The sequence below is a fragment of the Amycolatopsis sp. NPDC004625 genome, assembly GCF_040609695.1.
In the GTDB taxonomy this organism is placed as follows: domain Bacteria; phylum Actinomycetota; class Actinomycetes; order Mycobacteriales; family Pseudonocardiaceae; genus Amycolatopsis.
Genome location: NZ_JBEXKX010000060.1, coordinates 1 through 45,361 on the forward strand (window position 1 = coordinate 1; position 45,361 = coordinate 45,361).

The 45,361-nt window shown below is 73.7% G+C and carries 50 protein-coding genes; 17 read left to right on the plus strand and 33 right to left on the minus strand.

The window, feature by feature from the left end; all coding sequences use genetic code 11:
* Positions 1-325 precede the first annotated feature (325 nt).
* The 4 genes from ABZW17_RS40515 to ABZW17_RS40530 form a co-directional block, all read right to left on the minus strand.
* The gene (locus ABZW17_RS40515) at positions 326-1,423 is read right to left on the minus strand and encodes an SWF/SNF family helicase (RefSeq protein WP_354826390.1); all 1,098 of its coding nucleotides are present in this window, start codon (positions 1,421-1,423) and stop codon (positions 326-328) included.
* On the minus strand, positions 1,420-3,894 hold the full coding sequence (locus tag ABZW17_RS40520; protein WP_354826392.1) for a DEAD/DEAH box helicase: 2,475 nt from the start codon (positions 3,892-3,894) through the stop codon (positions 1,420-1,422). Before ABZW17_RS40520 ends, ABZW17_RS40515 begins: the two co-directional genes overlap by 4 nt.
* Before the next feature lie 71 nt (positions 3,895-3,965).
* Positions 3,966-4,748, minus strand: coding sequence for an ABC transporter permease (locus tag ABZW17_RS40525; protein ID WP_354826394.1), 783 nt, complete (start codon positions 4,746-4,748; stop codon positions 3,966-3,968).
* Positions 4,745-5,671 (minus strand): ATP-binding cassette domain-containing protein, encoded by a 927-nt coding sequence (locus tag ABZW17_RS40530; RefSeq protein WP_354826397.1) that lies wholly within the window; start codon positions 5,669-5,671, stop codon positions 4,745-4,747. Before ABZW17_RS40530 ends, ABZW17_RS40525 begins: the two co-directional genes overlap by 4 nt.
* 78 nt (positions 5,672-5,749) lie before the next feature.
* Between ABZW17_RS40530 and ABZW17_RS40535 the strand changes: the two genes are divergently transcribed.
* Positions 5,750-6,526: a TetR/AcrR family transcriptional regulator gene (locus tag ABZW17_RS40535; protein WP_354826400.1), complete on the plus strand. Its 777-nt coding sequence runs from the start codon at positions 5,750-5,752 to the stop codon at positions 6,524-6,526.
* Here ABZW17_RS40535 and ABZW17_RS40540 read toward each other — a convergent pair.
* The gene (locus ABZW17_RS40540; protein WP_354826403.1) at positions 6,509-7,678 is read right to left on the minus strand and encodes a cytochrome P450; all 1,170 of its coding nucleotides are present in this window, start codon (positions 7,676-7,678) and stop codon (positions 6,509-6,511) included. The genes ABZW17_RS40535 and ABZW17_RS40540 overlap by 18 nt on opposite strands.
* Before the next feature lie 86 nt (positions 7,679-7,764).
* Here ABZW17_RS40540 and ABZW17_RS40545 point away from each other — a divergent pair, with 86 nt between their 5' ends.
* From ABZW17_RS40545 to ABZW17_RS40565, 5 genes are read left to right on the plus strand one after another with little or no spacing between them, the layout of a single operon-like run.
* Entirely contained in the window at positions 7,765-8,835 is a 1,071-nt protein-coding gene (locus tag ABZW17_RS40545) for a TetR/AcrR family transcriptional regulator (RefSeq protein ID WP_354826406.1), read from the plus strand.
* 23 nt (positions 8,836-8,858) lie between these two features.
* Positions 8,859-10,133, plus strand: a complete 1,275-nt coding sequence (locus ABZW17_RS40550; protein WP_354826408.1) for a sigma-70 family RNA polymerase sigma factor — start codon at positions 8,859-8,861, stop codon at positions 10,131-10,133.
* Positions 10,130-10,888, plus strand: a complete 759-nt coding sequence (locus ABZW17_RS40555) for an alpha/beta fold hydrolase (RefSeq protein ID WP_354826411.1) — start codon at positions 10,130-10,132, stop codon at positions 10,886-10,888. The genes ABZW17_RS40550 and ABZW17_RS40555 overlap by 4 nt, the downstream gene beginning before the upstream one ends.
* Positions 10,889-10,890: 2 nt before the next feature.
* A complete protein-coding gene (locus ABZW17_RS40560) occupies positions 10,891-11,229 on the plus strand; it encodes a YciI family protein (RefSeq protein ID WP_354826414.1) in 339 nt (112 codons plus the stop codon).
* Complete coding sequence (locus ABZW17_RS40565; protein ID WP_354826417.1) at positions 11,229-11,714, plus strand: GyrI-like domain-containing protein; 486 nt, start codon at positions 11,229-11,231, stop codon at positions 11,712-11,714. Before ABZW17_RS40560 ends, ABZW17_RS40565 begins: the two co-directional genes overlap by 1 nt.
* Here the strand turns inward: ABZW17_RS40565 and ABZW17_RS40570 are convergent.
* Complete coding sequence (locus ABZW17_RS40570; RefSeq protein ID WP_354826420.1) at positions 11,711-12,163, minus strand: DUF1772 domain-containing protein; 453 nt, start codon at positions 12,161-12,163, stop codon at positions 11,711-11,713. The genes ABZW17_RS40565 and ABZW17_RS40570 overlap by 4 nt on opposite strands.
* A gap of 11 nt (positions 12,164-12,174) precedes the next feature.
* Positions 12,175-12,996 (minus strand): NmrA family transcriptional regulator, encoded by an 822-nt coding sequence (locus ABZW17_RS40575; protein ID WP_354826423.1) that lies wholly within the window; start codon positions 12,994-12,996, stop codon positions 12,175-12,177.
* Positions 12,997-13,078: 82 nt separating this feature from the next.
* On the opposite strand from ABZW17_RS40575, the gene ABZW17_RS40580 reads away from it, so the two are divergent.
* On the plus strand, positions 13,079-14,011 hold the full coding sequence (locus tag ABZW17_RS40580) for an AraC family transcriptional regulator (protein WP_354826426.1): 933 nt from the start codon (positions 13,079-13,081) through the stop codon (positions 14,009-14,011).
* A 1-nt stretch (position 14,012) separates the two neighbouring features.
* Here the strand turns inward: ABZW17_RS40580 and ABZW17_RS40585 are convergent, their stop codons facing one another.
* Genes ABZW17_RS40585 through ABZW17_RS40595 form a run of 3 tightly spaced genes read right to left on the minus strand, consistent with a single transcriptional unit; the run spans position 14,013 to position 15,862 of the window.
* Positions 14,013-14,444, minus strand: a complete 432-nt coding sequence (locus tag ABZW17_RS40585; protein ID WP_354826428.1) for an SRPBCC family protein — start codon at positions 14,442-14,444, stop codon at positions 14,013-14,015.
* Positions 14,441-14,791, minus strand: coding sequence for a metalloregulator ArsR/SmtB family transcription factor (locus ABZW17_RS40590; protein ID WP_354826431.1), 351 nt, complete (start codon positions 14,789-14,791; stop codon positions 14,441-14,443). The genes ABZW17_RS40585 and ABZW17_RS40590 overlap by 4 nt, the downstream gene beginning before the upstream one ends.
* A 9-nt stretch (positions 14,792-14,800) precedes the next feature.
* Entirely contained in the window at positions 14,801-15,862 is a 1,062-nt protein-coding gene (locus ABZW17_RS40595) for a hypothetical protein (protein ID WP_354826433.1), read from the minus strand.
* 147 nt (positions 15,863-16,009) lie between these two features.
* Here ABZW17_RS40595 and ABZW17_RS40600 point away from each other — a divergent pair, with 147 nt between their 5' ends.
* Positions 16,010-18,745 (plus strand): P-loop NTPase fold protein, encoded by a 2,736-nt coding sequence (locus tag ABZW17_RS40600; protein WP_354826436.1) that lies wholly within the window; start codon positions 16,010-16,012, stop codon positions 18,743-18,745.
* Here the strand turns inward: ABZW17_RS40600 and ABZW17_RS40605 are convergent.
* On the minus strand, positions 18,718-19,917 hold the full coding sequence (locus ABZW17_RS40605) for a sigma-70 family RNA polymerase sigma factor (protein WP_354826439.1): 1,200 nt from the start codon (positions 19,915-19,917) through the stop codon (positions 18,718-18,720). The two genes, ABZW17_RS40600 and ABZW17_RS40605, sit on opposite strands and share 28 nt — an antisense overlap.
* Positions 19,914-20,258, minus strand: a complete 345-nt coding sequence (locus tag ABZW17_RS40610) for a YciI family protein (RefSeq protein ID WP_354826441.1) — start codon at positions 20,256-20,258, stop codon at positions 19,914-19,916. Before ABZW17_RS40610 ends, ABZW17_RS40605 begins: the two co-directional genes overlap by 4 nt.
* Before the next feature lie 95 nt (positions 20,259-20,353).
* Between ABZW17_RS40610 and ABZW17_RS40615 the strand changes: the two genes are divergently transcribed.
* Entirely contained in the window at positions 20,354-21,388 is a 1,035-nt protein-coding gene (locus ABZW17_RS40615; protein WP_354826444.1) for a site-specific integrase, read from the plus strand.
* 5 nt (positions 21,389-21,393) lie between these two features.
* Here ABZW17_RS40615 and ABZW17_RS40620 read toward each other — a convergent pair whose 3' ends face one another.
* On the minus strand, positions 21,394-22,314 hold the full coding sequence (locus ABZW17_RS40620) for a LysR family transcriptional regulator (RefSeq protein ID WP_354826446.1): 921 nt from the start codon (positions 22,312-22,314) through the stop codon (positions 21,394-21,396).
* 107 nt (positions 22,315-22,421) lie between these two features.
* On the opposite strand from ABZW17_RS40620, the gene ABZW17_RS40625 reads away from it, so the two are divergent.
* Together ABZW17_RS40625 and ABZW17_RS40630 are read left to right on the plus strand one after the other, a co-directional pair.
* Positions 22,422-23,321: an NAD(P)H-binding protein gene (locus tag ABZW17_RS40625; RefSeq protein ID WP_354826449.1), complete on the plus strand. Its 900-nt coding sequence runs from the start codon at positions 22,422-22,424 to the stop codon at positions 23,319-23,321.
* Positions 23,311-23,667: a darcynin family protein gene (locus ABZW17_RS40630; protein ID WP_354826451.1), complete on the plus strand. Its 357-nt coding sequence runs from the start codon at positions 23,311-23,313 to the stop codon at positions 23,665-23,667. The genes ABZW17_RS40625 and ABZW17_RS40630 overlap by 11 nt, the downstream gene beginning before the upstream one ends.
* Positions 23,668-23,674: 7 nt before the next feature.
* On the opposite strand, the gene ABZW17_RS40635 is transcribed toward ABZW17_RS40630, so the two are convergent.
* Entirely contained in the window at positions 23,675-23,839 is a 165-nt protein-coding gene (locus ABZW17_RS40635; RefSeq protein ID WP_354826453.1) for a hypothetical protein, read from the minus strand.
* Positions 23,840-23,864: 25 nt separating this feature from the next.
* Here ABZW17_RS40635 and ABZW17_RS40640 point away from each other — a divergent pair, with 25 nt between their 5' ends.
* Entirely contained in the window at positions 23,865-24,374 is a 510-nt protein-coding gene (locus tag ABZW17_RS40640; RefSeq protein WP_354826456.1) for a CGNR zinc finger domain-containing protein, read from the plus strand.
* 193 nt (positions 24,375-24,567) lie between these two features.
* The gene (locus ABZW17_RS40645) at positions 24,568-25,344 is read left to right on the plus strand and encodes an SGNH/GDSL hydrolase family protein (RefSeq protein ID WP_354826458.1); all 777 of its coding nucleotides are present in this window, start codon (positions 24,568-24,570) and stop codon (positions 25,342-25,344) included.
* Here ABZW17_RS40645 and ABZW17_RS40650 read toward each other — a convergent pair.
* From ABZW17_RS40650 to ABZW17_RS40680, 7 genes are all read right to left on the minus strand, one after another.
* A complete protein-coding gene (locus tag ABZW17_RS40650; protein WP_354826460.1) occupies positions 25,324-25,932 on the minus strand; it encodes a TetR/AcrR family transcriptional regulator in 609 nt (202 codons plus the stop codon). The genes ABZW17_RS40645 and ABZW17_RS40650 overlap by 21 nt on opposite strands.
* A complete protein-coding gene (locus ABZW17_RS40655; protein ID WP_354826463.1) occupies positions 25,913-26,389 on the minus strand; it encodes an SRPBCC domain-containing protein in 477 nt (158 codons plus the stop codon). Before ABZW17_RS40655 ends, ABZW17_RS40650 begins: the two co-directional genes overlap by 20 nt.
* Positions 26,386-26,706 (minus strand): metalloregulator ArsR/SmtB family transcription factor, encoded by a 321-nt coding sequence (locus tag ABZW17_RS40660; RefSeq protein WP_354826466.1) that lies wholly within the window; start codon positions 26,704-26,706, stop codon positions 26,386-26,388. Before ABZW17_RS40660 ends, ABZW17_RS40655 begins: the two co-directional genes overlap by 4 nt.
* Positions 26,706-27,092: a VOC family protein gene (locus ABZW17_RS40665; protein WP_354826469.1), complete on the minus strand. Its 387-nt coding sequence runs from the start codon at positions 27,090-27,092 to the stop codon at positions 26,706-26,708. The genes ABZW17_RS40660 and ABZW17_RS40665 overlap by 1 nt, the downstream gene beginning before the upstream one ends.
* Before the next feature lie 26 nt (positions 27,093-27,118).
* The gene (locus tag ABZW17_RS40670; RefSeq protein WP_354826472.1) at positions 27,119-28,627 is read right to left on the minus strand and encodes an FAD-dependent monooxygenase; all 1,509 of its coding nucleotides are present in this window, start codon (positions 28,625-28,627) and stop codon (positions 27,119-27,121) included.
* A gap of 77 nt (positions 28,628-28,704) precedes the next feature.
* Positions 28,705-29,328, minus strand: coding sequence for a TetR family transcriptional regulator (locus tag ABZW17_RS40675; protein WP_354826474.1), 624 nt, complete (start codon positions 29,326-29,328; stop codon positions 28,705-28,707).
* A 40-nt stretch (positions 29,329-29,368) separates the two neighbouring features.
* Positions 29,369-29,686 carry a hypothetical protein gene (locus ABZW17_RS40680; protein ID WP_354826477.1) on the minus strand — a complete coding sequence of 106 codons (318 nt, stop codon included), beginning with the start codon at positions 29,684-29,686 and terminating at the stop codon, positions 29,369-29,371.
* 149 nt (positions 29,687-29,835) lie between these two features.
* Here ABZW17_RS40680 and ABZW17_RS40685 point away from each other — a divergent pair, with 149 nt between their 5' ends.
* A complete protein-coding gene (locus ABZW17_RS40685) occupies positions 29,836-31,182 on the plus strand; it encodes an MFS transporter (protein ID WP_354826480.1) in 1,347 nt (448 codons plus the stop codon).
* A 150-nt stretch (positions 31,183-31,332) separates the two neighbouring features.
* On the opposite strand, the gene ABZW17_RS40690 is transcribed toward ABZW17_RS40685, so the two are convergent.
* The 8 genes from ABZW17_RS40690 to ABZW17_RS40725 form a co-directional block, all read right to left on the minus strand.
* Positions 31,333-32,751, minus strand: coding sequence for an SPFH domain-containing protein (locus tag ABZW17_RS40690; RefSeq protein ID WP_354826483.1), 1,419 nt, complete (start codon positions 32,749-32,751; stop codon positions 31,333-31,335).
* A gap of 16 nt (positions 32,752-32,767) precedes the next feature.
* Positions 32,768-33,256: an SPFH domain-containing protein gene (locus tag ABZW17_RS40695; RefSeq protein ID WP_354826486.1), complete on the minus strand. Its 489-nt coding sequence runs from the start codon at positions 33,254-33,256 to the stop codon at positions 32,768-32,770.
* Complete coding sequence (locus ABZW17_RS40700) at positions 33,253-33,687, minus strand: NfeD family protein (RefSeq protein ID WP_354826489.1); 435 nt, start codon at positions 33,685-33,687, stop codon at positions 33,253-33,255. The genes ABZW17_RS40695 and ABZW17_RS40700 overlap by 4 nt, the downstream gene beginning before the upstream one ends.
* Before the next feature lie 84 nt (positions 33,688-33,771).
* A complete protein-coding gene (locus tag ABZW17_RS40705) occupies positions 33,772-34,587 on the minus strand; it encodes a DUF3097 domain-containing protein (RefSeq protein WP_354826492.1) in 816 nt (271 codons plus the stop codon).
* Positions 34,588-34,638: 51 nt separating this feature from the next.
* A complete protein-coding gene (locus ABZW17_RS40710; protein WP_354826495.1) occupies positions 34,639-35,406 on the minus strand; it encodes an aminoglycoside phosphotransferase family protein in 768 nt (255 codons plus the stop codon).
* Positions 35,397-35,525 carry a hypothetical protein gene (locus tag ABZW17_RS40715; protein WP_354826498.1) on the minus strand — a complete coding sequence of 43 codons (129 nt, stop codon included), beginning with the start codon at positions 35,523-35,525 and terminating at the stop codon, positions 35,397-35,399. Before ABZW17_RS40715 ends, ABZW17_RS40710 begins: the two co-directional genes overlap by 10 nt.
* Positions 35,510-36,307 (minus strand): SCO1664 family protein, encoded by a 798-nt coding sequence (locus ABZW17_RS40720; protein WP_354826501.1) that lies wholly within the window; start codon positions 36,305-36,307, stop codon positions 35,510-35,512. The genes ABZW17_RS40715 and ABZW17_RS40720 overlap by 16 nt, the downstream gene beginning before the upstream one ends.
* Positions 36,308-36,309: 2 nt before the next feature.
* Positions 36,310-36,888 carry a DUF3090 domain-containing protein gene (locus tag ABZW17_RS40725; RefSeq protein ID WP_354826503.1) on the minus strand — a complete coding sequence of 193 codons (579 nt, stop codon included), beginning with the start codon at positions 36,886-36,888 and terminating at the stop codon, positions 36,310-36,312.
* Positions 36,889-36,965: 77 nt separating this feature from the next.
* On the opposite strand from ABZW17_RS40725, the gene ABZW17_RS40730 reads away from it, so the two are divergent.
* Genes ABZW17_RS40730 through ABZW17_RS40740 form a run of 3 tightly spaced genes read left to right on the plus strand, consistent with a single transcriptional unit; the run spans position 36,966 to position 40,185 of the window.
* Positions 36,966-38,885 (plus strand): prolyl oligopeptidase family serine peptidase, encoded by a 1,920-nt coding sequence (locus tag ABZW17_RS40730; RefSeq protein WP_354826506.1) that lies wholly within the window; start codon positions 36,966-36,968, stop codon positions 38,883-38,885.
* Positions 38,882-39,781, plus strand: a complete 900-nt coding sequence (locus ABZW17_RS40735) for an LD-carboxypeptidase (protein ID WP_354826509.1) — start codon at positions 38,882-38,884, stop codon at positions 39,779-39,781. The genes ABZW17_RS40730 and ABZW17_RS40735 overlap by 4 nt, the downstream gene beginning before the upstream one ends.
* Positions 39,778-40,185, plus strand: coding sequence for a TIGR03668 family PPOX class F420-dependent oxidoreductase (locus ABZW17_RS40740; protein ID WP_354826511.1), 408 nt, complete (start codon positions 39,778-39,780; stop codon positions 40,183-40,185). The genes ABZW17_RS40735 and ABZW17_RS40740 overlap by 4 nt, the downstream gene beginning before the upstream one ends.
* A gap of 55 nt (positions 40,186-40,240) precedes the next feature.
* Here the strand turns inward: ABZW17_RS40740 and mptB are convergent, their stop codons facing one another.
* From mptB to ABZW17_RS40760, 4 genes are all read right to left on the minus strand, one after another.
* On the minus strand, positions 40,241-41,776 hold the full coding sequence (mptB, locus tag ABZW17_RS40745) for a polyprenol phosphomannose-dependent alpha 1,6 mannosyltransferase MptB (protein ID WP_354826514.1): 1,536 nt from the start codon (positions 41,774-41,776) through the stop codon (positions 40,241-40,243).
* 47 nt (positions 41,777-41,823) lie between these two features.
* A complete protein-coding gene (locus ABZW17_RS40750) occupies positions 41,824-43,473 on the minus strand; it encodes an ABC transporter ATP-binding protein (protein WP_354826516.1) in 1,650 nt (549 codons plus the stop codon).
* Complete coding sequence (locus ABZW17_RS40755; protein ID WP_354826519.1) at positions 43,470-44,366, minus strand: ABC transporter permease; 897 nt, start codon at positions 44,364-44,366, stop codon at positions 43,470-43,472. Before ABZW17_RS40755 ends, ABZW17_RS40750 begins: the two co-directional genes overlap by 4 nt.
* On the minus strand, positions 44,363-45,361 hold a 999-nt coding region (locus ABZW17_RS40760), incomplete at its 5' end, for an ABC transporter permease (protein WP_354826522.1). The genes ABZW17_RS40760 and ABZW17_RS40755, both read right to left, overlap by 4 nt.

Genomic DNA, 45,361 nt, shown 5'->3' on the forward strand with positions numbered 1-45,361 from the left:
GGTGGGGGGGGGTGCCCACTCTCACCCGGGCGGGGGTCCCCCCCCACGACCCGCTGCGTGAAATCGCCGGGGGGGGGGGGGGGCCGGCGGGGGGGGGGGGGGGCCCCCCCCGCCCCCCCCCCCCCCCCCCCCCGACAGCGGATCTTCGGTCACCGGCGAAAACCGGGCGGGCGCGCGGAAGAGAACCCGCGCGCCCGCACCCCCAGTGGCCCGGCGGAACCCGCCGTCGGGGGACAGGAGACAACGACTACCGCGCTGGATACCGGGGAAAGAGGCGGATTTCCGCCCGTCGGCAGGTGGCGCCGTGCCTCGCCGCGACTGTGCCTCAGCCCAGCAACAACCCCGGATCGCTTTCCGGTGTCCCCGACGGCCACCACGTTCCCTCCTCCAGCCGGTACGGGTGCCACCGGCCCCGGCGATCCAGCCGCACCTGCACCTCCCCGACCGTGCACCGGTTGCGGTCGAACACCGGCGCCGCGTCCGTCACATCACCCAGCGCCGCCCGCGCCGCCGCCATCGCCGCCTTCGGTGGTGACCACGTCGACTCCAGCACATCCAGCCCCTCCGCCCCGCCGTACGCCCACGCCGCGACCGCGCGCGAAAACTCCGCACCCGAGCCCAGCCGCTCCGCCACCGACGGGAACTCCGCCGCCAGCCGGACCGCGTCGGCCCGCCGTCCCGGCCACGGCTGTCCCGCCAGCAACGACCGGGCCCGGCCCGCCGCGTTCGCCGCCAGCAACGCGAACGCCTCGGCCGGCACCCCCGGCGCCGCCGGGATCGACGGTGCCCCCGACGGCCGGAACGCCGCCGGGTCCGGCACCTCGCCCGGCGTCCGGTCGGCAGCCGCGAAGACTTCCGAAGGCGCCGTGCGGCTCGACAGCTCCTCGCGGATCTCGCCTTCGCCCTTGCCCCGCATCAGCAACAGCACGAACGGATCCGCGTCCAGCAGCCACGACGCCTGGAACGACAACGCCGCCGCGTGGCGGCACGGCAGCTCCCAGCCCTCGCAGTCGCACTCCGGGTCGAGGTCGCCGATTCCCGGCAGCAGGTGGACGCCCACGTCGGCGGCCGCCTCCACCAGGTCGTGCGGCATGTCGCGGTCCAGCAGGGCCGCCAGGTGCCCGGCCCGGGAGGCCACCCGGTCGAAGAACCGGGTCCAGTCCGCTTCGGACAGTTCCGCCAGCCGCAGCGCCGTCCGGTACGGGCCGCCCTCGACGTCGTCGACCGCCGCCGCGATGCGGCCCGGGCTCACCGTGATCGGGCCGACCAGCCCCGCCGCCGCGTCCCTGCGGCCGCGCTTGAGCTGCCGCAGGTCCAGCGCCGTGTCCTCCATCGCGCGCACCCACGCCCGGCCCCACCAGGACCGGGCGAACCGCCCGCCGGCCCCGAACGCCGGGAATCCGCGCACCCGGTCCTCGCTCATCCGCGGCTCCTCAGTCCGACCAGCTCCGCCAGTTCGGTGTCCGACAGTTCCGTCAACGCGGCCTCGCCGCCGGCCAGCACCGCGTCGGCCAGCGCGCGTTTCTCCCGCAGCATCGCCGCGATCCGGTCCTCGACCGTCCCCTCGGCCACCAGCCGGTGCACCTGGACCGGGCGGGTCTGCCCGATCCGGTACGCCCGGTCGGTCGCCTGGTCCTCCACCGCCGGGTTCCACCAGCGGTCGAAGTGCACGACGTGATCGGCGCGAGTCAGGTTCAGGCCCGTCCCGGCGGCCTTGAGCGACAGCAGGAACACCGGCACCTCGCCGTCCTGGAACCGCCGGACGAGCTCTTCGCGGCGGGCCACCGGTGTCCCACCGTGCAGCAGCTGCGTCGGCACGCCGCGTCCGGCCAGGTGCTTCTCCAGCAGCCGGGCCATCGCGACGTACTGGGTGAACACCAGCACCGCGCCGCCCTCGGCGAGGATCGTGTCCAGCAGCTCGTCGAGCAGCTCCACCTTCCCCGACCGGCCGCCCGGCTCCTTGAGGTACTGCGCCGGGTGGTTGCAGATCTGCTTGAGCGCGGTCAGCAGCTTCACGATCCGGCCGCGCCGGGCCATCCCGTCGGCCGCGGCGATGTCCGCCATCATCTCCCGCACGACCGCCTCGTAGAGCGCCACCTGGTCCGTGCTCAAGCCCACCGGCCGGTCGGTTTCGGTCTTCGCCGGCAGCTCCGGCGCGATCCCGGGGTCGGATTTGCGGCGCCGCAGCAGGAACGGGCGCAGCAACCGGGCCAGCCGGTCCGCCGTGGCCGTGTCGCCCGCCTCGATCGGTTTCGCCCACCGTGCCCGGAACTCGCTCAGTGACCCCAGCAGGCCCGGTGCAGTCCAGTCGAGGATCGCCCACAGCTCCGAGAGCGTGTTCTCCACCGGCGTCCCGGTCAGCGCCACCCGGGCCGCCGCGGGCACCAGCCGCAGCGCCTTGGCCGTGCCCGACCGGTGGTTCTTGACGTGCTGGGCCTCGTCGGCCACCAGCAGGCCCCACCGCACCCCGGCCAGCGGCGCGGGATCGGTGCGCAGCGTGCCGTAGGTGGTCAGGACGAACCCGTCGAGGTCGGCCAGCGACCGCGCGCTGCCGTGGAAGCGCCGCACCGGCACGTCCGGGGCGAACCGGCGGATCTCCCGTTCCCAGTTGCCCAGCAGCGACGCCGGGCACACCACCAGGGTCGCTCCGGACGCCCGGTGCAGGTGCAGCGCGATCAGCGTGACCGTCTTGCCCAGGCCCATGTCGTCGGCGAGGCAGCCGCCGAGCCCGAGCCCGGTGACGGTGGCCAGCCACTGCAGCCCGCGCAGCTGGTAGTCGCGCAGCTGCGCGGCCAGCCCGGCCGGCGGCGACTGCGGCTGCGGGGGCGCGGACAGCCGTTCCCGCAGCCGCGCCAGCCAGCCGTCGGTGACGACCTCGACCGGCTCGCCGTCGACCTCGGTGGTGCCCGAGAGCACGACGCCGAGCGCGTCGACCGGGGTCAGCGGCTTGAGCGTCCGCTCGCGGGCCTTCGCCGCCAGCGCCGGATCGACCAGGACCCACCGGTCGCGCAGCCGCACCACCGGACGGCGGGCCTCGGCCAGGGCGTCCAGCTCGGCCTCGGTCAGCACCTCGCCGCCCAGGGCGAGCTGCCAGTCGAACCGCAGGGCCCGGCCGCCGCCGAAGAACGACGGCAGGTCGCCCGGGTCGTCCCCGCCGCGGACCACCGCCCGCGCGCTCAGGGCGCCCGCCAGCTCGGCCGGCCAGTGCACGTCGATCCCGGCCGCCGCCAGTCGCGGCGCCGCCGAGGCGACCAGCTCGCTCACGTCGTCCTCGCCGAGCACCAGGGAGTCCGGCACCGCCGAGGTGAGCAGCGGGCCCAGCGCCGGCCACACCTGCGCACCCCGCCGCAGCGCCAGCACCACGTCGATGCGGGCCCGCGGCCCGAACCGCCCGGTCTCCCACAGCTGCGCCGCGTCGGCGATCTGCCCGGGTTCGGCGAGGCTGTGCACCTGCACCACCGCGTGGAAGCGGCCGGTGTCGAAGCCCTCCGGCGCCTCCACCCGCAGCGAGACCCGGATTCCCGAGTCCAGACCCGCGGCCAGTTCGCCGGCCCAGTCGCGCAGCGAATCCGCGCGCTGGGGTGTCGCGGCGGCGAACAACCGCGTTCCGGCCGCCTTCGCCGCGGCGGGGGTGCGGGGCAGCGTGTCGGCGACGGCGTCGAGGAACGCCCGCAGCAGCGGCCCCGGCGCGCGCTCGTCCGGCGGCATCGCGGCCGCGAGGTCCCGCAGCCACGCGGCTTCCGCCGGGGCGAACGGACCGGCGCGCCAGGCGTCGTGCCCGGCGTCGGTGACCCCCGGCAGCAGCCGTCCGGCCGCGACCAGCCGCAGCGCGGCCTGCGCCGCGGCCGCCCAGAACGCGTCGGCCCCGCCCAGCAGTTCCGGCAGACCGTCCACGATGGACAGATCACGGCCGTCGACCACCAGGCGGCCCGCCCGCGGCGGCTCACCCGGTTCGAAGTGGACGTTCAGTTCCCCAGCCTCCCGTACCGTCGCACCGCCAGCGGCACGAACACCGCCAGCAGCACCAGCGGCCAGGCCACCGCCATCGGCACCGCGTGCGCGCTCACCCAGGACGTCCCGGCCGCGCCCGGGTTGCCGAACAGCACCCGCGCCGCCGTCACCGTGGAGGACAACGGGTTCCACTCCGCCACGGTTCCCAGCCACGCCGGCATCGTCGCCGTCGCCACGAACGCGCTGGAGAGGAACCCGAACGGGAACTCGCACGTCTGAGCGAGCGTCACCATCGACGGATCCGACGTCAGCAGCCCGAGGTAGATCCCCGCCCACACCAGCGCCGTCCGCAGCAGGAGCAGCAGGCCGAGCGCGGCGAGGGTTTCGCTCAGGCTGCCGTGCGGGCGCCAGCCGACGGCGAACCCGCACCCGAGCAGCACCGCCAGCGCCAGCACGGCGTTGAGCAGGTCCGCCGCGACCCGCCCGGTCAGCACGGCCGAGGGCGCCATCGGCAGCGACCGGAACCGGTCGGTGACGCCCTTGGTGGCGTCGTCCAGCACCGCGATCATCGTCCCCGACAGCCCGAACGCCATCGTCATCGCGAACATCCCCGGCATCAGGAACTCGCGGTAGGAGCCGCCGCCGGGCACGGTCATCCCGCCGCCGAGCAGGTAGGCGAAGATCAGCACCATCAGGATCGGGAACGCCACCACGGTGGCCAGCCGGGCCGGGCGCCGCGCCAGCTGCGCCAGATGGCGCTGGGCCATCGTCCAGCCGTCTTCGATCGCCCACCTCATCGCGCCACCCCCGTCAGCTCCAGGAACACTTCGTCCAGCGTCGGGTGCCGCAGCGCCACGTCGGCGAACGCCAGGCCGGTCGCCGCCAGCTCGTGCACGACGTCGGTCAGCATCGACGGCTCGGCCGGCGCGCTGACCCGCAGGTCGTCGGTCACCGGCTCGGTGCCGGTGACCCGCGCGAGCAGCGCTGCCGCCGTGCCGAGGGCGGCGGGATCGGTCAGCAGCAGCTCGATCCGGGTCGCTCCGAGTGAGCCCTTCAGCTCGGCCGGGGTGCCTTCGGCGATCACACGGCCGTGCTCCACCAGCGAGATCCGGTCGGCCAGCCGGTCGGCCTCCTCGAGGTACTGCGTCGTCAGCAGCACCGTCGTGCCGTCGGCGACCAGGGAGCGCACCGCCGCCCAGACCTCGATGCGGCTGCGCGGGTCCAGGCCGGTCGTCGGCTCGTCGAGGAACAGCACCCGCGGCGCGGCCAGCAGCGACGCCGCGAGGTCCAGCCGTCGCCGCATCCCGCCGGAGTACGCCGACACCGGTTTCGCCCCGGTGCCGGCGAGGCCGAACCGTTCCAGCAGGTCGTCGGCGCGGCGCGCGGCCTCGCGCCGGCCCAGGTGGTGCAGCCGGCCGAACAGGACCAGGTTCTGCCGGCCCGACAGCAGTTCGTCGACCGCGGCCTGCTGCCCGGCCAGCCCGATCGCCGACCGCACCTTCGCCGGTTCGGCGGCGACGTCGAACCCGGCCACCCGTGCGCGGCCGCCGTCGTGCCGCAGCAGCGTGGAGAGCACGCGGACCGCGGTGGTCTTGCCCGCGCCGTTGGGTCCCAGCAGGCCGTGCAGGATCCCGGCCGGGACGGAGAGGTCGAACCCATCGAGGGCGTACGCGTCGCCGTAGCGCTTGCGAAGGCCCTCGGCGTGGATCTGCGGAGTCATCGAGCCCCTAACTCTGTACTGTGTACGAAGAAGAGGTTAGCACAACTCTGTACGTTGTACGAGAATAAGGCGGGCAGAATGGCCGGCGTGCGCACGCAGGACAACGGCGACGGCGACCCCCGGCGGGCGATCGAGCTGCTCTGGGGCGTCTCGGCACCCCCGCGCCGCGGCCCGAAACCGAAGCTGACCACGGCCGACGTCGTGCGGGCCGCGGTGGCCCTCGCCGACGCCGACGACATCGAAGCCGTCACCATGCGCCGCGTCGCCGACCACCTCGGCGTCTCCCCCATGTCGCTCTACACCTACGTGCCCGGCCGCGCGGAGCTGCTGGACCTGATGATCGACCACGCCCACGGCGAACTGCCCGCCCCCGAACCGGGCCTCGGCTGGCGCGCGGCCCTGACCGCGATCGCCGAAAACCAGTGGGCGCTGTTCCACCGCCACCCCTGGCTGCTGCAGGTCACCACCAGCCGCTCGGCGCTGGGCCCGCACACCTTCACCAAGTACGAGCACGAACTGCGCGCGGTCGAGGGCATCGGCCTCGACGACGTCGAGATGGACGCCGTGATCGCCCTCGTCACCGGGCTGGTCCGGACGACCGCGCGCAGTTCGCTGGACAACGCCCGCCTGGTCCGGGCCAGCGGCATGACCGACGCCCAGTGGTGGGAGCGCGCCGCGCCGGTCCTGGCCGGCATCCCGGCCGCCGACGCCGCGCACTACCCGCTGTCCTCCCGCGTCGGCCAAGCCGCCGGCGAGGCCCACAACGCCGCGGAGAACCCGGGCCACGCCTTCCGCTTCGGCCTCGCCCGCGTCCTCGACGGCATCGAGGCCCTCGTGTCACAACGCCAGCAGTAGCCGCGCCGGCCGCCAGGTGCCGCCGTCGGGAGCCCTCGGCACGTCCTCGGTGAGCGCCAGGTCCGGGAAGCGCGCGAACAGCGACGACAACGCCACCTCGGTCTGCACCCGTGCGATCGAGGCCCCCAGGCAGAAGTGCGGGCCGTGCGAGAACCCCAGCTGCGCCGGCCCCGGACGGGTGATGTCGAAGCGGTCCGGGTCGTCGAACACGCGCGGGTCCCGGTCGGCGGCCACCATCGCCGCCGTCACCCGCTCGCCCTTGCCGATCCGCTGCCCGTCGATCTCGACGTCCTGGCGGGCGAACCGCGGCGTGGTCAGCAGCTGCGGGCTGCACCAGCGCATCAGCTCCTCCACCGCCCCCGGCCACAGCCCGGCGTCCGCCCGCAGCTGGGCCAGCTGGTCCGGGTGCCGCAGCAGGGCTTCGACGGCGTTGGTGATCAGGTTCACCGGCGTCTGCCCGCCCAGCACCAGGTGCCAGACCAGGGTGACCAGCTCGGTGTCGGTCAGCCGGTCGTCGTCCTGGGCGTGGACGAGGTCGCCGAGCAGGTCGTCACCCGGCTCGGCCCGGCTGCGCGCGACGGCCTCCTTCGCTCCCTCGACGATCGCCGGGATGGCCGCGGCGAAGTCCGGCCCCATTCCGCCGGCGACCGCGGCACCGTAGCCGCGCCAGCGGGCCCGGTCGGCCTGCGGGATGCCGACCAGCTCGCAGATGACGTCGATCGGCAGCGGCCGCGCGAAGTGCGGCACCAGGTCCACGACGCCGTCCTCGACGTGCCCGGGCAGCTCGTCCAGCAGCCGTTCGGTGATCGCCGCCAGCCGGGGCCGCAGCTGCGCGGCCCGCTTCGGCGTGAACGCCGGGGCGACCAGGCGGCGCAGGCGCCGGTGCTCCGGGCCGTCCTTCTCCGCCATCGTCTCCAGGTACGGCAGGCAGTGGTCCGGGATGCCGGGCGGGCGCAGGAAGCTGCCGGAGTTCACCTCGAACCGCGGGTCGCCCAGCATCGCGCGCGCCTCGGTGTAGCGGGTCACGACCCAGAACGGGCCGAAACCGGGGATGACCAGCTTGGCGACCGCGCTCTCCTCGCGCGCCCGGTCGTAGGCGGTGAACGGGTCGGTGAGCACCGTGCTGTCGGTGAGGTCGATCTCGGGGGTCATCCAGCACTCCAGATGGTCAGTTCAGATGTTCTTGTCATCTCAGTGGTCACGGTATCTTGATCCCCGACCCGGCGGCAAGGAGGACGATGGTCAGGCTCAGCAGGGCGGAGACCCAGGAACGCAACCGCGCCAAGGTGCTCACCGCGGCCCGCGACGAGTTCGCCCGCCGCGGCTTCCGCGAGGCGAAGATCGACGTCATCGCCGAACGCGCCGACCTCACCCGCGGTGCGGTCTACTCCAACTTCCCCGGCAAACGCGCCCTGTACTTCGCCGTCCTGGCCGACCTCGCCGAACGCGCCCCGCGGCCGGCCACCCCACCGGCGGACGCGGGCGCGAAGGACGTCCTGGCCGCCTTCGCCCGCGCCTGGATCGCCCGGCTCCCGCTGTCCACCGACAGCGACGGCGAAGACGCCCGCCTCGCCCGCGACCTGCTCCCGGAAATCCTCTCCGACGACCACACCCGCCGGCCCTACGCACAGCTCATGCGGCTCGACGCGATCCTGCTCGGGCTCGCCCTCGAACGCCTGCGCCCGGGCCGCCGGCTCGTGCGGGTCGCCGAAGGCGCGCTCACCACGCTGCACGGCGCGAGCCAGCTGGCCGCCGCCGCACCCGGCTTCGGCGAGCCGTTCCACCTGGTCACCGCCTGCGCCGCGCTGCTCGACCTCGACCTGGCCGACGACTGGCCCGCCGAGCCGCCGATCACCACCACCGCCCGCCCCGACGACCGCCCCTGGCACCCGCCGGCCGCGACCGACCTGCTGACCGGCGAGCTCGTCCGGCCCGGCGACGGCGTCATCACCGTCCTCGGCCTGCACCGCGCCGCCGCCGTCGAAGAAGCCGTCCGCGCCGGTGCCGCCGTCACCGCCGTGCTCGTCACCAGCGACCCCGGCGAACTCGCCCCGCTGGCCCGGCTCGCCGTCGCCGACCTGCGCGGCTGCCTCGACCAGGCGATCGCGCCCCCGGCCCGGCCGCGGCTGCGGATCGTCTGCGACGCGGCCGGCGAACTCGCCGCGGCCGCCGGCGTCACCGCGGTCAGCGACGCCACCGAGGCCGCCGTCCGCGTCGCCGGCGGCCGGATCGTCGCCCGCGCCGAAGGGTTCGGCGCGTGTCACGCCGTGGCTGTCGGTCCGGCACCCGGCCGTTCGTCGGGGGACTGACACCGGCGGGAAGGAGCGGGTTGGTGGACGTCGAGACCGCGGTCGCCGCGGCGTTCCGGGAGGAGTGGGGCCAGGTCGTGGCCACGCTCATCCGGATCACCGGCGACTGGGACCTCGCCGAGGAGTGCGCCCAGGAGGCCTTCGCCCTCGCTCTGCGAACCTGGCCCCGCGACGGCGTCCCCGACCGGCCCGGCGCCTGGCTCACCACCGCCGCCCGCCACCGCGCCACCGACCGGCTCCGCCGCGACGCCGTCGGCGCCGCCAAGCTCCGGGAGGCCGCCCGCATGCCCGTCCCCGACGCACCCGAACCCGACGACAGCGGCGTCACCGACGACCGGTTGCGGCTCATCTTCACCTGCTGCCACCCCGCCCTGGCCACCGAAGCCCAGGTCGCGCTCGCCCTGCGCACCCTCGCCGGGCTCTCCACCGCCGAGATCGCCCGCGCCTTCCTCGTCCCGGAAGCGACCATGTCCCAGCGGCTCGTGCGGGTGAAGCGCAAGATCCGCCACGCCCGCATCCCCTACCGCGTCCCGCCCGCCCACCTGCTGCCCGAACGCACCACCGCCGTGCTCGGCGTGCTCTACCTGACCTTCAACGAGGGCTACTCCGCCAGCGCCGGCCCCGGCCTGCTCCGCCCCGACCTCGCCGCCGAAGCGATCCGGCTCGCCCGCGTCCTGGCCCGGCTGATGCCCGACGAACCCGAGGTCCTCGGCCTGCTCGCGCTGCTGCTGCTCCAGCACGCCCGCCGTGAAACCCGCGTCGACGCCGACGGCGTGCTCGTCCCCCTCGAAGAGCAGGACCGCGCCCGCTGGGACCGCGCCGCGATCACCGAAGGCACGGCCGTCCTGGAGACCGCGCTGCGCCGCCGCCGGCCCGGGCCCTACCAGATCCAGGCCGCCATCGCCGCCTGCCACGCCACCGCGGCCCACCCCGCCGACACCGACTGGCCCCAGATCGCCGGGCTCTACCACCAGCTGCGCCGGCACGTCCCCAGCGCCGTCGTCGACCTCAACCGGGCCATCGCCGTCGGCATGGCCGACGGGCCCGCGGCCGGGCTCGCCCTCCTCGACGACCTGCCCCTCGCGGGCTACCACCTGCTCGCCGCCACCCGCGCCGACTTCCTCCGCCGCCTCGGCCGCCACGCCGAAGCCGCCCACTGGTACGCCCGGGCCCGCGACCTCGCCGGCACCGAAGCCGAACGCAGCTACCTCACGCGAAGAATTTCGGAATCGGTGTCGGTCTCCGAGGGCGCCGTTCGTCGGGCGGGTGAAGCCCGACCACCGGAGGCACTCCCATGACCACCCTCGCCGTCCCCGGCGCCACCCTCACCTACGACGTCCACGGCCGCGGCCCGGTGCTGCTGCTCGTCCCCGGCGGGCCCGCCGACGCCGCGGTGTTCACCCGCATCCGGCCGCTGCTGGCCGAAGACCACACCGTCGTCACCTACGACCCGCGCGGCCTGTCCCGCAGCCCCCTCGACGGTCCCCCGGGCCCCGACCCGATCGGCGACCACGCCGACGACGTGCGCCGGCTGCTCGCCGAGGTCGGCCCGGCCGACGTCCTGGCCTCCAGCGGCGGCGCGCTCACCCTGCTCGACCACCTGCGCCGGCACTCCTCCGACGTCCGCACCGCCGTCCTGCACGAACCGCCGGTCACCCGCTACCTGCCCGCCCAGGCCGGACCCGACATCCCCGCCCTCTTCCGCGACCAGGGCCTCGCCCCCGCCTACGCCGCATTCATGAAGGTCGTCGGCGTCGACCCCGCCCCGCCGCTGGACCCGGGCGCGGAAGGCAACTTCGCCTACTTCTTCGGCCACCTGATGCCCGCGATCGGCGCCGCCGACCCCGACCTCGACGCCGTGCGGGCGAGCCCGGCGCGGCTGGTGGTCGCGATCGGCGCGGAATCCGCCGGGCTGCCGGTCCACCAGGCCGCCCGCGGCCTGGCCGCCGCCCTCGGCGTCGGCACCGAGACGTTCCCCGGCGGCCACGGCGGGTTCGCCACCGCACCGGAAGCCTTCGCCGCGCGGCTGCGCGAAGTACTGGAAGGATGCTGAAGATGCAGTACCTGCTGATGATCTGCGGTGACGAAGCCACCGCCGAAGAACACGCCACCGACGGCTGCGGCGGCTGGAGCGAGGACATGGCCCGCGCCGGCAAGGTGCGCGGCGGCGGTGGCCTGCGCCCGCCGTCGGAAGCCACCACCGTCCGCGTCCGCGACGGCGAAGTGCTGCTCACCGACGGGCCGTTCACCGAAGCCAAGGAACAGATCGGCGGCTTCGTCATCCTCGACTGCGAAGACCTCGACGAAGCCCTCGAACTCGCCGCCCGCCACCCCGCCGCCGGCTACGGCAGCATCGAAGTCCGCCCGATGCTCGGCCCGGAGGACTTCGCCTGATGCCCGCCATCGTCGAGCGGCCCGCCCAGCGCTACGTCGCCGAGCGCGCCACCCTCGGGATCCCGGAATTCCCGCGGATCGCCGACCGGCTGCCCCCGCTCATCGGCACCCTCGCCGCCGGCGGCGTCGCCCTGGCCGGCGCCCCGTTCTTCCGCTACCGCGTGCTGCACCCCGGAATGCGGTTCACCGTCGAAGCCGGCGTGCCGATCGACGGCGAGTACACCCCGGCCGAGCCCGCCTTCCTCGGCGAACTCCCGGCCGGCCGGTACGTCCTGGACACCTACGTCGGCGCCCCCGACGGCCTGGCCGCCGCGACCGAGGCCGTCCTCGCCTGGGGCGCCGCCGAGGGCCTCACCTGGGACCGCACCGAGGCTCCCGACGGCGAAGCGTGGGGCGGGCGCCTGGAGGTGCTGCGCACCAACCCCCTCGAGGTCCCGGACCCCGCGCGGTGGGTGACCGACCTGCTCTTCCGCCTCGCCGGCTAACCGCGCCCGGTGAGCACGGCCGCCACCAGGCACCCGAACCCGGCCGTGCTCACCAGCGCGCGCACCACGTTCCAGCGCACCCACACCGCCTCGAACGCCGCCCGCACGGCCGCGTAGTCGTCCCCGCCGCCGTCGAGGGCGTTGTTCAGCGGGATGTGCACGAAACCGGTGAGCACCACCATCGCCACCAGCAGCACGAACCCCGCGATCACCCACGGCCGCGGGCCGGGGTTCAGGAACACCGCCACCCCCGCCAGCAGCGGCGCACCCAGGAACGTCAGCATGAACACCGGGTTGACGATCGCGACGTTGATGCCGCGCATCCCCTCCACGAACGTCCTGTCGTCCCCGCGCGCCAGGCCCGGCATGACCGAACAGGCGTAGGCGTAGAACAGCCCCGCGACCAGCCCCGCCGCGACCAGCGCGGCCACCAGCACCACCGTCGACATCGCTGTCCCCTTCACCGCGTCCAGACCCCGGTCGCCGCCGCGCCCCGGGCGAAATCGGCGAAATCCGTCGCCGGCCGGCCCAGCACCGCCGCCACGTCCTGGGTCACCGATTCGTTCCGGCCGTCGAGGACGTGGGCGAACAGCTCGGTCAGCGCGCCGACCTCCGCCTCCGGCACACCCTGGGCGGCCGCCTCGGCGGCGAACTCGGCCGGGGAAACCGCACGGTAGCGGACATCCCGCCCCGAAGCGGCCGAAATGTCCGCGGCCGCGTCGGCGAAGCTCAGCAGCCGCGGCCCGGTCAGCTCGTACCGGCGCCCGGCGTGCCCGGGCTCGGTGAGCACCTTCACCGCGACGTCAGCGATGTCGCGGACGTCGACGAACGGCTCGGTCACCGTCCCCGCCGGCAGCGCGATCCGCCCGGCGCGCACCGCGTCCAGCAGGAAGTGCTCGCTGAAGTTCTGCGCGAACCAGCTGCACCGCAGCACCGTCCACGCCGCACCGCAGTCCCGGACGATCCCCTCGCACACCTCGGCCTGTTCTTCGCCGCGGCCGGACAGCAGCACCACGTGCCCTACGCCGGCCGCCACCGCGAGCTCGGTGAACGCGCGGATGTCCCCGGCCGCCGCCGGGACCGCCAGATCGGGGTAGTAGGTCAGGTAGACCGCGTCGACGCCCTCGAGCACCGGCGCCCACGTGCCGCGGCCACCCCAGTCGAACGGCGGCGTCCCGCGCCGAGACGTGCTCCGCACCGCCACGCCGCGCTCCCGCAGCCGGTCCGCCACCCGGCGATCGGTCTTGCCGGTCCCGCCCACCACCAGGAATGTCGTTGTCATGCCGATCAGTCAAGCGGCCCGCGGTGAGACTCTCCATAGTCAAGACCCTTGATTCCATGTTCCAGCGTCTACACTCCGGCGTATGGATCCCCTCGCTGCCTTGCTGGACGGCCCGCGGGCCCACGGCGCGTTCCTGCTGCGCTCGGTGCTCACACCGCCGTGGTCGCTGCGCATCGAGGACCGGGCACCCCTGACCGTGGTGTCGGTGGTGCGCGGCGAAGGGTGGATCGTGCCCGACACCGGCGAGGCCGTCCTGCTCGGCGAAGGCGACGTCGCGATCGCGCGCGGCCCGGACCCGTACCTGGTCGCCGACCACCCGTCGACGCCGCCGCAGGCGGTGATCCTGCCCGGCCAGGAGTGCCGCACCCCCGACGGCGGTCACCTCACCGCCTACGCCGACCTCGGCGTGCGCACCTGGGGTACCGGCGGCCCGGTCGTGCTGCTCACCGGCACCTACGGCATGGCGGGCGAGATCAGCCGCAAGCTCGTCGCCGCGCTGCCCGCGCTGATCGTCCTGCGCGCCGCCGACTGGCCGACCCCGCTGGCCGGGCTGCTCGCCGCCGAGATCGGCCGGGACGTCCCCGGCCAGGAAGCCGTCCTCGACCGGCTGCTGGACCTGCTGCTGATCGCCGCGCTGCGGGCCTGGTTCGACCGGCCGGACACCAGCGCGCCGGCCTGGTACCGCGCCCACGACGACCCGGTGGTCGGCCAGGCCCTGCGGCTGCTGCAGCACCAGCCGGCCGAACCGTGGACGGTCGCCAAGCTCGCCGCCGACGTCGGCGTGTCCCGGGCCGCGCTGGCCCGCCGGTTCGCGGCGACGGTCGGCGAGACCCCGATGGCGTACCTGACGGGCTGGCGGCTCGCGCTGGCCGCGGACCGGCTGCGCCAGGAACCGGACGCGACGATCGCCTCGGTCGCCCGTGACGTCGGCTACGGCAGCGCGTTCGCCCTGAGCGCGGCCTTCAAACGCGAGTTCGGGGTGAGCCCGCAGGCCTATCGCGCTCCGGCGCGGTAGGTCACCCCAGCGCTTCGCCCAGCCGGTCGAGCCAGTCGCCCGTGCCCTGCTCGCGCCACTCCGGTTTCTCCGCGCCGTCGAGGAACGTGCCCTGCTCGGTCAGGACCAGCCGCGTGCCGCCGCCCTCGGCGTGCAGCTCCACGGTGGTGACCGAGACCGTCGCGAGCGCCTTGCCGCCGCTGAGCGTCGTGGCGTAGACGATCCGACGGTCCGGCACGATGTCGTGGTAGGTCGAAACGACGTTCAGCGGCGTGCCGTCCGGGCCGCGGGCGTCGACGGTCTCCGTGCCGCCGACCCGGAAATCGAGGCCGTGCGTGCCGTCGGGGACGAACCAGCGCCGCTTCGCCGCCGGGTCGGCCCAGGCCGCGAACACCCGCTCCGGCGGCACGGGGTAGGTGCGCTCCAGGCTGAACGTGCTGTGCAGGACGGTCATGACGTGCTCCCTTCCGACGTTCCGGGCGGCTCGGCGAGGAGGTCGCCGAGCCGGTCGAGCTTGCTCTCCCACGTGGTGCGCTGCCGCCCCAGCCAGTGTTCGGCCGTGCGCAGCGCCTCCGGTTCGATCCGGCAGGTCCGCACGCGCCCGACCTTCTCCGACCGCACGATCCCGGCCGTCTCCAGCACCTGCAGGTGCTGCACGACCGCGGCGAGCGACATGGCCAGCGGCTCGGCCAGCTCGCTGACCGACGCCGGACCGCGCACGAGCCGCTCCACCAGCGCCCGCCGCGTCCGGTCGCCCAGGGCGCGGAACACCAGGTCGAGCGACTCCTCATGGTTAAGCACCTACTTAAGTTAATGCTCCTCCGGCCGACGGTCAAGTAACTGCTTAAGTGTTTCCGGGAGCTCGGATGTCTCCCGCAGTGCGGTGAGCACGCCACCCAGCTCTCGCTCGGCAGCGTCGGCCCGGCCCAGTGCGGCACGCAGTTCGGCGCCGAGGTTCGTCGTGGTTTCGTGCATCGACCGGACGGTCTGCTCGTGCGCCGCCTGCAGTTCGGCCAGCCGCTGGTCGAACCCGGCCTGCCGGCGCTCGGCGTCGGCGCGGGCCCGGTCGAGGGCGGCTTCCCGGTCCGCGACCGCCCGGGCGTGGTCGGCGCGGGCGGCGTCGAACCGGTCCTGGACGGCGTCGGCGCGGGTTTCGGCCGCCTGCGCCCGCGCCGCGGCGGCCTGACCGCGACCGCGTTCCTCGTCGAGCGCGGTCCGGGCGGCGGCCAGTTCGGCGGTCACCGTGGCGATCACCGCCGCGCGTTCGCCGGCGAGAGCCGCGGTGGCGTCGGCCCGATCCGCGACGCGGGCGAGTTCGTCCCGTACCGCCGCCAGCTGCCCTTCGACGCGCTGCTGCTCCTGGACCGCGGCACGCCGGGCGGCCCGCTCCTCGTCGCGCTCCCGCAGGGCGGCCGCCTTCTCCTGCTCCGCCGAGGCAGCCGCGGCGACGGCCGTCTCCGCGGTGTCGCGGGCCTGGGCGGCTTCGGCGTCGGCGCGGCCGCGCTGCAGCCGGTGTTCGTCGGCCTCGGCCACGGCCGCGTCCCGTTCGGCCAGCGCGGCGGCGGTCGTCGCCTCGAGCTGGTGGCGCAGGGTCGTGAGGGTCTCCACGAGCCCCCGGGCCGGTTCCAGCACCCGGTCGACCTGGCCCGCCAGCGCGGTGACCGCCGTGTCGTCCAGTTCGGTGTCGCTCTCCCGCAGCGACTCGGCGTCCGACAGCACGGCCTCGGCGTCGCGGCAGCTGAGACTGCGCCGCCCCCAGGTCTTGCCGTCCTGGCAGAAGCGGGCCCGGCTCCCGCGCCCCACCGCTGGCGGCAGCGGCGCCCCGCACCTCCGGTACTCGCACACCCGCGCCTGACCTGCGTCTTCCGTCATGATCAGGACTCTAGCAAAGCTTCTAATCAGAACGAGAAGCTGCTGTTCAAAATAAAAAGATAACCGAAGAACCCCTTGAGTTCGGATAAGGTTACATATCCCAACTCAGAACACCGAGGTCGACCCCGGCGTAACGACGGAGGGTCGATGGGCGAGTCTGAAACTGTGCACCCCTCCGAGCCGCCCAAGGTGACCTCGCTCTCGACCGCCGACGGCGTCTCCTACGGCGTCGCGCTGATCAACCGCCCCTGGGAGCTGCCGGTGGAAGCGCTGGCGGTCTCCGTGGGCGCGGGGTTCGGCCAGCTCGCCTCCGCCGTGGAGGCGGAGTTCCCCGACGCGGAGTGGAACTCGATCGCGCTCGGCGAGATCACCCCCGAAGCACCCGCGCTGCTCTACCTGGGCGAGCACGGTGACGGGCTTCGCGTGCGCTGGGCCGTGCTGGCGACCCCCCACTCCCCCGACGAGCTCAATTCGGTGACCACCAAGGCGATCGCCACGGCTTCGAAAGCCGCGATCCTCGCCGCCGCCGAAGCCGGGGCCACCTCCGTCGCGCTGCCCCTGTTCGCCACCGGCCAGCTGGGCATGAACGCCCGGACCTCGGCCGACGCCCTCATCGAAGGCGCCCTCGCCGCACACACCGCCGTGCGCCGGGTGATCTTCTTCTCCCTGCGCGAAGACCAGGTCGAGACCATCGCCGAACAGTGGACCGCCGCCCGCATCCCGAAACGCACCACCGCCGGCGGGTACGCCGCCGACGAACTCGCCGGCGGGCTGGCCAGGGACCTCGTCGACCCCAACGAATGCATCCCGCTGACCCGCGACCACCTCGGCGTCAAGCCCTACGTCTCCATGCTGGCCACGGTGATCGCCGCGAAGGACACGCCGCTGCCGCTGTCGATCGGGGTGTTCGGCGAGTGGGGCGCCGGGAAGAGCTTCTTCATGGGCATGCTGCGCGGCCAGGTCAAAGCCCTCGAAGGCGGGCCCGGTCAGTGCCGGAAGATCGCGCAGGTCGGGTTCAACGCCTGGCACTACGCGGACGCGAACCTCTGGGCCAGCCTTGGTGACGAGATCTTCCGCCAGCTCGCCGAGCCGGTCCGGCAACCGGGCGAACCGGACGAGGAACACCAGGCCCTGCTGCGTGAACGCGCCCGGCTGCGCGACCGGCTGGCCGGCGAGCTGGAACAGCGCAAACAGCTGACCGCGGTGACCGAGCGCGCCCAGGCCGAAGCCGCCGCCCTGAAACTCAAGATCGGCGAAGCGCGCAGCAGCCGCCGGACCCGGGCCCTCGACCTGGTCCGGGCGCTGAGGAAGTCGCCGGTGCTGCGGGAGCAGTACGCCGAGGTGTGGCGGAAGCTCGGCGTCGATGACGTGGCCGAGCAGGGCCGGCTGCTGGCCGGCGAACTCCGCGAAACGCGGGAGGAAGCCGAGGAGCTGAGCCGGATTTCGCGGTACCGCCAGGGCCGGACCGCGCTGGTCGTCGCCGGGATCGTGCTGCTGGCGGGGGTGGCCCTCACGGCGTTCGTCCCGGACGTCCGCAGCTGGCTGATCGGCGTCGGGGCCGTGGTCGCCGCCCTCGTCACCACCGGGCTCTCGCTCGTGCGCCTGGCCTCCGGCGGGCTGCGGCGGCTGCGGGTCCTCGCCGAAGACCTGCAGAACGGCCTCGACGACACCACGCGCCGGGAGCTGGCCGCCCTGCGCCGGGCCGACGCCGAGCAGCAGATCGCCGAACGGCAGCTGGCCGAGGTCGTCGACCGGATCGGCGAGCTGGGCCGCCAGCTCGCCGAGCTGACGCCCGGACGGCGGCTCTACGCCTTCCTCGCCGAACGGTCCCGCACCGACGACTACCACGGCAACCTGGGCCTGATCTCCACCATCCGCAAGGACTTCGAGAAGCTCGTCGCGCTGATGACCGCCGGCGGCGACGACGGCGCCCGGCCGCTGGACCGGATCGTGCTCTACATCGACGACCTCGACCGCTGCAGCCCCGGCCAGGTCGTCGACGTGCTGCAGGCGGTGCACCTGCTGCTCGCGTTCGACCTGTTCGTGGTGGTGGTCGGCGTGGACCCGCGCTGGCTGCTGCGGTCGCTGAGCTCGCACTACGACCGGCTGATCGAAGCCGACCCCGTCGTGCGGGCCGACGGGTGGCACGTGACCCCCGAGGACTACCTGGAGAAGATCCTCAACATCCCGCTGGTCCTGCCCCGGATGCCCGCCGGCAGCCTGCGGCGGCTGCTGGACGGGCTGGCCGAACCGCCGGCCGCCCCGGCACCGGAACCAGCACCGAAGCCGGAGCGGGAGCGGGCACCGGAACCGGCGGCCACGTGGGACCGGCCGGTCACCGACCTGCCGGTCGAGCCCGGCTCGCAGGTGGCCGCGCAGCTGGACCCGGCCGAGCCGCCGGCCCCGGCGCGTCCCCTGACCGAACCCGAGATCGCCCTGCTGGCCGGTCTGGACGGGCTGATCGACACGCCCCGGGACGCGAAACGCCTGATCAACCTCTACCGGATGCTGCGGGCGACGCGGGACCTGTCGGCGGCGTCCGCCTTCCTCGACGGCGAGTTCGAGGCCGTGGCCGTGCTGCTCGGGACGGGCACCGCGCACGGACGCCTGCTCGGCCGGTTCGCCGACGCCCTGCTCCGGCGCGCGCCGCGGACCCCGTGGCCCGACTTCGTGGCGGACCTGCAGCCGGTCGAGAACAACGAGCGGTGGCACAGCGAAGCCATCGGCCCGATCCCCGCCGCCGAGGTCGCGCAGTGGGCCCACCTGCACCGCAGCCTGACCGAACTCACGCCGCCGATCACGCTGCCCGACATCAGCGTGTTCCAGACCTGGGCGCCACGCGTGCGCCGGTTCTCCTACGTGCTCGCCCCCGCCACGCCCTGAAGCTTGGTGCGCAGGAGGTCGCGCTCGGCGGCGTTGCCGGTCAGCTCGATCGCCGCCGCGTAGGCTGCGGCGGCTTCGGCCGGCCGGCCCAGGCGCTCCAGCAGGTCGGCGCGGATCGCGTGCAGCAGCGGGAACCGGGGCAGGTCGAGGGCCTCGACCAGGGCCAGCGCCGCGGCCGGGCCGTCGGCCTCGGCGACCGCGACCGCCCGGTTCAGCGCCACCACGGGCGTCGGCGTCACGGCGAGCAGCTGGTCGTAGAGGGCCTTGACCTGCGCCCAGTCCGTGGGCGCGTCGCTGTGGACGGCCTGGATCGCCGCCTGGATCTGGTACGGGCCCGGCTGGTTGCGGCGCAGGCAGCGGCGGACGATGTCCTGGCCTTCGGCGATCAGCTCCGCGTCCCACCGGGCCCGGTCCTGATCGGCCAGCAGCACGAGCGCGCCGCCGGCGGTGGTCCGCGCGGCGCGGCGCGACTGGATGAGCAGCATCAGCGCCAGCAGCCCCTGCACCTCGGGCTCGTCGGGCATCAGCCCGGCCAGGGCGCGGGTGAGCCGGATCGCCTCGCGGCACAGGTCGTCGCGGACCAGGTCCTCTCCCGCGCTGGCCGTGTATCCCTCGTTGAAGATCAGGTACAGCACACCGAGCACCGCGGCCAGCCGCGCGGGCAGGTCCGCGTCGCGCGGGACGCGGTAGGGGATGCCGGCGTCGCGGATCTTGTTCTTCGCCCGCACGATCCGCTGGGCCATGGTGGGTTCGGCGACCAGGAACGCGGCCGCGATCTCCGTGGTGGTCAGGCCGCCGAGCAGCCGCAGCGTCAGCGCGACCTGCGCGGGCCGGGCCAGCGCGGGGTGGCAGCAGGTGAAGATCAGCCGGAGCCGTTCGTCGGGCACGGCGCCCTCCTCGACCGGGTCGGCTGTGGCGTGCACCAGGGCGGCTTGGGCCTGCTTGTCCGCCCGCGCGGCCTCGCGGCGCAGGCGGTCGACGGCCCGGTTGCGGGCGGTGGTGATGATCCAGCCGGCCGGGCTCGGCGGCAGCCCGGCCGACGGCCACCGCCGGACCGCTTCGGCGAAGGCGTCCTGCACGGCTTCCTCGGCGATGTCGATGTCCCCGAAGACCCGCACGAGCACCGACACGGCCCGGCCGTACTCGGCGGCGTAGACCGCCTCGACGCTCATCCGCGGAACGGCCGCACCTCGACCGGCAGGGGCGCGACGGCGTCGGCGAGCCGGCCACCCCAGGCGAGGGCGGCGTCGAGGTCCGGCGCGGTGATGATGGTGAACCCGCCGAGGTGTTCCTTGCCTTCGGTGTAGGGCCCGTCGGTGACGAGGGTGCCGCCGTCGCCGGCCCGCAGCACGGTCGCGGTCGACGGCGGGTGCAGGCCACCGGCGAACACCCAGGCCCCGGCGGCCTTGAGGTCGGCGTTGAGCGCGTCGAGCTCCTGGGCGATGCCTTCGAGCACCTCCGGCTCCGGGGCCGGGCCGTCGGGCTGGTAGATGCTGAGCAGGTACTGCTTCACGTCGTCCTCCTCGGATCGGGTGCCGTCACCGCTGACACGAACGGGCCCGGCGCGGATCGACACTCCCCGCGAGGATTTTCCCGTAACCTCGGCGCGTGCCCGATCTGGAACCGGTGATCGACGTCGCGCTCGGCCCGCAGGACCGGCTGGCGCTGCTGGACGCCGCGGCCGCCCGGCACGTCGACGAGCAGCGGCCGCCGAACACGCTCAAGGCCTACGCCCAGGACTGGCAGGTGTGGCAGGACTACACCGCCGAAGCCGGGATCCCGCCGCTGTCGGCGTCGATCGGCGCGCTGACCGGGTTCGTCGTCTGGCTCGAACGCGGACGCACGCTGCGGCCGGGCGAACGCGCCGTGCCCGAGGTCCCCGAACGGGCCGCGCCGGCGGCGCCCTCGACGATCGAACGGCGCCTCACCGGGGCGCTCGCCGGGCTGCGCCACCACAAGGTCGTCGTCGATCCGGAAGCGAGCCGCGCGGCGTGGCGGGCCCTGAAGGGGTATCGGCAGCGGCTGGCCTGGGAGGGGATCCAGCGCGGCCGCGGCAAGGCCACCATGGTCACCCTCACCGACCTGCGGGCGATGTCGCGCGCGTGCCCGGACACCCTCGCCGGCGCCCGCGACCGGGCGATGCTGCTGATCGGCTTCCCCATCGCCGCCCGCTGCTCCGACCTGGCGAACCTGCTGGTCACCGACGTGCAGCCGGTCGTCGACCGGGGCCTGGCGGTGACCGTCCGGCACGGCAAGAGCACCGGCGACATGGTCGTCCCGCGGCGCGAGAGCCTCGACACCGATCCCGTGCGGGCGTGGCAGGCGTGGCGCTCGGGGGCCGGGATCACCGAGGGGCCGGCGTTCCGCCGCGTCGACCGGCACGGCAACGTCGGGGTGCCCGCGCTGACCACCACCGGCGTCAACCAGATCCTCACCCGGGCCGGGGTGCGCGCGGGCCTGCCGTACCCGGTGACCGGGCACTCGCTGCGCTCCGGGTTCGCCACCGAGGCCCGCCGTGCCGGGGCCGACGACCTCGCGATCGCCGACCAGGGCCGCTGGGTGCGCGGCAGCCGCGCGCTCTACGAATACATCCGCCGCGTCGACCAGTGGAACGACAACGCCGCGGGCGCGCTCGACCTCTGAGCCCGTCACGGGCGGAGCACCCGGCGCACGGCACCGCGCAGCCACTGGTGCCCGCCGTCGGCGGTGTGGCGCGGGTGCCACGCCATCCCGATGACCAGCGGCGGCAGCGGCAGCGGGATGTCCAGCAGGCGCAGCCCCATCGCGCGGGCCGCCGCGGCCAGCGGTGACGGCGGCTCGCCCGGGCGTCCGGCCGGCACCAGGCACACCAGGTCACCGGCCGCGGCCAGCGCCATCGCCGCCAGATGGCCGGGCAGCACGACGCTGACCCGCCGGCCGAGACCGTGCTCGGCCAGGGCCGTGTCCAGCGGCCCGGTGAACCGGCCTTTGCGGCTGACCGCCACGTGCTCGGCCGCGGCCAGCCCGGCGGGGGTCAGGGCTTCGCCGTCGAGGGGGTGCCCGGCCCGGACGCCCGCCGCCATCCGCAGCTGCACCAGGTCCTCCACCCGGGTCTCCGGGTCGACGTGGTCGATGGCCCCGATCTCCAGGTCGACCCGGCCTTCGCGCAGCGCGGGACCGGCCTCCCACTCCTCGGCCAGCACCCGCAGCGAGACGCCCGGGGCCTCGCGGCGGGCCAGCTCGAGCAGGCCCGGCGCCAGGGCCGCGCCCACGAGGTCCGAGGTCTGGACGGTGAAGGTGCGGCGCAGGACCGCGGGGTCGATGCCGCCGCTCGGGGTGAGCAGCGCCTCGAGCCGCCGGACCACCGCGGCGGCCTCCTCCCGCAGCGCCTCGGCGCGCGGGGTCGGCACCATCGCCTGGCCGGCGCGCACGAGGAGCGGGTCCTGCAGCACCCGGCGCAGGCGGGCGAGGGTGCGGCTCATCGCCGCCGGGGACGTCTGCAGCCGCGCGGCCGCGCGTGTGACGCTCTGTTCGGTCAAAAGGGCGTCGAGGGCGACGGCCAGATTCGCGTCGAGGGTGCTCACCGGCATTGTTCCGTTTCAGGCAATGATGGGATGCTGAAGTTCCCATTGTGGCAATGCGGTGCCGGTCAGCAGGCTGGAGGGGTCCCACCGATCCGACCCAGACCGAGGTTTTCATGATCGTCATCACCGCCCCCACCGGGAACGTCGGCCGACGGCTGCTGTCCCTGCTCCTCGAAGCCGACTCCGGCGAGAAGCTGCGCGTCGTGGTCCGCGACCCGGCCCGGCTGCCCGAGGCCGTCCGCGACCGCGTCGAGGTCGTCACCGGCTCGCACGGCGACGCCGAGACCGTCGACCGGGCCTTCGCCGGCGCCGACGCCGTCTTCTGGCTCGTGCCGCCGGACGGCTCGGTCCCGCCCGAGCAGGCGTACCGCGGCTTCACCCGCCCGGCCGCGCGGGCGTTCGCCGCCCATGGTGTCGGCCACGTCGTCGGCGTCTCGGCGCTCGGCCGCGGCACGCCGCTCGCCGGAAAGGCCGGGCTGGTCACCGCGTCCCTGGCCGTGGACGACCTGATCGCCGGCTCCGGCGTCGCTTACCGCGCCCTGTCCTGCCCGTCCTTCTACGAGAACCTGCTGGAGGAGGCCGAGTCCCTCCGGGAGCGTGGCGTCTTCACCGACACCGTCGCCGCGGACCGGAAGGCTCCGCTGGTGGCCGTCGCCGACATCGCCGCGGCCGCGGCGAGGCTGCTGCTGGACCGCTCGTGGTCCGGCACCGGCAGTGTCCCGGTGCTCGGCCCGGAGGACCTCGCGCCCGGCGACCTGGCCGCCATCATGACCGAGCAACTGGGCCGCCCGGTCCGCTACCAGCGTGAATCGCTCGACGACCTGCGGTCCACGATGCTCGGCTACGGCCTCGACGCGACCTTCGTCGAGGGCATGGTCGAAATGAAGCGGGCCAAGGACGAGGGCCTGGACGCGGGTGCCGAGCGCAGTCCGCGCGCGGGTACCGGGTTCGCCCAGTGGTGCTCGGACGTGCTCAAGCCGCTCGTCACCATGGAGGCCGTCGATGCCCGATAAGCTCCCGGTCACCGCGTTCGTGCTGGTCAAGACCACAACCGAGTGGCTGGCGATGTCCGTCGCCGAACGCATCCACGCCTTCACCACCGAGGTCGTCCCGGTGATCGAGGCCCGCACCCACGGCGTCCGGTCCCGCTTCTACGACACGGAGTTCTACTCGGCGCGGGTCACCGACATCTGGGTCTGGGAAGCCGACGACCACGAGGCCTACCGGCTGCTGATCGACGCGTTGCGCGAAACCCCCTTCTGGGACCGCTACTTCGACGTCGTGGAGCTGTTGGTGGGCACCGAAAACGGCTACGCGCACACCTACGGCGTGGAGCCGGTGGCGACCCTGGCCACCTGACGCCGCTTCACGGGGTCAGGCGCGCGCGGGTGGCGCCGACGACCTCGCCGTCGAGGCGGGCGAGCCAGCTGCCGCAGACGCAACGCACGTAGTCGAGCCGGTGGGTGACGGGCCGCGCCGCGGTGAGTTCGGCGAGCGGCCAGCCGCAGCGGGGGCAACGGTTCCGATCCATGCCCCGATCGTGCTGTAATGGGTCAGTGCACTTCAACCCTTACGGCGGCCCGGCCGCGCTCGTGGCCGCCGACCTGGTCAACGCCGGGTCGGCGAGCGAGCTCCTCGACGGCATGGTCGGCAACGGCATGGCCATCAAGGGGCTGACGGCCGACGAAGCAGCCCGGATCGGGGCGTGGGCGGACCGGCTGCGGCCGGTGTTCGCCGCGCCCCCGGCCGACCGGCCGGACCTGGTCAACGACCTGCTGGCCGAAGCGGCGTGCCGGCCGTACATCACCACCCACGACGGCAAGCCACCCCACCTGCACTACTCGGCGGCGGACGCGGGTCCGGTGGGCCGGGTCCGCGCGTACACCGCGGGCGGCCTGGCCCACCTGGTGTGCGAGGCCCCGGACCGCCTGGGCCTCTGCAGCCGCGAAGGCTGCCAGACGGCGTACGTCGACACTTCGCGCAACGGGCGTCGCCGGTTCTGCTCGACGCGGTGTGCGACGCGGGTGCACGTCGCCGACCACCGGGCCCGGCAGCTCAGCGCCTAGGCTTCCTCGCGCGCCACGCCAGGACCGCCGGTGTCGGCGCGCCGTGCTCGAACACCAGGACCGCGCCGAAGTCGGCCCCGAGCGGAGTGCGGCCGAGGTCCCGGATCCGGCCGGCGTGGGCGCCGGTGCCGCAGCCGAGTTCGAGGCACGGTCCCCGGCGAGCCCAGGTCGCCGCTCTGCCTACACTGGACACATGAGCAAGCGCTTAGTGACCCTGGGGGACTCGTTCACCGAAGGCGTCGGTGACGACGACCCCGCCGCCCCGAACGGGGTGCGGGGGTGGGCCGATCGCGTGGCCGAGCAGCTCGCCGCGCGCGAGCCCGGGTTCCGGTACGCCAACCTCGCGATCCGGGGCAAGCTGATGCCGCAGATCCTGGGCGAGCAGCTCGAACCCGCGCTGGCCATGGCACCCGACCTCGTCACCCTCTACGCCGGCGGCAACGACCTGATGCGGCCCAAGGTCAACATCGACGGGCTGATGGTCGACTACGAAGCCGCCGTCGCGCGGATCCGGGCGACCGGGGCGCGGCTGGTGCTGTTCACCGGGGTCGACGGGGTCGAGGACGCGCTGTTCCGCAGGATGCGGGGCCGGGTCGCCATCTACAACGAGTTCGTCCGCGCCATCGCCGTCCGCCACGACGCCCTGCTGGTGGACATGTGGGCCATGCGGCAGCTGCGCGACCGGCGGCTGTGGGCGCCGGACCGGCTGCACCTCAACCCGTACGGCCACACCGAGGTCGCCATCGCCGTGCTGGCCGCGCTCGGCGTCGAACACCCGCTGACCGCCACCGAATTCGGGCCGCGCGAGGTGCTGAGCCCGGCCGCGCGCCGCAGTCAGAACCTGAAGTGGGCGCAGGACCACGCGCTGCCGTGGGTGCGCCGGCGGCTGCGGGGCGAGTCCTCCGGCGACACGCTCACCGCGAAACGCCCGGCGCTGGCGCCGGTGGACTCAGCGCCGCTGCCCCGCTGACGGGCGGAGGCCGTCGAAGAGGATCGCCACGGCCCGGTCGCGCAGGGGCGCGTCCGGGCCCGCGTACTCGGCGGCCCGCGCGACGCCGATGATCACCGGGATGAGCTCGCCGGCCACGAGGTCGCCGCGGACCGCGCCGGCATCCTGCGCCCGCGACAGCAGCACGCCCAGCGCCGACATCAGCCGCGCGCCGATGTCGGACTTCGCCACCGGGACCGTCACCCCCGCCGCGGTGAGGGCTTCGAAGTAGGCGTTCTTCGCGCTCGACATCTCCACCCAGCTGGTGAGGAAGGCGAAGAACGCGGCACCCGGGTCCGCGGACTCCGCCTCGACGGCGGCCTCGGCCTCGTCGACGAACCGCCGCAGGCGGGCGAAAAGCACCGCTTCGAGCAGCGCCTCCTTCGTCGGGAAGTGCCGGAACACCGTGCCGATGCCGACGCCGGCGACCCGCGCCACCTCCTCGGTGGGGGCCCCGGTGCCCTTGGCGGCGAACACGCTCTCGGCCGCTTCCAGCACGCGCGCCCGGTTGCGCCGGGCGTCGGCGCGCAGGGGTTTCGACGCATCGGGTTCAGCGGCGGCGGGGTTCACCACCCGATGGTAGCGGGGGCGGCCCGGGCAGCGTGTCCAGCAACCGGGCCAAGGCCCGCGGCACGTGGGAGCGCCAGCCCGAGCCCATGATCCGCCGCGAGACGCGCTGGGACTCGTCGTCCGGGTCGAATCCTTCGTGGCTGAGGAACAGCCGGGTGCCGGTACCCTCCGGTTCGAGCCGCCAGGTGACCGTCCACTGCGGACCCCAGCGGATGCTGAGCTTGCGCTCGGGCTCGGCTTCGAGGACCTCGCACGCCACCGGGCCGCCGGCGAACCCGGCCGCCGGCACCGGCTCGGCCAGCAGCTCGAACCGGTGCCCCACCACGGGCCTGATGTCGTTGGGCATGCCGAGCCAGCGTTCGAGCAGGTCCGGTTCGGTCAGGGCCCGCCACACCTTGGCCGCCGGGTGGGCGAGGAACTGCTCGACGTGGACCGCGGCCGGATCGTCGTCGGTCACCGGTCGTCCTCCTCGTCCAGCAGGTCGCGCAGGGCGGCGAGTTTGGTGCGCCAGAAGCGCTCGTACGGGGTCAGCCAGTCCGCGACCTCTTCCAGCGGGGCGGCGTCGAGGCGGTAGACGCGGTTGCGGCCCTGCCGCTGCTCGGTGACCAGGCCCGCCTCCCGCAGCACCCGCAGGTGTTCCGAAAGGCTGGGCCGGGCCATCGCGAACCGCTCGGCGATCGCGCCGGCGGCCATCGGGCCCTCGAGCAGCAGCCGCAGCACCTCGCGCCGCGCCGGGCTGGCCAGCGCGGCGAAGACGTCGTCGTTGACCGGCATCAGCGCGGCACGGCGCCGAAGTCTGACGGCTCGAGCAGGCCGAGGGTGTGGCCGTCGAGGTCCCGGAACGACGTCGCGCGGCCCCACGGCCGGGTTTCCGGGTCGGCGACCTCGACCCCGGCCGCCCGCAGCGCGGCGACGTCGGCGTCGAGGTCGGTGGACTGCAGCTGGAAGTGCTGCGGCCCGCCGCCGACGCCGGTGACCTGCTGGTCGGTGAGGACCACGCCGGTCTTCGCCCCCCGGGGCGCGACCAGCACGAACCGGCCGCCTTCGGGCGTGCGGCGGTCGACGAGGGCTTCGAAACCGAGCTTGCCGACGTAGAAGTCCCGCGCGCGGACGTGGTCGGCGACCGGCAGGGTCAGGAACTGCACGTGGGTGATCGTCATGCCACCGACATTACGTAGGAGATCTCCTACGCGTCAAGCGGGTCGCCGAACCAGCGTTCGAGGGCGGTCCGCAGGGCCTTGCGGTCCGCGTCGTCGGGGGTGGCCGAGCCGGACGCCCAGGCCACGTACCCGTCGGGGCGGACCAGCAACGCCGTCACCTCGTCCGGTGCCACGCCGGGCACGAGCTCGATCCGGTCGCGCCAGCCGCGCAGCTCGTCGCCGAGCGAGCCGGTGAAGTCCAACAGCACCGGCCGGGCCGCCCGGGTCAGCTCGGCCGGGACGAGGTCCGGGGCCCAGCGGCCCTCCAGCGGGTGACCGGTGGCCGGCTCGTACCGGACGTCGGCGCCGGACATGAGGTCCGCGATGTGCCGTACCGCGGTGGGCAGCCGCAGCAGCTCGCCGAACAGCTCGCGCAGCGCGGTGACGTCGCGGCCCGGCGCGACCAGCGCGGACTGCGCCTGGGTGTGCATGACGACGCGCTCGGCCACCGGACGACGTTCACTCTCGTAGGTGTCAAGCAGGCCCGCGGGCGCCCAGCCGTGCAGCGTGGCGGCGAGCTTCCAGCCGAGCCCGGCGGCGTCCTGCAGGCCCAGGTTGAGGCCGGGACCGCCGATCGCGGAGTGGACGTGAGCGGCGTCGCCGACCAGGAGCACGCGCCCTTCGCGGAACTTCGCCGCCAGTCGCGTGTTGCGCCCGCGCAGCCGCCGCAGCAGGTGCGGTCCGTCCCCGGCCGGCGGCTCGATCGGCAGGGCGAAGCCGAGGACCCGTTCGACGCTCGCGCGCAGTTCGTCGAGGGTCATCGGCGGCTCGTCGCCGGGCTCTTCTTCGCCGTCGGCCCGCTCCATGCTGCTGATCAGCGGGCCGGCGGGGAACGGCGCGTAGACGAACAGGCCGGTTTCGGTGCGGTAGTGGAAGAACGGCGGGATGACGCCGTGTCCCGGAACGCGCAGGCCGCCCGAGGCGGGATCGGCGAATTCCGCGGGCACGGTGGCGTTGGCGGTGTAGGAGAGCGAGCGGTCTTCGGTGACGCCGGGGAAGTCGATGCCGGCGAGCTTGCGGGTGACGCTGCGGCCGCCGTCGGCGCCGACGTGGTACCGGGTCCGCAGCCGATAGGGCCCGTCGGGGCCGTCGACTTCGAGGGTGACGGCGTCGGCGTCCTGGGTGAGGCCGGTGAGCTCGTGGCCGCGGCGGACCTCGATGCCGAGTTCGGCGGCGCGTTCGCCGAGCATCGCCTCGACGCGCCGCTGCGGCACCTGGAGGATGTGCAGCGGGTTGGGGTCGGCGAGGGTGAGGTCGAGCCGCATCCCGCCGAAGACGAACGCCGGTGCGGGCGGGGAAAGCGGGCCGGCCAGCCGGTCGTGCAGGCCGCGGCGGTCGAGGAGGCGCACGACCTGGCCGACGAGACCGTTGGCGCGGTTTTCGGTGGTCGGCTCGGGCAGCCGTTCCAGGACCAGCGGGCGGATCCCGGCGAGGGCGAGTTCGCAGGCGAGCATGAGGCCGTTGGGACCGGCTCCGGCGATGACGACGTCTTCCATGGCGGAACTCCTCGTGGTGGCAGGGAAAATGGGCACGCCGAAGCAGCCCGGCGTGGCCCGGGCGTGTGCGGCGAGGTCTAGCGCGGGGCGGGCAGGCCGGCGGCGAGCCGCCCGAACACGTCCCGCAGGACGCTTTCCATCGACTGCGACGGCTCGGCGAGGAGCCACTGCTGGGTGACGACGTTGAGCGCGGCCCCGACGACCCCCGCGACGAGCCGCGGGTAGACGTCCCGGGCGACATCGGTGCCGGTGCGTTCGGCGACGACGAGCGCGAACTCCGCTTCGGCCGCCGCGCCGGCCTTCTGGAACTCGCCCTGCAGCGTGGGTTCGGCGACCATCAGCCGCAGCCCCTCCACCCACGCCCGGTCGGCGACGCCCTTGCTGGGCAGGGGTTCGCCGAGGGCGAACCCCTCGAGGGCGGCCTGGGTGATGGCGTCCCAGATCGGCTCCCCGGCCGGCCGTTCGCGCAGCGCGGCGGCGATCGCCCGGGCCCGGTCGTGGTGCCGGGCGACGATGGCCTCGCCCTTGCTGCCGAAGTAGTTGCTGAAGGTCCGGGTGGACACCCCGGCTTCGGCGGCGATGTCTTCGATGCGGACGTTGTCGAAGCCGCGTTCGACGGTCAGCCGGATCGCCGCCCAGCTCAGCGCGATGCGCGTTTCGTGCTTCTTGCGCTCCCGGAGACCGGCGCGGTCGCTGTCCATGGGTTCACCGTACCGAACTTTGCCTAATCTGCAAAGTTGCCTAGTCGGCAAGTTTAGTGGCCGGTGCGCCACCGAGGAAGGCCGCGTACCGGGCCGCCGCGTCGCTGTCGACGACGGGTGGGACGTTGCTGTAGCGGCCGTCGGTGCGATCCCGCTTCGGACCGGACAGCCAGAACTCCTCGCCGGTCTCGACGTCGACGAAGTTGGCGTCGTAGAGGCCCGGCCACCGGCGCAGCTCGCGGCCGTGGACGTACGCGGTCCGCCAGGTCTTGGAGAACCGCACCCAGGCGATCCACGACGGCCCGCGATCGGTGTCGTGGCCCGTCTTGAGCTGGAGGTACATGATCCGGCGCGGCATGCCCCGAGGGTAAGGAGCACCGGCCCCCGCGCGCGCCCGGTTTTTCCGGCGCTTCGTCACGCACCGGACGAGAAACGCGTCATCGATCGCCGAAACCGTCGACGCGCGTCACACTGTTGTGTGACACCGGTCACCGGAGGTGGTGGGGAATGGTTCTGGGCGACAACGACGTCACTCACAAGGTGGCGCCGGACAGCAAGTCGGGGCGGGTTCAGGTGCGGCGGGCGGCGCTCGCCAGCGCCATCGGCACGACCATCGAGTGGTACGACTTCTTCCTCTACAACACCGCGGCGGCTCTGGTCTTCCCGCACCTGTTCTTCCCGGCGTCGAGCGCGTACGCGGGCGCGATGCAGTCGTTCGCCACCTACGCGGTCGGGTTCGCCGCGCGGCCGGTCGGGGCGGCCGTCTTCGGCCACTGGGGTGACCGGATCGGCCGGAAGGCGACACTGATCGTCACGCTGCTGCTGATGGGCATCTCCTCCGGCGTGGTCGGGCTGCTGCCCGGGACCGCGGCGATCGGGATCGCCGCCCCGCTGATCCTGGTGCTGCTGCGGCTGGTGCAGGGCATCGCCATCGGCGGCGAGTGGAGCGGCTCGGTGCTGCTCGCGATGGAGTGGGGTGACCAGCGCAAACGCGGCCTGCTCGGCAGTTTCGCGCAGATCGGCGTCCCGGTCGGGCTGGTGCTGGGCACCGGCGGCATGACGCTGCTGTCGGCGACCCTCTCCCCCGACGCGTTCGACTCCTGGGGCTGGCGGATCCCGTTCCTGCTCAGCCTGGTGCTGGTCGCGGTCGGGCTGGTGATCCGGCTGAAGATCCTCGAGACGCCGATGTTCGCGAAGCTCGTCGAGAACGGGCAGACCGCCCGCACCCCGGTGCTCGACGCGATCCGCCACCACTGGCGGGAGATCCTGCTCTCGGCCGGCGTCCGGTTCAGCGAGCAGATGCCGTTCTACCTGTTCACCAGCTACGTCCTGATCTACGTCGTGGCCCGGCACGACTTCAGCAAGACGTTCGTGCTCAACGCGGTCCTCGTCGGCGCCGCGTGCGAGCTGGCGCTGATCCCGCTGTTCTCGTCGCTGTCGGACACCTTCGGCCGCAAGCGGGTCTACCTGTGCGGGGCGGTGCTGACCGGGCTGATCGCGTTCCCGTACTTCACGATCCTGGCGCACGGCAGCCACGCGCTGGTGTTCGTCGCGGTCGTCGTGTCGTTCGTCCCGCACGCGCTGCAGTACGGCCCGCAGGCGGCCCTGATCGGCGAGAGCTTCCCGACGCACCTGCGCTACGGCGGCGCCGGGCTCGGCTACCAGCTGGCGTCGGTGTTCGCGGGCGGCCCGGCGCCGCTGCTGGCGACGTGGCTGCTGCACACGACCGGGACGCCGTACTCGATTTCCGGGTACATCGTCCTGTCCGCGGTGGTCACCGTGCTGTGCGTGATCTTCCTGCGGGACCGCTCGAAGGCCGACATCGACGACGTCACCGTCTACCAGCGCACCTGACCACCCGAATCTGCCGCGGCGGGGGGGGGGGTGTGTAAAAGGGTTTTTAAAATTTTGTTGAAAAACAAGACGGCCGGGCGGGGGGGGAGCGGCCGACCAACACTGGCACAACAACTTTATCAAACCCCCCCCCGAGCCGCGGCAGGGTGCTCAGCGGCGCGGGCCCTGCGGACCGCCGAAGGGCGGCTGCTGCGGGAACGGGCCGGTGCCCGGGTTCTGCTGCGGGCCGCCGAACTGGCCGGGCGGCGGGGCCTGCGGCGGCGGGCCCTGGTACTGGCCACCCGGGGGCGGGCCGGCCGGGGCCTGCGGCTGGGGCAGCGCCGGCTGGCCGCTCTTCGGGGTCGACGGCGGCTGCGGCGGGGGCACGGCCTCCGTGCCGCGGTCCTCGTCGGCCCCCGGCTCGCCCTGCGGCTGCGCCGGGCGCGGGATCGACGGCCGCGCGGGCGGCGACGAAGACGCCCCGATCGCCGGGACCTCCTTGCGCGCCACCGCTTCGGCGGCCGCGACGGCCTCGGCGACCTTCGGGTCGCTCTTGGTCTCGAACCAGTCGGCGACCTCTTCGTCGTCGAGGTCGACCTTGGCCGGGACCTCGTCGTCCTTCGGCGGCTCGTACCGGAACACGCCGTCGTCACCCGGGGCGCCGAGCGCACGGGCGAAGCCTTCGAGGGCCTTGCCGTAGTCGCTGGGGATCATCCAGACCTTGTTCGCGTCGCCCTGGGCCATCTGCGGCAGCGTCTGCAGGTACTGGTAGGCCAGCACCTCCGGGGTCGGGCGGCCGGCCTTGATCGCGGCGAACACCTTCTCGATCGCCTTCGCCTGGCCCTGCGCCTGCAGGTAGCGCGCGGCCCGCTCACCCTGGGCCCGCAGGATGCGGGACTGCCGCTCGGCCTCGGCGGCGAGGATGGTCGCCTGGCGGGCACCTTCGGCGGAGAGGATCTGGCTCTGCTTCTGGCCTTCCGCGGTCTTGATCGCGGACTCCCGCTGACCTTCCGCGGTGAGGATCATGGCGCGCTTCTCACGGTCGGCGCGCATCTGCTTCTCCATCGAGTCCTGGATGGAGGGCGGCGGGTCGATCGCCTTCAGCTCGACGCGGCTGACGCGGATGCCCCAGCGGCCGGTCGCCTCGTCCAGCACGCCGCGCAGCTGGGTGTTGATGGAGTCGCGGGAGGTCAGGGTCTGCTCGAGGCTCATGCCACCGACCACGTTGCGCAGCGTGGTGGTGGTCAGCTGCTCGACACCGACGATGTAGTTGGAGATCTCGTACACCGCGGCGCGCGAGTCGGTGACCTGGAAGTACACGACCGTGTCGATCGACACCGTCAGGTTGTCTTCGGTGATCACCGGCTGCGGCGGGAACGAGACGACCTGCTCGCGCAGGTCGATCCGGGCGCGCACCTTGTCCAGGAACGGCACGAGGATGTTGAGGCCGGGCGAAGCGACCGTGCGGAACCGGCCGAGCCGCTCGATCACGGCCGACTGCGCCTGCGGCACCACCATGACCGCCTTGGCTATCGTGATGATCACGAGCAAGGCCAGCGCGATGACCAGCCCGATCACAAATCCGGTCAAGAGATCTTCCCCTTACCTAGTACCATTCTTGCGCGGTTGACGGCGTTTCGGGTGCCGCGGGCGGGCGCACCGCGAGCTTGAGGTCCTTCGTGGTGATGCCCCAGCGGCCGGTGGTGTCGTGCAGGACCGTCCACACTGTACGGTGCAGGTCCCCCGGCGCGGTGACGGCGCGCTCGGCCGTGGTCAGGCCCGCCTCCTGCCGCAGCGCGGTGCGCGTCAGCTGCTCGATCGCCAGCGCCGGGTTCGCGATCCCGTAGGCGGCCAGGCGCGGGTCGGTGACCACGAAGGTGACCTCGAAGCCGACGAGGACCTCCTGCCCGTCGCCGGCCGCGACGGGGCGGGGCGGGCTGGACAGGATCTGCTCGCCGACGTCGACGCGGGCTCGGACCCGGTCGGCGAACGGGAGCACGAAGTGGCGGCCGGGGCCGAGCACGGTGCGGAACTTCCCGCCGCGTTCGATCACCGCGGCGTGGCCCTCGCCGACGATGACGAGCCCGAGGCTCACGGCTCCGCCGACACGACGGCGGTGGCGCCGGAGATCTCGACGACGGTGACCGAGGTGCCGGGCTCGATGGGCGGGAGGTGCTCGCCGAGGCTGCGGGCCGACCAGACGTCGCCGCCCAGTTTCACCCGCCCCGCCTCGGCGTCCACTGTGGACAGCACGACGGCGCGGGCGCCGATCAGCGCGTCGATGCCGGTGTGGTGGGCCGGCCCGGACAGCAGGCGCCGCTTGAGGGCGGGCCGGACCAGCAGGAGCATGCCGACCGAGGCGACCGCGAACACGGCGACGTCGATGAGCAGGTTCCCGGTGAGCAGTTCGGCACCCGCCCCGAACAGCGCGGCGACGCCCAGCATGATCAGCACGAAGTCGCCGGAGACGACTTCGGCGATCATCAGGGCGATGCCGACGATCAACCAGACCAGTGCCCAAGCCATGGCTTCATGCTCTCAGATCGCGCCGGTTCGCACCGGCGCAGTGACGGGACGTAACCTTCGCGTGACCTTGGACAATTCGGACATCTAGCCCTCTTCCGCCGGTTCGGTGACGAAGTCGATGAGCCGCTCCACGGCCCCGATGAGCGGGGTCTCGAGGTCGCGGAAACTGCTCACCCCGCTGAGGACACGTTGCCAGCCTTCGAAAGGTTGCCCCCAGCCGAGCGCGTCGCAGATGCCCTGCTTCCACTCGGTGCCGCGGGGGATCTTCGGCCACGCCCTGATCCCGACCGCCTCGGGGCGCACGGCCTCCCAGACGTCGATGTAGGGGTGGCCGGTGACCAGCACGTTCGCGTCCCGGATGGCGCCGACGAGCCGGGATTCCTTGCTGCCGGGCACCAGGTGGTCGACCAGGACACCGAGGCGGCGGCCGGGGCCGGTGCCGAACTCGGCGATCCGGTCGGCGAGCACGTCGACACCGTCGAGCGGTTCGACGACGACGCCTTCGACGCGCAGGTCGTGGCCCCAGACGCGTTCGACGAGCTCGGCGTCGTGCTTGCCTTCGACCCAGATGCGCGAGTCGCGGGCGACGCGGGCCTTCAGCCCTTCGACGCGTACCGAGCCGGACGCCGAGACCCGCCGGGCCGGGGCCTTCGCCGGCGCCCGGTACGGCACGAGGGTGACCGGCTTGCCTTCCAGGAGGAACCCGGCGGGGACGAGCGGGAAGACGCGGTGGCGGCCCTTGGCGTCCTCGAGCACGACGTTGCCGTACTCGATCTTCACCACGGCACCGCAGTAGCCGCTGGCCGGGTCCTCGACGACCAGGCCGGGTTCGGCCGGGACTTCGGGCACCTTCTTGCGGCGCCGGCCGGCGAGCACGTCGTCATAGCGTTGGGAGCGCACGACCCCGGAACCTAGTGGCCGCGGCTGCGCGGCCGGGGCATGCCACGCCGGTCAGCGCGCCATCTCCAGCAGGGCGTCGGTGAACGGCGTGTGCTCACCGCGGCGCAGCAGCGGGTGGGCGGCCAGCGGCGCCAGTGCGGCGCACCACGCGCGGGCGCGCCCCGCGTCGAGGCCGGGCAGGTGCGGGCGGAGGGCCTCGATGCCGTCGTCGAGCGTGCCGCCGGCGGCCTGCGGCAGGTAGAGCCAGTCGGCGAGGTCGAAGGCCGGGTCGCCGACGCTCGGGCGCGGGTCGATGGCGACCACACCGCGGCGGGGGCCGGCGTCGAGGACGTTGCCGGGGTGCAGGTCGCCGTGCACGACGGCGACCGGGCCACCGCGAGCGAGGTCGAGGGCCCGGCCCCGGGCACGGGCGAGGAGTTCCGGCGTCAGGTGCCGCTCGGCGGCCGAGCCGGCGACGGTGCGCTCGGTGATGTCGAACATGAAGGTCACGCGGTCGGTCAGCGGCGGCAGGCCGGGCGGGGGCGCGACCGAGTGCAGCTCGGTGAGCAGTGCGCCGATCTGCGGCCACGGGACCGGCCGGCCGCGCAGTTCGGTGCCGGGCAGGAGGCCTTCGAGCAGGATCGCCCCGGCGCCGAGGTCGGTGTCGAGCACCTGCACCGCCCGCGCGCACCCGGCCCAGGCCCGCAGGCCGGCGACCTCCAGCCGGGCGACCTCGGGGTCCGGGGTGAGCTTCAGGACCTGCAGGTCACCGCCGGGTCCGGTGCACAGCAGCGTGCGCCCGGTGTTGCCGGGCCGGGCCTCGCGGACGGTCAGCCCCACCGCGCGCTCAGCCGGGCCACCAGGTCCGGGAACGTGTCGCACCACGGCTGCGCCAGTTCCGCGCCGAAGCGGCCGACGAGCCGGGCGCGGGTGGCGGCGTCGATCAGAACAGGGGCCACGGGATGGCGCGCCAGTCGTCACCCGGTTCGGGGAAGATGCCTTCGGCGAGCAGCAGGTCGGTGCGCTCGGCCAGGGCGCGGATCTCGAACTTCGTGATGTGCTCGGCGAGGGTCTTGCCGAGGCCGCCGTCGAGCTCCGACCGCAGCTTGCGCAGCTTCTCGACGGTGTCCGGCGGCACCGGCTCGCCGATCCAGCCCCACAGGACGGTCCGCAGCTTGGGGTCGGTGTGCAGGCAGATGCCGTGGTCGACGCCGTAGACGTGGCCGTCGGTGCCGGGCAGCAGGTGGCCGCCCTTGCGGTCGGTGTTGTTCACGACGATGTCGAGCACGGCGAGGTCGCGCAGCCCGGGGTGGTCGGCGTGGGCGAGCACCGCGGGTTCGCCGAGCCGGTCGTGGGCGTGCAGCACCGGGCGCCAGCCGTCGGGGACCTCGTCCGGCGGCAGGACCTCCACCAGGTCGTCCTCGGTGGTCTCCACCCACAGCTGGACCATGCCGGGGCCGAACGGGCCGTCGCGCAGCACGGTCGGCGGGATCGCGCCGATGCCGGTCGTGCCGGCGATGATCGCGGTGGCGACCTCGCGCCCGGCCAGGGTGCCGTCGGGGAAGTCCCACAGCGGCCGCTCCCCCGACACCGGCTTGTACACGACCCGGCCGGTGACGCCGTCGAGCTCGATGGCGCAGAACAGCGTGACGTTGGAGGCGTCGACGAGCCGGCCTTCGACGTCGATGCGGCCGTGGGTGACGAGTTCGCGGGAGGCGGGGTCGGCCGGGGCAGGCGTCATGGTCAGTCTTCGCCCGCGTCGTCGGTTTCGCGCCGGTAGCCGTTCTGCCGGGGGCAGATGTGCCCGGTCGGGTCGAGCGGCTCGCCGCAGAGCGGGCACGGCTTGCGGCCGGCGTTGACGACGCGGTCGGCGCGCTCGGCGAAGGCGCGGGCGGCGGCCGGGCTGAGGAAGACGCGGACGGCGTCCGGGCCCTCTTCGGTGTCGTCGAGCACGACGGTTTCGTCGACCTCGCCCTCGGTGATGGCGAGCAGCTCGATGACGACCGCGCTGCTGTCGGCGTCCCAGCCCAGCCCCATGGTGCCGACGCGGAACTCCTCCTCGACCGGCACGGTGAGCGGGTCGAGGTCGACGAGGTCGTCGGGCGCGTCGTCGGGGACGTCGGCGCCGAACCGGCTGGCGACCTCCTCCAGCAGCGAGCTCAGCCGTTCCGCGAGGACGACGACCTGCTGTTTTTCGATGGTGACGCTGATCGTGCGCACGTCCTCCGACGCCTGGAGGTAGAACGTGCGATCGCCGGGCTCGCCGACGGTGCCGGCGACGAACCGATCCGGCTGGCGGAAGACGTGGATTACGCGAGACATAGCACTGACGACCCTAGGCCACCGCCGCATGATCGGCATCCGCCGCCCCTGGTTCGCGGGGCCGCTAGCCTCGGGGGGTGTCTCGGATCTCGCCGTACGGAACCTGGTCTTCGCCCATCACCGCCGCCGCGGTGGCCGCCACCGGTGGTGGCCCGCAGTGGCTCGACGTCGTCTCCGGCGAGGTGTGGTGGGCCGAGGCGCGGCCCGGTGAACAGGGGCGGGTCGCGCTGGTCCGGGCTGTGCCGGGCGGCACCGAGGACGTGCTGGCCGCCCCGTGGAACGTCCGCAACCGGCTGCACGAGTACGGCGGGCGGCCGTGGGCGGCCGTCGACGGCGTCGTGGTGTTCACGCACTGGGCCGATCAGCGCGTGTACGCGCAGAGCGAAACCGGCGTGGTGCCGCTCACGCCGTCCCCGGCCGAACCGCAGGGGGTCCGCTACGGCGACCTGCGGGCCGGGCGCCCGGGTGAGGTGTGGGCGGTCCGGGAGCGCGGCACCGGGCCGCGGCCGACCGACGTCGAGCGGGCGCTGGTGGCGATCGCGCTGGACGGCGGCGGCGAGCGGGTGCTGGCCGCGAGCCACCACTTCCTGACCGTGCCGAAACTGTCGCCGGACGGGCGGCACGCGGCCTGGTTCGGCTGGGACCACCCCCTGATGCCGTGGGACGGCACCGAGCTGTGCGTGGCTCCCGTCGAGGAGGACGGCTCCTTCGGGCCGCACCGGGTGCTGGCCGGTGGCGCGGACGTCTCGGTGTGCCAGGTCGAGTGGGAGACGCCGACGTCGCTGCTGGCGCTGCTGGACCCGGACGGCTGGTGGAACCTGCACCGGATCGGCCTGGACGGCTCGGTGGTGACCGTCGCGCCGGTCGAGCAGGAGCTCGGCGGGCCGCTGTGGAAGCCGGGATCGCGGTGGTTCGCGGCCCTGGGCGGCGGGCGGTACGCGGTGCTGTCCTCGGGGCGGCTGGCGGTGCTCGACGAGGCGGACGGCTCGGTGACGCCGGTGGCGGGCGAGCTCACGGCGTGGTCTTCGACCGCCTTCGCGGTCTCCGGGGACGACGTGGTGGGCGTCGCGGGCGGCCCGGCGCGGGAGGCCGCGGTCGTGCGGGTTTCCCCGGACGGCGTGGTGACGGACCTGACGCCGCAGCCGGAGCTGCCGCACGCCTGCCTGCCCGAGCCGCAGGAGCGGGTGTTCACCACGGCGGACGGCGAGACCGTGCCCGTCGTCCTGTACCCGCCGCGGAACCCGGAGTTCACGGCGCCCGATGGCGAGCGGCCGCCGCTGCTGGTGCACGTCCACGGCGGCCCGACCGGGCAGCACCTGCCGGGGCTGGACCTGGAGATCGCGTACTTCACCAGCCGCGGGATCGGCGTGGCGGCGGTGAACTACGGCGGGTCGACGGGGTTCGGGCGCGCCTACCGCGAGCGGCTGCGGGGGCAGTGGGGCGTGGTGGACGTCGCCGACTGCGTGGCGGTGGCGGAGGCGCTGGTGGCGGCCGGGCTGGCCGACGGTGACCGGCTGGGGATCCGCGGGGGCAGCGCGGGCGGGTTCACCGCGGCGGCGTCGCTGACGACGACGAAGACCTACCGGGCGGGCACGGTGATGTTCCCGGTGCTGGACCTGGCCGGGTGGACCGGGGCCGGGGGCGACACGCACGACTTCGAGTCGCGGTACCTCGACGGCCTGGTGGGGCCGCTGCCGGAGGCGCGGCAGCGGTACGTGGAGCGTTCGCCGCTGGCGAACGCGGGCGCGCTGGCCGGGCCGGTGCTGTTCCAGCAGGGCCTGGAGGACCGGATCTGCCCGCCGGAGCAGGCGGACCGGTTCGTGGCCGGGCTGGCCGGGCGCGGGATCCCGTACGCCTACCAGCGGTTCCCCGGGGAGCAGCACGGGTTCCGGCAGGCGGCGACGATCGTGGCGGCGCTGGAGGCGGAGTTGTCGTTCTACGGGCAGGCGTTCGGGTTCGAGACGCCGGGTGTGGCGCGGCTGGAGTTGTCGCGGTGAGGCCGTCGCGGTTGCGGGCCGGGGACACGCTGGCGCTGGTGGCGCCGGCCGGGCCGGTGCCGGCGGACCTGCTGGAGAAGGCGTTGCCGGTGCTGCGCGGCTGGGGTGTCGAGGTGCGGGTCGGGCCGTGCGTGCGTGCTTCGCCCGGGGCGCCGCCGTACCTGTCGGCGCCGGACGCCGAGCGGGCGGCGGAGTTCACCGAGGCGTGGCTGGATCCGGGCGTGCGGTGCGTCATGGCGGCACGCGGCGGGTACGGCGTGCAGCGGATGCTGGACCTGGTGGACTGGCCGGTGCTGCGGGCGGCGGGCCCGAAGGTGCTGGCCGGGTCGTCGGACGTCACGGCGCTGCACCGGGCGGTGGACGTCCACTTGGGACTGTCCAGTTTGTTCTCCTCGATGCCGGCGAGCGTGCTGTTCGACGACTTCGCGCAGGAGCACCTGCGGCGGGCGCTGTTCGAACCGGAACGGAACGTGGTGGTCCGGGGTGGCTCGGCGCTGGTGCCGGGCCGGGCGTCGGGGGTGTTGACGGGCGGCAACCTGTCGCTGCTGGCGGCCGGGATCGGCACGCCGGAGCAGGGGTCGGCGCGGGACGCGGTGGTGCTGCTGGAGGACGTGACGGAGAGCGTGTACCGGCTGGACCGGATGCTCACGCAGCTGCTGCGCAGCCGCTGGTTCGACGGCGTCCGCGGGATCGTGCTGGGCTCGTGGGCGGCGTGCGGTGATCCCGCGGACATCCGTTCGCTGCTGCTGGAGCGGCTGGCGCCGCTGGGCGTGCCGCTGGTGGAGGAGTTCGGGTTCGGGCACGTGGCGTCGTCACCGACGTTGCCGCTCGGGGTGCCGGTGACGCTGGACGCGGACCTGGGGACGCTGACGTTCGACTCCCCCGCGCTGACGTGACGCCGGAAGAGGCGAAGGAGCGGTTCGCGGCGGCGCGGGTGGCGCGGCTGGCGACGGTGTCGGCTTCGGGGGTCCCGCACCTGGTGCCGGTGACGTTCGCGGTGCGGGGTGACGTGGTGGTGTTCGCGGTCGACCACAAGCCGAAGTCCTCGGTGGCGCTTCGCCGCCTGCGCAACATCGCGGAGAACCCGGCGGTGTGTTTTCTGGCCGACGGCTACGACGAGGACTGGGCGCGGTTGTGGTGGGCCCGCGCGGACGGCTTCGCGTGGGTGCTGCCGGAGGCCGAGCGCGCGAAACCGCTGTCGTGGCTGATGGCGAAGTACGAGCAGTACGCGCAGCGGCCGCCGGAGCACGCGGTGGTGGTGACGGAGGTCCACACCTGGCGCGGCTGGACGGGCTCGTGAGCGGCTCGTGAGCGGTAAGGCGCGTTAGAACGCGCCTTACCACTCACGAGCCTGGTCAGTCGCGGAGGAACTTCTCCGGGCGGCGCCAGGCGTCGATCAGGCCAAGCGGGTCCGGCCGCAGCAGCGACGCCGCCGAGTACAGGCTGGCCACCACGACCAGGGCGATGAACCACCAGTCGTACAGGGCCTGCTCGCCCGTCGGGTAGTACACCAGCGTCACGAACACCGAGACCGCCACCACCACGGCCAGGTGCCTCGGCTGCCACCTGAACGCCGACAGCAGCACGAAACCCCAGGTCAGGTACCACGGCAGGGTCGGCGGCATGAGGATCGCCACCGCGAGCAGGGAAATTCCCGCGCGGTAGACCGCCTCGGTGCCGCCGCCGCGGCCGAGCCACCACTGGCGGACGCCGATCGCGATCAGGACGAGCATGCCCAGCGCGCGGGCGACCGTGACGAACGGCGAGACCTGGACGTCCACGACCAGGTGGACCAGGTTGTAGAACACCTCGCCGATGCCGGTGGGGATGTTGAGCCAGTTCGCGATGAGCTGCGGGGCCTTCAACCCCGACCACCAGCCCAGGTTGAGCGAGCCGAGCGAGATCCACGTGCCGGCCACGAACACCGGGAGGAACAGGCCGACCGAGGCGGCGCCGGCGCGCAGGAAGTTGCGGACCTTGGACTCGCCCTCGAGGTGGTTGGCCCAGATCCAGACGAGGAAGGGCAGCGCGATCGCCGCGGTGGGCTTGATCAGCATGCCGATCGTCACCAGGACGACCGCGGCGACGTGCTTGCGTTCCAGGGCGGCGAGGACGCCGATGGTGAGGAACGCGAGCATCATCAGGTCGTTGTGCGGGCCGCCGAAGAGGTGGATGACCATCATCGGGCTGGCCACCGCGAGCCACAGCGCGACCGGGAGCTTGCCGCCGAGGTGCTTGACCAGCCGCGGCAGCGCCCACAGCGTCCCGGCCAGGCCCACCAGCAGCACGACGCGCATCAGGATGACGCCGAGGATCATGTTGTCGCCGGTGGTGGCGACCACGCCCTTGGAGATCAGCAGGAACAGCGGCCCGTACGGGGCCGGGGTGGTCTGCCAGAGCGGGTGGACGTTCTGCACCACGTTCGGCAGCACGTCGAGCTCGGCGGGGCCGTTGGCGTACGGGTCGAGCCCGTAGAGCAGCTGGGCGCCCTGGCCGAGGTAGGAGAAGACGTCACGGGTGAACAGCGGCGGCGACACCAGCAGTGGCGCCATCCAGCAGCCGGCCGCGACCAGCACCGGGCGGCTGCCGACGCGGCCGAGCAGCACGTAGCGGCCGAGGCGGACCCAGGCCCACACGACGAGGCCGAAGCCGGTGTAGAGGACGGCGTTGGCGAGCATGCGCCCGTGGCCGTAGCGGACCCAGGACAGCGGGCCGTGGCCGAGCACGGGGTCCTTGATGAGGATGCCGCCGGCGCCGAGGGCGGCGATCATCAGCAGCGTGCTGCCGACCGTGCCCATCGCGATCGTGCGGTACGGGAATCGCGAGGGCACGCGGAGCCGCTCGGCCAGTCCGGCCGAGGGCGTCTGTGCGGGGTCGGTGGTGGTCGCCATTTCCGTTCGGAGATTACACAACGCGCTCGTGTGGAGTTCCCGCAGTATCAGGTTTCGACGGTGCGGCGCTGAGCGGTGCCGCCGGGCAGGGCGGCGAGCAAGGATTTCGTGTACTCGTGCTGGGGGTCGAGCAGGACCTGTTCGACGGTGCCGGTTTCGACGAGCTCGCCGTGGTACATCACGGCGACGCGGTCGGCGATGTTCCAGGCCAGGCCCAGGTCGTGGGTGATCACCAGGGCGGCGAGGCCGAGTTCGCGCCGCAGCCGCAGCAGCAGCCCGAGGATCTCCCCGCGCACCGACGCGTCCAGCGACGCGACCGGTTCGTCGGCCACCACCACCGACGGTTCGAGCGCCAGGGCACCGGCGATGACGACGCGCTGGCGCTGGCCGCCGGAGAGCTGGTGCGGGAGCCGGTCGGCGTACTTCTCCGCCGGTCGCAGCTCCGCGGCTTCCAGGGCCCGGTGGACGACCGCGCGCTCGTCGGCGAGCTGGTGGATCCGCGGTCCCTCGGCGACGGCCTCGTACACCGTGTGGGCCGGGTTGAGCGCGCTGGTCGGGTCCTGCAGGACGAGCTGGACCTGACGGCGGTAGGCCTTGAGGCCCGCGCCGGAGGCGGGGACCGGCTTGCCGTCGTAGCGGACCACGCCGGAGTCGGGTTTCTGCAGGCCGAGCAGCGTGCGGGCGAACGTCGTCTTGCCGGAGCCGGACTGCCCGACCAGGGCGACGATCTCGTCGCGGGACACGGTGAGGTCGACGCCGGCGACGGCGTCGATGCGCTTGCCGGTGCGGTCGCGGAAGGACACGCGCAGGTTCTCCGCGGCCAGCAGCGGCTCCCCCGCCTCCCGGTCCGGCGGCTCGGGGGGCAGCGGGGTGCTGGTGGCCGGGGCGAAGCGGGACACCGGGTCGCCGACGGTCGGGAACGCCGCGGCCAGCGCGCGGGTGTGTTCGTGCTTCGGCGCGCCCATGACCTCGGCGCTGGGGCCTTCTTCGACGATCTGCCCGTCGTACATGACGGCGATGCGTTCGCAGGTGGCGGCGAGCACGGACAGGTCGTGGCTGATCATGATCAGCCCGATGTGCCGGTCGGCGACCAGCCGGGTGAGCAGGGTGAGGACCTGGGCCTGGACGATGACGTCGAGGGCGGTGGTGGGCTCGTCGGCGATGATCAGCCGGGGCGAGCAGGCCAGCGCCATGGCGATCATGACGCGCTGCTTCTGGCCGCCGGAGAGCTCGTGGGGGTAGGCGCCGGCCCGGCTCGGGGGCAGGTCGACCTGGGTGAGCAGTTCGGCGACGCGGGCGTCGACCTCGGTGTCGGTGAGGGCCTTGCCGGACGGCGGGTGCAGCCGGAGGGGTTCGGCGATCTGCTCGCCGATCCGGCGGACCGGGTTGAGGGCGTGCATGGCGCCCTGAAACACCACCGACGCTTCGGCCCAGCGGACCGCGCGCAGGCGGCCCCACTTCATGGTGGTGACGTCTTCGCCGTCGAGGAGGATCTCGCCGTCGATCTTCGCCGTGCGCGGGAGCAGCCGCAGCACGCTCATGGCGACGGTGGACTTGCCCGAGCCGGATTCGCCGGCGACGCCGAGGGTGCCGCCGGGGTCGAGGGTGAGGTCGACGCCGCGGACGGCGGGGACGTCGGAGTCCCCCACCGCGTAGGTGACGTTCAGGCCGGTGAGCTGCAGCAGCGGGGTGGTCACTTCTTCAACCTCGGGTTGAACACGGTCTCCAGGCCCCGGCCGACCAGGGTGAAGAAGAGGACGACGAGGACGATGGCGATGCCGGGCGGCAGCACGTTCCACCAGGCGCCGCGGCTGATGGCGCCGTTGTTGAGCGCGTTCTCCAGCACCAGGCCCCAGGTGACGGAGTTGGGGTCGCCGACGCCGAGGAACGACAGCGTCGCGTCGGCGATGACGGCGTTGCCGACGACCAGGGTGGTGTTGGCCAGGACCAGCGGCATCACGCCGGGCAGCACGTGCCGGCCGATGATGTGCAGGTGGCCGCCGCCGAGGGCGTGGGCGCGTTCGATGTAGGGGCGGCTTTCGATGGTGAGCGTCTGGGCGCGGACGAGCCGGGCGGTGCTGGGCCAGGCCGTGAGGCCGATGGCGATGATGATCGTGCCGACGCCCCTGGGCAGCACCGCCGAAAGCGCGATGGCCAGGATCAGGGAGGGCAGGACCAGGAAGAAGTCGGTGAACCGCAGCAGCGTCGCCGACACCCAGCCGCCGAAGTGGGCGGCGGTGATGCCGATCAGGGTGCCGATGACGACCGACAGCAGCGCGGCGGAGAACCCGACGAGCAGGGAGATCCGGGTGCCCCAGACGGTCATCAGCAGCACCGAGCGGCCGAAGTTGTCGGTGCCGAGCCAGAAGTCGCCGTTCGGCGGGGACAGCGGCGCCCCGGTGGCCTTGGTGACGTCGAGGCCGCTCTGGTCGCTGATCAGCGGCAGCAGCAGGGCGACGACGACGGTGGCGCCGAGCAGGACGAGCCCGGTGAGTGCGGCCCGCTGGCCGGCGAACTCACGCCAGGTCCGGCGCAGCGACGCGCGGCGGCGGGCCCAGGCGATCTGCCGGGGTGTCTCGGCGGTGGTCATGAGGTACGCACCCTGGGGTCGAGCACGCGGTAGAGCAGTTCCGCGAGCAGGTTCATCAGCACCACCGCGCTCGCCAGCACGGTGAAGACGCCTTGGAGCACCGGCAGGTCGGGTCCGTGCAGGGCGTCGTAGGTCAGCTGGCCCAGGCCGGGCCAGCTGAACACGGCTTCGACGGTGACCGCGCCGGCGACGACCTGGCCGAACTGCATGAACACCAGCGTGGTGGTGGGCAGCAGGGCGTTGGGGACGGCGTGGCGGCGGCGGACGAGGTCGTCGCGCAGGCCCTTGGCGCGGGCGGTGGTGAGGTAGTCGGCGTTCATCTCCCCCAGCAGCGACGACCGCATGATCAGCATGTACTGGGCGTAGAACACCGCCAGCAGCGTCACGCACGGCAGCACCAGGTGGTGCAGGACGTCGAGGGTCTGGGACAGGACGTCGGGGGCGGCGTCCGGGGAGTGCATACCGCGGCTGGGGAACAGGCCGCCGGTGACGACGAGCAGCATCAGGCCGAGCCAGAACTGCGGGACCGACCACAGCGTCAGGGCGAGCCCGGTCTGGCTGCGGTCGAAGAAGCTGTCCCGGCGCCAGGCCGCGCGGATGCCCAGCCACAGGCCCAGGACGACGGCGAGCAGCGTGGCGCTGCCGACGAGCAGGATGGTCGGCCAGAGCCGTTCGCCGATCAGGTCGGCGACCGGGCGGCCGTTGTTGAGCAGCCGGGATTCGCCGAGGTCGCCGTGCAGCAGGTTCCAGAAGTAGGTCCCGAACTGGACGAACACGGGCTTGTCGACGCCCATCTTCTCGCGCAGCTCGGCGATCTGCTGGGGGCTGGTGACGCGGTCGCGGGTCATCGCCGCGACCGGGTCGCCGGGCAGCATCCGGAAGAGGAAGAAGAACAGCACGATCACCAGCAGGACGCTGATGACGGCTTCGAGCAGTTTCCTGAGCACGAACCGGGCGGTGCCGGTCCCGCCGCGGTGCTCGCCGGGATCGGCGAG

Excerpts from the sequence above, each read along its gene's own strand:
- ABZW17_RS40515 (WP_354826390.1), bottom strand. The coding sequence starts at position 1,423 with ATGAGCGAGGACCGGGTGCGCGGATTCCCGGCGTTCGGGGCCGGCGGG.
- ABZW17_RS40525 (WP_354826394.1), bottom strand. The coding sequence starts at position 4,748 with ATGAGGTGGGCGATCGAAGACGGCTGGACGATGGCCCAGCGCCATCTG.
- ABZW17_RS40530 (WP_354826397.1), bottom strand. The coding sequence starts at position 5,671 with ATGACTCCGCAGATCCACGCCGAGGGCCTTCGCAAGCGCTACGGCGAC.
- ABZW17_RS40535 (WP_354826400.1), top strand. The coding sequence starts at position 5,750 with ATGGCCGGCGTGCGCACGCAGGACAACGGCGACGGCGACCCCCGGCGG.
- ABZW17_RS40540 (WP_354826403.1), bottom strand. The coding sequence starts at position 7,678 with ATGACCCCCGAGATCGACCTCACCGACAGCACGGTGCTCACCGACCCG.
- ABZW17_RS40545 (WP_354826406.1), top strand. The coding sequence starts at position 7,765 with ATGGTCAGGCTCAGCAGGGCGGAGACCCAGGAACGCAACCGCGCCAAG.
- ABZW17_RS40555 (WP_354826411.1), top strand. The coding sequence starts at position 10,130 with ATGACCACCCTCGCCGTCCCCGGCGCCACCCTCACCTACGACGTCCAC.
- ABZW17_RS40560 (WP_354826414.1), top strand. The coding sequence starts at position 10,891 with ATGCAGTACCTGCTGATGATCTGCGGTGACGAAGCCACCGCCGAAGAA.
- ABZW17_RS40565 (WP_354826417.1), top strand. The coding sequence starts at position 11,229 with ATGCCCGCCATCGTCGAGCGGCCCGCCCAGCGCTACGTCGCCGAGCGC.
- ABZW17_RS40570 (WP_354826420.1), bottom strand. The coding sequence starts at position 12,163 with ATGTCGACGGTGGTGCTGGTGGCCGCGCTGGTCGCGGCGGGGCTGGTC.
- ABZW17_RS40575 (WP_354826423.1), bottom strand. The coding sequence starts at position 12,996 with ATGACAACGACATTCCTGGTGGTGGGCGGGACCGGCAAGACCGATCGC.
- ABZW17_RS40580 (WP_354826426.1), top strand. The coding sequence starts at position 13,079 with ATGGATCCCCTCGCTGCCTTGCTGGACGGCCCGCGGGCCCACGGCGCG.
- ABZW17_RS40585 (WP_354826428.1), bottom strand. The coding sequence starts at position 14,444 with ATGACCGTCCTGCACAGCACGTTCAGCCTGGAGCGCACCTACCCCGTG.
- ABZW17_RS40595 (WP_354826433.1), bottom strand. The coding sequence starts at position 15,862 with ATGACGGAAGACGCAGGTCAGGCGCGGGTGTGCGAGTACCGGAGGTGC.
- ABZW17_RS40600 (WP_354826436.1), top strand. The coding sequence starts at position 16,010 with ATGGGCGAGTCTGAAACTGTGCACCCCTCCGAGCCGCCCAAGGTGACC.
- ABZW17_RS40605 (WP_354826439.1), bottom strand. The coding sequence starts at position 19,917 with ATGAGCGTCGAGGCGGTCTACGCCGCCGAGTACGGCCGGGCCGTGTCG.
- ABZW17_RS40620 (WP_354826446.1), bottom strand. The coding sequence starts at position 22,314 with ATGCCGGTGAGCACCCTCGACGCGAATCTGGCCGTCGCCCTCGACGCC.
- ABZW17_RS40625 (WP_354826449.1), top strand. The coding sequence starts at position 22,422 with ATGATCGTCATCACCGCCCCCACCGGGAACGTCGGCCGACGGCTGCTG.
- ABZW17_RS40630 (WP_354826451.1), top strand. The coding sequence starts at position 23,311 with ATGCCCGATAAGCTCCCGGTCACCGCGTTCGTGCTGGTCAAGACCACA.
- ABZW17_RS40635 (WP_354826453.1), bottom strand. The coding sequence starts at position 23,839 with ATGGATCGGAACCGTTGCCCCCGCTGCGGCTGGCCGCTCGCCGAACTC.
- ABZW17_RS40645 (WP_354826458.1), top strand. The coding sequence starts at position 24,568 with ATGAGCAAGCGCTTAGTGACCCTGGGGGACTCGTTCACCGAAGGCGTC.
- ABZW17_RS40660 (WP_354826466.1), bottom strand. The coding sequence starts at position 26,706 with ATGCCGGTCAACGACGACGTCTTCGCCGCGCTGGCCAGCCCGGCGCGG.
- ABZW17_RS40665 (WP_354826469.1), bottom strand. The coding sequence starts at position 27,092 with ATGACGATCACCCACGTGCAGTTCCTGACCCTGCCGGTCGCCGACCAC.
- ABZW17_RS40670 (WP_354826472.1), bottom strand. The coding sequence starts at position 28,627 with ATGGAAGACGTCGTCATCGCCGGAGCCGGTCCCAACGGCCTCATGCTC.
- ABZW17_RS40675 (WP_354826474.1), bottom strand. The coding sequence starts at position 29,328 with ATGGACAGCGACCGCGCCGGTCTCCGGGAGCGCAAGAAGCACGAAACG.
- ABZW17_RS40680 (WP_354826477.1), bottom strand. The coding sequence starts at position 29,686 with ATGCCGCGCCGGATCATGTACCTCCAGCTCAAGACGGGCCACGACACC.
- ABZW17_RS40685 (WP_354826480.1), top strand. The coding sequence starts at position 29,836 with ATGGTTCTGGGCGACAACGACGTCACTCACAAGGTGGCGCCGGACAGC.
- ABZW17_RS40700 (WP_354826489.1), bottom strand. The coding sequence starts at position 33,687 with ATGGCTTGGGCACTGGTCTGGTTGATCGTCGGCATCGCCCTGATGATC.
- ABZW17_RS40720 (WP_354826501.1), bottom strand. The coding sequence starts at position 36,307 with ATGACGCCTGCCCCGGCCGACCCCGCCTCCCGCGAACTCGTCACCCAC.
- ABZW17_RS40725 (WP_354826503.1), bottom strand. The coding sequence starts at position 36,888 with ATGTCTCGCGTAATCCACGTCTTCCGCCAGCCGGATCGGTTCGTCGCC.
- mptB (WP_354826514.1), bottom strand. The coding sequence starts at position 41,776 with ATGGCGACCACCACCGACCCCGCACAGACGCCCTCGGCCGGACTGGCC.
- ABZW17_RS40755 (WP_354826519.1), bottom strand. The coding sequence starts at position 44,366 with ATGACCACCGCCGAGACACCCCGGCAGATCGCCTGGGCCCGCCGCCGC.